Annotated in this window: 53 protein-coding genes and 2 tRNA genes (1 of these 55 only partly in view); 39 read left to right on the top strand and 16 right to left on the bottom strand. The window is 66.8% G+C overall.

Annotation, left to right across the window (positions count from 1 at the left end; translation table 11 throughout):
* A protein-coding gene (locus AB0H00_RS14660) for a benzoate/H(+) symporter BenE family transporter (protein WP_357265845.1) crosses the window boundary here: on the bottom strand, positions 1-935 show its 5' portion. 277 nt of this gene lie to the left of the window's left edge; 935 of the gene's 1,212 nt are visible here — the first part of the coding sequence; the start codon lies at positions 933-935; its stop codon lies off the left edge, out of view.
* 181 nt (positions 936-1,116) lie between these two features.
* Here AB0H00_RS14660 and AB0H00_RS14655 point away from each other — a divergent pair, with 181 nt between their 5' ends.
* Positions 1,117-1,935: a sulfurtransferase gene (locus AB0H00_RS14655; RefSeq protein ID WP_357265843.1), complete on the top strand. Its 819-nt coding sequence runs from the start codon at positions 1,117-1,119 to the stop codon at positions 1,933-1,935.
* 550 nt (positions 1,936-2,485) lie between these two features.
* Here AB0H00_RS14655 and AB0H00_RS14650 read toward each other — a convergent pair.
* Positions 2,486-2,848 carry a hypothetical protein gene (locus tag AB0H00_RS14650; RefSeq protein ID WP_357265841.1) on the bottom strand — a complete coding sequence of 121 codons (363 nt, stop codon included), beginning with the start codon at positions 2,846-2,848 and terminating at the stop codon, positions 2,486-2,488.
* 140 nt (positions 2,849-2,988) lie between these two features.
* Here AB0H00_RS14650 and AB0H00_RS14645 point away from each other — a divergent pair, with 140 nt between their 5' ends.
* The 3 genes from AB0H00_RS14645 to AB0H00_RS14635 all read left to right on the top strand — a co-directional run bounded on the left by AB0H00_RS14645 (position 2,989) and on the right by AB0H00_RS14635 (position 7,862).
* Positions 2,989-5,811, top strand: a complete 2,823-nt coding sequence (locus AB0H00_RS14645) for a DEAD/DEAH box helicase (RefSeq protein WP_357265839.1) — start codon at positions 2,989-2,991, stop codon at positions 5,809-5,811.
* Positions 5,808-6,575 carry an SWIM zinc finger family protein gene (locus tag AB0H00_RS14640; protein WP_357265837.1) on the top strand — a complete coding sequence of 256 codons (768 nt, stop codon included), beginning with the start codon at positions 5,808-5,810 and terminating at the stop codon, positions 6,573-6,575. The genes AB0H00_RS14645 and AB0H00_RS14640 overlap by 4 nt, the downstream gene beginning before the upstream one ends.
* 480 nt (positions 6,576-7,055) lie before the next feature.
* Positions 7,056-7,862, top strand: a complete 807-nt coding sequence (locus tag AB0H00_RS14635) for a helical backbone metal receptor (RefSeq protein WP_357265835.1) — start codon at positions 7,056-7,058, stop codon at positions 7,860-7,862.
* On the opposite strand, the gene AB0H00_RS14630 is transcribed toward AB0H00_RS14635, so the two are convergent.
* Together AB0H00_RS14630 and AB0H00_RS14625 are read right to left on the bottom strand one after the other, a co-directional pair.
* A complete protein-coding gene (locus AB0H00_RS14630; protein ID WP_357265833.1) occupies positions 7,847-8,254 on the bottom strand; it encodes a DUF3224 domain-containing protein in 408 nt (135 codons plus the stop codon). The two genes, AB0H00_RS14635 and AB0H00_RS14630, sit on opposite strands and share 16 nt — an antisense overlap.
* A gap of 194 nt (positions 8,255-8,448) precedes the next feature.
* Complete coding sequence (locus AB0H00_RS14625; protein WP_357265832.1) at positions 8,449-9,078, bottom strand: TetR/AcrR family transcriptional regulator; 630 nt, start codon at positions 9,076-9,078, stop codon at positions 8,449-8,451.
* 111 nt (positions 9,079-9,189) lie between these two features.
* Here AB0H00_RS14625 and AB0H00_RS14620 point away from each other — a divergent pair, with 111 nt between their 5' ends.
* Positions 9,190-9,591 carry a Dabb family protein gene (locus tag AB0H00_RS14620; protein WP_357265830.1) on the top strand — a complete coding sequence of 134 codons (402 nt, stop codon included), beginning with the start codon at positions 9,190-9,192 and terminating at the stop codon, positions 9,589-9,591.
* A gap of 21 nt (positions 9,592-9,612) precedes the next feature.
* Here AB0H00_RS14620 and icmF read toward each other — a convergent pair whose 3' ends face one another.
* On the bottom strand, positions 9,613-12,831 hold the full coding sequence (gene icmF / locus AB0H00_RS14615; protein ID WP_357266120.1) for a fused isobutyryl-CoA mutase/GTPase IcmF: 3,219 nt from the start codon (positions 12,829-12,831) through the stop codon (positions 9,613-9,615).
* Positions 12,832-13,043: 212 nt separating this feature from the next.
* Here icmF and AB0H00_RS14610 point away from each other — a divergent pair, with 212 nt between their 5' ends.
* The 6 genes from AB0H00_RS14610 to AB0H00_RS14585 all read left to right on the top strand — a co-directional run bounded on the left by AB0H00_RS14610 (position 13,044) and on the right by AB0H00_RS14585 (position 19,780).
* Positions 13,044-13,997, top strand: coding sequence for a DUF2157 domain-containing protein (locus AB0H00_RS14610; protein ID WP_357265828.1), 954 nt, complete (start codon positions 13,044-13,046; stop codon positions 13,995-13,997).
* A gap of 275 nt (positions 13,998-14,272) precedes the next feature.
* Complete coding sequence (locus AB0H00_RS14605; RefSeq protein WP_357265826.1) at positions 14,273-15,805, top strand: CoA-acylating methylmalonate-semialdehyde dehydrogenase; 1,533 nt, start codon at positions 14,273-14,275, stop codon at positions 15,803-15,805.
* Positions 15,806-15,808: 3 nt separating this feature from the next.
* A complete protein-coding gene (locus tag AB0H00_RS14600; RefSeq protein WP_357265824.1) occupies positions 15,809-16,948 on the top strand; it encodes an isobutyryl-CoA dehydrogenase in 1,140 nt (379 codons plus the stop codon).
* Between the two features lie 35 nt (positions 16,949-16,983).
* Positions 16,984-18,060 (top strand): enoyl-CoA hydratase/isomerase family protein, encoded by a 1,077-nt coding sequence (locus AB0H00_RS14595; RefSeq protein WP_357266118.1) that lies wholly within the window; start codon positions 16,984-16,986, stop codon positions 18,058-18,060.
* Complete coding sequence (gene mmsB, locus AB0H00_RS14590) at positions 18,057-18,950, top strand: 3-hydroxyisobutyrate dehydrogenase (RefSeq protein WP_357265822.1); 894 nt, start codon at positions 18,057-18,059, stop codon at positions 18,948-18,950. Before AB0H00_RS14595 ends, mmsB begins: the two co-directional genes overlap by 4 nt.
* A gap of 2 nt (positions 18,951-18,952) precedes the next feature.
* Complete coding sequence (locus AB0H00_RS14585; protein WP_357265821.1) at positions 18,953-19,780, top strand: enoyl-CoA hydratase; 828 nt, start codon at positions 18,953-18,955, stop codon at positions 19,778-19,780.
* Positions 19,781-19,811: 31 nt separating this feature from the next.
* Here AB0H00_RS14585 and AB0H00_RS14580 read toward each other — a convergent pair whose 3' ends face one another.
* Entirely contained in the window at positions 19,812-20,855 is a 1,044-nt protein-coding gene (locus AB0H00_RS14580; RefSeq protein WP_357265819.1) for an Hsp70 family protein, read from the bottom strand.
* Positions 20,856-21,029: 174 nt separating this feature from the next.
* Positions 21,030-21,581, bottom strand: coding sequence for a MarR family transcriptional regulator (locus AB0H00_RS14575; RefSeq protein ID WP_357265817.1), 552 nt, complete (start codon positions 21,579-21,581; stop codon positions 21,030-21,032).
* 115 nt (positions 21,582-21,696) lie between these two features.
* On the opposite strand from AB0H00_RS14575, the gene AB0H00_RS14570 reads away from it, so the two are divergent.
* A tRNA-Cys gene (locus AB0H00_RS14570) sits at positions 21,697-21,768 on the top strand.
* A gap of 94 nt (positions 21,769-21,862) precedes the next feature.
* Here AB0H00_RS14570 and AB0H00_RS14565 read toward each other — a convergent pair.
* From AB0H00_RS14565 to AB0H00_RS14555, 3 genes are read right to left on the bottom strand one after another with little or no spacing between them, the layout of a single operon-like run.
* Positions 21,863-22,915 (bottom strand): ABC transporter ATP-binding protein, encoded by a 1,053-nt coding sequence (locus AB0H00_RS14565; protein ID WP_357265815.1) that lies wholly within the window; start codon positions 22,913-22,915, stop codon positions 21,863-21,865.
* On the bottom strand, positions 22,912-24,465 hold the full coding sequence (locus AB0H00_RS14560) for an iron ABC transporter permease (RefSeq protein ID WP_357265813.1): 1,554 nt from the start codon (positions 24,463-24,465) through the stop codon (positions 22,912-22,914). The genes AB0H00_RS14565 and AB0H00_RS14560 overlap by 4 nt, the downstream gene beginning before the upstream one ends.
* 2 nt (positions 24,466-24,467) lie before the next feature.
* Positions 24,468-25,490, bottom strand: a complete 1,023-nt coding sequence (locus AB0H00_RS14555) for an iron ABC transporter substrate-binding protein (protein ID WP_357265811.1) — start codon at positions 25,488-25,490, stop codon at positions 24,468-24,470.
* A 156-nt stretch (positions 25,491-25,646) separates the two neighbouring features.
* Between AB0H00_RS14555 and AB0H00_RS14550 the strand changes: the two genes are divergently transcribed.
* Complete coding sequence (locus AB0H00_RS14550; protein WP_357265809.1) at positions 25,647-25,904, top strand: hypothetical protein; 258 nt, start codon at positions 25,647-25,649, stop codon at positions 25,902-25,904.
* 66 nt (positions 25,905-25,970) lie between these two features.
* Here the strand turns inward: AB0H00_RS14550 and AB0H00_RS14545 are convergent, their stop codons facing one another.
* Both AB0H00_RS14545 and AB0H00_RS14540 read right to left on the bottom strand, forming a co-directional pair.
* Positions 25,971-26,573 (bottom strand): hypothetical protein, encoded by a 603-nt coding sequence (locus AB0H00_RS14545; RefSeq protein ID WP_357265807.1) that lies wholly within the window; start codon positions 26,571-26,573, stop codon positions 25,971-25,973.
* 193 nt (positions 26,574-26,766) lie between these two features.
* Positions 26,767-27,165 carry a nuclear transport factor 2 family protein gene (locus AB0H00_RS14540; RefSeq protein WP_357265805.1) on the bottom strand — a complete coding sequence of 133 codons (399 nt, stop codon included), beginning with the start codon at positions 27,163-27,165 and terminating at the stop codon, positions 26,767-26,769.
* A 148-nt stretch (positions 27,166-27,313) separates the two neighbouring features.
* Here AB0H00_RS14540 and AB0H00_RS14535 point away from each other — a divergent pair, with 148 nt between their 5' ends.
* The gene (locus AB0H00_RS14535) at positions 27,314-27,688 is read left to right on the top strand and encodes a hypothetical protein (RefSeq protein ID WP_357265803.1); all 375 of its coding nucleotides are present in this window, start codon (positions 27,314-27,316) and stop codon (positions 27,686-27,688) included.
* Positions 27,689-27,883: 195 nt separating this feature from the next.
* Positions 27,884-28,570, top strand: a complete 687-nt coding sequence (locus AB0H00_RS14530) for a hypothetical protein (RefSeq protein WP_357265801.1) — start codon at positions 27,884-27,886, stop codon at positions 28,568-28,570.
* Between the two features lie 332 nt (positions 28,571-28,902).
* Here the strand turns inward: AB0H00_RS14530 and AB0H00_RS14525 are convergent, their stop codons facing one another.
* From AB0H00_RS14525 to AB0H00_RS14510, 4 genes are all read right to left on the bottom strand, one after another.
* Positions 28,903-29,235, bottom strand: a complete 333-nt coding sequence (locus AB0H00_RS14525; RefSeq protein WP_357265799.1) for a DUF6247 family protein — start codon at positions 29,233-29,235, stop codon at positions 28,903-28,905.
* Positions 29,236-29,371: 136 nt separating this feature from the next.
* A tRNA-Arg gene (locus AB0H00_RS14520) sits at positions 29,372-29,447 on the bottom strand.
* 109 nt (positions 29,448-29,556) lie between these two features.
* Complete coding sequence (locus AB0H00_RS14515; protein WP_357265797.1) at positions 29,557-30,276, bottom strand: DUF305 domain-containing protein; 720 nt, start codon at positions 30,274-30,276, stop codon at positions 29,557-29,559.
* Positions 30,276-31,169: a DUF3105 domain-containing protein gene (locus AB0H00_RS14510; RefSeq protein ID WP_357265795.1), complete on the bottom strand. Its 894-nt coding sequence runs from the start codon at positions 31,167-31,169 to the stop codon at positions 30,276-30,278. The genes AB0H00_RS14515 and AB0H00_RS14510 overlap by 1 nt, the downstream gene beginning before the upstream one ends.
* A 91-nt stretch (positions 31,170-31,260) precedes the next feature.
* Between AB0H00_RS14510 and argS the strand changes: the two genes are divergently transcribed.
* The 24 genes from argS to murA all read left to right on the top strand — a co-directional run bounded on the left by argS (position 31,261) and on the right by murA (position 56,420).
* On the top strand, positions 31,261-32,919 hold the full coding sequence (gene argS / locus AB0H00_RS14505) for an arginine--tRNA ligase (RefSeq protein WP_357265793.1): 1,659 nt from the start codon (positions 31,261-31,263) through the stop codon (positions 32,917-32,919).
* Between the two features lie 165 nt (positions 32,920-33,084).
* The gene (lysA, locus tag AB0H00_RS14500; RefSeq protein WP_357265791.1) at positions 33,085-34,506 is read left to right on the top strand and encodes a diaminopimelate decarboxylase; all 1,422 of its coding nucleotides are present in this window, start codon (positions 33,085-33,087) and stop codon (positions 34,504-34,506) included.
* Positions 34,503-35,858, top strand: coding sequence for a homoserine dehydrogenase (locus AB0H00_RS14495; protein WP_357265789.1), 1,356 nt, complete (start codon positions 34,503-34,505; stop codon positions 35,856-35,858). The genes lysA and AB0H00_RS14495 overlap by 4 nt, the downstream gene beginning before the upstream one ends.
* A gap of 23 nt (positions 35,859-35,881) precedes the next feature.
* On the top strand, positions 35,882-37,003 hold the full coding sequence (thrC, locus tag AB0H00_RS14490) for a threonine synthase (RefSeq protein WP_357266116.1): 1,122 nt from the start codon (positions 35,882-35,884) through the stop codon (positions 37,001-37,003).
* 25 nt (positions 37,004-37,028) lie between these two features.
* The gene (thrB, locus tag AB0H00_RS14485) at positions 37,029-37,994 is read left to right on the top strand and encodes a homoserine kinase (protein ID WP_357265787.1); all 966 of its coding nucleotides are present in this window, start codon (positions 37,029-37,031) and stop codon (positions 37,992-37,994) included.
* Positions 37,995-38,322: 328 nt separating this feature from the next.
* Entirely contained in the window at positions 38,323-40,389 is a 2,067-nt protein-coding gene (gene rho, locus AB0H00_RS14480; protein ID WP_357265785.1) for a transcription termination factor Rho, read from the top strand.
* Positions 40,390-40,423: 34 nt separating this feature from the next.
* The gene (locus AB0H00_RS14475) at positions 40,424-40,651 is read left to right on the top strand and encodes a hypothetical protein (protein ID WP_357265783.1); all 228 of its coding nucleotides are present in this window, start codon (positions 40,424-40,426) and stop codon (positions 40,649-40,651) included.
* Between the two features lie 367 nt (positions 40,652-41,018).
* Positions 41,019-41,249, top strand: a complete 231-nt coding sequence (gene rpmE, locus AB0H00_RS14470; RefSeq protein WP_062982643.1) for a 50S ribosomal protein L31 — start codon at positions 41,019-41,021, stop codon at positions 41,247-41,249.
* An 81-nt stretch (positions 41,250-41,330) separates the two neighbouring features.
* Positions 41,331-42,401, top strand: a complete 1,071-nt coding sequence (gene prfA, locus AB0H00_RS14465; protein WP_357265781.1) for a peptide chain release factor 1 — start codon at positions 41,331-41,333, stop codon at positions 42,399-42,401.
* A gap of 25 nt (positions 42,402-42,426) precedes the next feature.
* On the top strand, positions 42,427-43,350 hold the full coding sequence (gene prmC / locus AB0H00_RS14460) for a peptide chain release factor N(5)-glutamine methyltransferase (protein WP_357265779.1): 924 nt from the start codon (positions 42,427-42,429) through the stop codon (positions 43,348-43,350).
* Positions 43,351-43,540: 190 nt separating this feature from the next.
* On the top strand, positions 43,541-44,218 hold the full coding sequence (locus AB0H00_RS14455) for an L-threonylcarbamoyladenylate synthase (RefSeq protein WP_357265777.1): 678 nt from the start codon (positions 43,541-43,543) through the stop codon (positions 44,216-44,218).
* Between the two features lie 16 nt (positions 44,219-44,234).
* Positions 44,235-45,392, top strand: a complete 1,158-nt coding sequence (locus AB0H00_RS14450; protein WP_357265775.1) for an MraY family glycosyltransferase — start codon at positions 44,235-44,237, stop codon at positions 45,390-45,392.
* Positions 45,393-45,480: 88 nt separating this feature from the next.
* Positions 45,481-45,936, top strand: coding sequence for a hypothetical protein (locus AB0H00_RS14445; RefSeq protein ID WP_357265773.1), 456 nt, complete (start codon positions 45,481-45,483; stop codon positions 45,934-45,936).
* Positions 45,937-46,187: 251 nt separating this feature from the next.
* The gene (gene atpB / locus AB0H00_RS14440; RefSeq protein ID WP_357265771.1) at positions 46,188-47,036 is read left to right on the top strand and encodes a F0F1 ATP synthase subunit A; all 849 of its coding nucleotides are present in this window, start codon (positions 46,188-46,190) and stop codon (positions 47,034-47,036) included.
* Positions 47,037-47,115: 79 nt separating this feature from the next.
* Positions 47,116-47,364, top strand: coding sequence for an ATP synthase F0 subunit C (locus tag AB0H00_RS14435; RefSeq protein WP_327113151.1), 249 nt, complete (start codon positions 47,116-47,118; stop codon positions 47,362-47,364).
* Between the two features lie 5 nt (positions 47,365-47,369).
* Positions 47,370-47,930, top strand: coding sequence for a F0F1 ATP synthase subunit B (locus AB0H00_RS14430; protein ID WP_357265769.1), 561 nt, complete (start codon positions 47,370-47,372; stop codon positions 47,928-47,930).
* A gap of 19 nt (positions 47,931-47,949) precedes the next feature.
* Positions 47,950-48,759 (top strand): F0F1 ATP synthase subunit delta, encoded by an 810-nt coding sequence (locus AB0H00_RS14425; protein ID WP_357265767.1) that lies wholly within the window; start codon positions 47,950-47,952, stop codon positions 48,757-48,759.
* Between the two features lie 54 nt (positions 48,760-48,813).
* Entirely contained in the window at positions 48,814-50,448 is a 1,635-nt protein-coding gene (atpA, locus tag AB0H00_RS14420; RefSeq protein WP_357265765.1) for a F0F1 ATP synthase subunit alpha, read from the top strand.
* A 131-nt stretch (positions 50,449-50,579) separates the two neighbouring features.
* Positions 50,580-51,551 carry a F0F1 ATP synthase subunit gamma gene (locus AB0H00_RS14415; RefSeq protein WP_357265763.1) on the top strand — a complete coding sequence of 324 codons (972 nt, stop codon included), beginning with the start codon at positions 50,580-50,582 and terminating at the stop codon, positions 51,549-51,551.
* A 168-nt stretch (positions 51,552-51,719) separates the two neighbouring features.
* On the top strand, positions 51,720-53,168 hold the full coding sequence (gene atpD / locus AB0H00_RS14410) for a F0F1 ATP synthase subunit beta (RefSeq protein ID WP_357265761.1): 1,449 nt from the start codon (positions 51,720-51,722) through the stop codon (positions 53,166-53,168).
* Between the two features lie 6 nt (positions 53,169-53,174).
* Positions 53,175-53,552, top strand: coding sequence for a F0F1 ATP synthase subunit epsilon (locus AB0H00_RS14405; RefSeq protein ID WP_357265759.1), 378 nt, complete (start codon positions 53,175-53,177; stop codon positions 53,550-53,552).
* A 295-nt stretch (positions 53,553-53,847) separates the two neighbouring features.
* A complete protein-coding gene (locus AB0H00_RS14400) occupies positions 53,848-54,270 on the top strand; it encodes a DUF2550 domain-containing protein (protein ID WP_357265757.1) in 423 nt (140 codons plus the stop codon).
* 94 nt (positions 54,271-54,364) lie between these two features.
* The gene (locus AB0H00_RS14395) at positions 54,365-54,946 is read left to right on the top strand and encodes a cob(I)yrinic acid a,c-diamide adenosyltransferase (RefSeq protein ID WP_357265755.1); all 582 of its coding nucleotides are present in this window, start codon (positions 54,365-54,367) and stop codon (positions 54,944-54,946) included.
* 214 nt (positions 54,947-55,160) lie between these two features.
* Complete coding sequence (gene murA / locus AB0H00_RS14390; RefSeq protein ID WP_357265753.1) at positions 55,161-56,420, top strand: UDP-N-acetylglucosamine 1-carboxyvinyltransferase; 1,260 nt, start codon at positions 55,161-55,163, stop codon at positions 56,418-56,420.
* Positions 56,421-56,811: the final 391 nt, after the last annotated feature.

Raw genomic sequence — 56,811 nt, 5'->3', positions numbered from 1 at the left:
AACGCCGCGATCCAGCGCCGCTTCGGATCGGGATGAGCGGCGGGTGCCGCCGACAGGGCGGCGCTGATCGCGGCGAGATTGATCGTGTGCCCGCCCGCCGGTGCGCCGAGAATGGTGCCGAGGCCGGTGACGGTCATGGCGGCGCGCCAGGGCACCTGGTAGCCGAACGAGTTCATCACCGCTGTGCCAGGAATGTTCTGGGACGCCATGGTGACGATGTACAGCGGGATCGCGATACCCATCATCGCTAGCCAATTCCACTGCGGCACAGTGAGTTCCATCGACGGTGCCATGGCGCCGACGTCGAGATGCCTGTGCTGCACGACAATGCTGATGCCCGCACCGACCGCCGCGGTGCCGAAGGCCGCGATCACAGCCCAGCGTTGCGCATACCGTTGCAGGACGACCCAGATCAGGATCACCGGAACCACCACCGCGGGACTGGTCTGCACCGCCCGCACCGGCGCCAGGCACAGTGGCAGCAGCACACCGGCCATCATGGCCTGCGCGATCTCCACGGGAATCGCGGCGACCAGGTTGCCGAGTCGCTGCCACAGCCCGGTGATCACGATCAGCACACCGGCTAGCGCGAACGCGCCGATCGCCGCGGGCCACCCACCCACCACGGCGCCGGTGCCGGCGAGCATCGCCGCGCCGGGCGTGGACCAGGCCAGCGTGATCGGCATCCGATACCGGTAGCTGAGCAGCATCATGCCGATCGCCTGGGTGACGCACAGCGCGAGCAGGCCCGACGCGGCTTGCGCCGAGTCCGCCCCGACCGCGGTGAGCCCGCTCAGCACCACAGCGAACGAGCTGGTGAACCCCACCAGCGCCGTGACCGCACCGGCGCCGAGCGGCTGGGCGAGCCCGGTCTTCGGCGCGACAGGTTCGTGCGCTGCGGTGGCAGGGGTCGCTGCCGCGGAAACGTTCGCCATCTTCCGGATATTGCCCCTGGTCACGGCGTTGTGTCGCCAGCCAGTGCCCGGAAACTGGCCTGAATTGCGCTCCCGCGCGTCGTGCCGGTTCCGCGTCGCCACTGCGCGATACGACGACATCGCCGTGTCGGATGCGTAGGGTGGGGAGTCGGTGCGCGAGGATTCGGGACGAGGAGCTGAGTTGAGCGCGGTACTGATCTCACCAGGAGAGCTTCGGGAAGCCATGGCGGACAAGCGGCTTCGTCTGTTGGATGTCCGATGGGCGTTGGGCGACCCGGATGGGCCGCAGCACTATCTCGACGGCCACATTCCCGGCGCGGTGTTCGTCGATCTGGAAATCGAACTGGCCGCGCCGCCTTCACCCGCGCATGGCAGGCACCCGTTGCCCGACACCGCGCAATTGGAGAAGTGCGCGCGCAGCTGGGGAGTGTGCGACGGCGATCCGGTGGTCGTCTACGACGCAACCGGCGGCATGGCCGCTGCCCGCGCCTGGTGGCTGCTGCGCTGGGCGGGCATCGCGGACGTGCGCATCCTCGATGGCGGCCTGCCCGCCTGGGTCGGCGAGGTCGGCACCGTCGCGGCGGGCGCGGAACCGGATCCCGAGCCCGGCGATGTCGAGTTGAGCCCCGGCCACATGCCGGTGATCGGCGCGGACGGCGCGGCTCGCTGGGACGGCGTGCTGCTCGACGCCAGGGCGAGCGAGCGCTACCGCGGTGAGGTGGAGCCGGTCGATCCGCGTGCCGGACATATTCCCGGTGCGCTGAGCGCGCCGACCGCCGAGAACCTCGACGCCGAAGGGCGGTTCCGCCGCGCAGATGAACTGCGTGACCGGTTCGCCGGATTCGGGTCGGGGCCGGTCGCGGTGTATTGCGGGTCGGGCGTGACCGCCGCGCATCAGGTCGCTGCGCTCGCCGTGGCGGGAGTCGAGGCGGCGCTGTATCCCGGCTCGTGGTCACAGTGGTCGAACGACCCGAAGCGGCCGGTGGCGACGGGCAGCTGAGGCGCGCGCCTCACGGACAGCCGCGAGCGATGTCCTGCAGACCACATAATCGGCAGCGGTCAGCGGCAGGTCGTACCGCGCGGCCGCGGTGAGATACCGGCCCGTGTAGAAGCAGTGGCTCGCCCTGGACGGTGGTAACCCTTCCGGCGGTGTTTTGTCGCCTTCGGCCTGATTGGTCGGTCCGTCGGTGGCCAGCAGGGTGACGTCCAGGTCGTTGCGAAGCGGACCCGGCGCTCGATCGGCCAGAACGCGGCGCCCATGTCCCAGGCGGCGGCCGGCGGGTACACGTGGTAGCTCGCACCGCGTTCGCCGCCGGGGTGCGGCCGTTCCGGGACCACCCGGACGGCGGCGAGCAGGCGGTCGAGTTCGACGCGCGTGGGGCTGCCCGGCGCGGAGGCCACGGCACCGTGTCGAGTTCCGCGCACCCACAGAACGCGAGCGCCGCGACCAGAGCGCCCACGAGCCACCGACGAATGTCCGCCACCCATGAAGCCAGATGTACCGGCGGTGACCGACATTCGAGGGCCGGGATGTCAGGAGCGAAGCGCCCTCACAACCAGGCGCGGGCGAGCAGATCGTCGTCGGCGACCTGGCTCGCCCGGGGTGGGTACCGCGTGGCCGAGATCGATTCGATGTGCGCCCCATCGTGCCCGATCAGCCACGAGCCGCCGCGCTCCTCACACTCCGCGATCTTCGCGAAGGTGGTGAGCAGGAACGTAATCGCGTCGCGCGGATCGATGGTTCGAGCCAGACGCTGGGATTCACCTGGCCGCGACAGGTCCAGCCACACGCCGGACTGCCCGTCGAGCCGCATCCCGACGATCTTGTCGGCGTGCACAAAGGTGAATTTGCGCCGCTCCCATGGGGTTGTCGGGGTGAAGCTTTGCTCGAGAACCTGGAGCAGAATCGTCATGCTGCTTCCTCCGCTTCCGTTGACAGCAAGCTGCGATTCTTCTGCGATGACCAGCGGATATTCCAGTATGTTCCGCTCGCGCCCAGAAATCCAGCAGGCGCAGCAGCGGCGATGTCGAACCCATTTGATTGGATGGGCTGATGCTGCACGGTCTGTGGTCGCCGAGATCCGGGTTGCTGCTCTGGCACGACTCGCCGGTCACCGCGCTGCCCGACCCGCTCGGCGGCGTGCTGCGGGCCTCGAAGTTCCGGCATCGGGCCGAGGTTCTGGTCGCCGGGCCGGGTGGAGCCGTTACCGAGCAGGTCCGCGCGCATGCGATGGCGCCGTCCGCGGCCGCGGCGTGCTTGCGGCAGCGGCTCCCCGCCGACGTGGTATCGGGGGATCTCCGCTTCCTCGCCCATGTGGCGCACGGCGTCGAACGCTGGGTGCGCGCCGGACGGGTCGTGCCGGAACTGCGCAGGGAGGACGGCCAGTGGTGGGTGCGCTGGCGGCTGGTCGGCGGGGAGCGGCAACGCGCCTGGCTGGCCGAGCTGGCCGCCGCCATGCCCCAGGCCCTGCGGGTGGCCGGACGTCCGGGCGCGCTGTTGGACGATATGGTCACCGAGCTCACCGACCCGATCGCGCGGGCACTGGTAGGCCTGCCCGATTCGTCGCATCCCCTGCTTGCCGCCTTGGTCGGCGACGTTCCGTTGGAGGGCGGCAGCTACCAGCTGGCCGAGGTCCTGGAGCGCTGGCGGGCCAGCCTCACCGGTGACGAACCCGATTTGGTGCTGCGCTTGCTCGAGCCGGACGGCGAATTCGGCACCGTCGACGAGTCGGTGGCGTTGTGGCGGCTGGAGGTATGCCTGCGCATAACCGGCGAGGCACCGAAAACCGTTCCGCTGCATGGTGATCCGAACCTCGTCCGAATCGCGGTGGAGAAGCTCGGCGAGGCGCAGCGGGCCTATCCGAGGCTGCGTGATCTGCCGAGTGATCCGCACAGCATGGATCTGCTGCTGCCGACGGAGGTGGTCGTCGACCTGGTGGCGCACGGCGCGCACGCCCTGCAGACAGCGGGCGTCCGGCTGCTCCTTCCGCGCGCGTGGAGCATCGCGGAGCCGACCATGCGGTTACGGGTGGACAGCTCGGTGCCCGCCGCCGAGAGCACCGTCGGGATGCGCGGCCTCGTCTCCTACCGCTGGGAACTCGCGCTCGGCGACACCGTGCTGACCGCGGCGGAGATGGACCGACTCGTGCGCGGCAAATCCGATCTGGTCCAGTTGCGCGGCGAATGGGTGCAAGCGGACCACAAGGTGCTCGCCGCCGCCGCCCGCTACGTCGCCGCGCACACCGACGATTCCCCGATCACCTTCGCCGACATGCTCGGCGAGATCGCGAGCGGTCGAGTGGAACAGGTGCCGATCGCCGAGGTGACCGCCTCGGGCTGGGCTGCCGACCTGCTCGACCACACCCGCGAGCCGGAACCGGTCGCCCCGCCGATCGGATTGAAGACCCAGCTGCGGCCCTACCAGGAACGCGGCCTCGCCTGGCTGGCCACCATGAGCCGCATGGGTCTCGGCGGGATCCTCGCCGACGACATGGGACTCGGCAAGACCATCCAGGTGCTGGCCCTGCTGATGCACGAGCGGGAGGCGCGCTCGGTATCCGATGGCGTGCAGCAGGCAGGCGCGGAGGGGCCGACGCTGCTGGTGTGCCCCATGTCGGTGGTCGGCAACTGGCAACGGGAGGCGGAGCGGTTCGCGCCGGATCTGCGTGTGTGGGTGCATCATGGCGTGGGACGGCGGATGGGCGTCGAACTCGATGAGATGGTCGCCGCGGCCGACCTGGTGATCACGACCTACGCGCTGCTCGCCCGCGACGTCGAGGAACTCGGTAGACAGCAGTGGGATCGGGTCGTGCTGGACGAGGCGCAGCACATCAAGAACTCGGGGACCAGGCAGGCGCGGGCAGCGCGGACACTACCCGCGCGGCATCGGCTCGCGCTCACCGGTACTCCGGTGGAGAACCGGTTGGAAGAGCTGCGCTCGATCATGGATTTCGCGATGCCCAAGGTGCTCGGCAGCCCGCAGTCGTTCCGGGCCCGCTTCGCGGTGCCCATCGAACGCGAGCGCGACCCGAACGCGATCAGTCGCCTGCGCTGGCTCACCCAGCCGTTCGTGCTGCGCCGTGTGAAGACCGATCCCGCGGTGATCAGCGATCTGCCGGAGAAAATGGAGATGACGGTGCGGGCCAACCTCACCGTCGAGCAGGCCGCTCTCTACCAGGCCGTGGTCGAGGACATGCTCGCCAAGATCAGGGACGCGAAGGGCATGGCACGCAAGGGTGCCGTCCTCGGCGCACTCACCAGGCTCAAGCAGGTGTGCAATCATCCGGCGCACTTCCTCGGCGACGGGTCCGGCGTGCTGCATCGCGGCGCCCACCGGTCCGGCAAACTCGCCCTCGTCGAGGATGTTCTGGACGCGGTGCTCGCCGACGGTGAGAGGGCATTGCTGTTCACCCAGTTCCGCGAGTTCGGTGAGTTCGTCGCGCCCTATCTCGCCGAGCGGTTCGGCACCGATGTCCCTTTCCTGCACGGCGGCGTGCCGAAGAAGAGGCGCGACAGCATGGTCACCCGGTTCCAGCAGCAGGATGGTCCGCCGCTGATGCTGTTGTCGCTCAAGGCCGGTGGTACCGGGCTCAATCTCACCGCCGCCAACCACGTCGTCCACTTGGACCGCTGGTGGAATCCCGCAGTGGAGAACCAGGCCACCGACCGTGCTTTCCGGATCGGGCAGCAGCGCAACGTCCAGGTGCGCAAACTGGTCTGCGTCGACACCATCGAGGAGCGAATCGACGAAATGATCAACGGTAAGCGGCACCTCGCCGACTTGGCCGTCGGCGCGGGGGAGAACTGGATCACGGAGCTGAGCACCGACGAACTGCGCGACCTGTTCGCCCTAGGCGCCGCGGCGGTGGGCGAATGAGTCCTTTTACCGATTACAGCGAGTTCGGCAAGAAACTGCCGGTGCGCGGCGGGGTCGAGGCACGGAGCCGTCGTGGCGCGTTCGGGCGTACCTGGTGGGGCAGGGCCCTGATCGAATCGGTGGAGCGGATGGCGGAGCCGGGACGTTTGGCGCGCGGCCGCAATTACGCGCGGTCCGGTCAGGTGGTCAGCTACCGGATCGAGCCGGGCGCCGTCACCGCGGAAGTGCAAGGCAGCCAACCGCGTCCGTTCACCGCGGTGTTCACCGTCCGTCCGTTGCGCGAAGAGGAGCTGGAGCTGATCATCGAGACCATTCGGTCGGCGCCGGGCATGCTCGCCGACATCGCTTCGGGCGCATTGCCCACCGGTCTCGGGCCGCTGCTGTTGCCGACCACCGCGGCGGATCTGGACTTCACCTGCACCTGCCCGGACCCGGGCTGGCCGTGCAAGCATGTGGCCGCGGTCTGCTACCTGCTGGCCGAGCGGCTCGACGAACGCCCACGCGAGATCCTCACCCTGCGCGGCCTCGACTTGGACACGCTGATCAGCGGAATCGAACGCGAGGAGCCGTCCGCCGAATCCGATGACCCGTACGGGGACCATGCCGACTTGCCGGACCTGCCGAGAATCGAATTTTGCGCGGCCATCGACGATCTCGATCCGGTGCTGCTGCGCAAGGCGCTGCGGATGACCGCGGCCGAGGAGTCGATCGCCGCGACCGGCCTGCGTGAACTCACCGCGATCTACCGCCTGTTCGACTCGTGAACGAGCGCAGCCGAGCATTGCTCGGTCATGGTGGAGCTGAACACCAGCGAGGCGGAGTAGTGAGCAACTTGGATGGCACCCGGCATCGGGGCCGGCGGCTGCGTCCGGACTTTCGGGGCGGGATCGAGTCCGGCGAAGCAAAAAGGGGACCGGGACTTCCCGACGCCGAGTGCCTTTCTAAGTCTCCCGCCGCCGAGCCCGGTGCGGAACTGCCCCAAGAGCGCCCGCCCGCTGCCCTTACACCGAACTTCGGGCAGTGCTCAGGCGCGCGGAATTTCCGGCGATCGGCACCGCTGTGAAGCACACGGTGGCGATACCGGTTACCGCGATGGCGGGTTCTGGGACGTACAGGCAGGCAATCCAGAACATGCCACCCGCGGCAACATGCTGCCCCCCGGTGCCTCCAGACGAGTTGCGCCAGTCGACCAGGCGCGAACATCGCCCGGTCACGGCGGAGCCGAGCGTCGGTGCGGTGGGGGCATGAGCGATTCGACCGGGTCGGCGACCCCACCGCGCGACGACCTCGCAACCCCCGTCGCCATTCGCACACCCCCGCGCCGAGTGGTGTCCCTGGTTCCCTCGCTGACCGAGGCGGTGGCGCTCACCTGCCCGGAAGCCCTTGTCGCGGCGACGAAGTGGTGCACCCACCCCGTCGATCTGGATGTCGAACGAGTGCGCGGAACCAAGAATCCGAACGTGCCGCGCATCATCGAGTTGGCCCCCGATCTGGTGCTGTGCAACAAGGAGGAAAACCGCCGTGTCGACGTCGAATGCCTACGCGACGCGGGGATCCCGGTGTGGGTCACCAAGATCGAATCCCTCGATGAGGCCATGGTTTCACTCGCCAGGCTCTGTACGGTGGCGCTCGGAATCGGCATCCCCACCTGGCTCAGCGAGGCCGAATCCGCCTGGGCACCGCCGCCACCCGAGCCGTCCCGTGCGGCCGTCATCCCGATCTGGCGCAACCCGTGGATGGTGGTCGGCCGAAATACCTTTACCGGCGATCTCGCACACCGTCTCGGCCTGCGGCTGGTGCATGCCGACCTCCCGGACCGTTATCCCCACGTCACCGAGGCCGAACTGATCAAGGGTGTCGACATCGCCGTGCTCCCCGACGAGCCCTATGTCTTCACCGAATCCGATGGTCCTGAAGCTTTCCCGGACATCCCGGTCGCATTGGTCGAGGGTCGCGCCCTCACCTGGTACGGGCCGTCGCTGGCCACGGCCCGCGCCATCCTTGCCGCGCAGTTGGCCCGCGCTCGCCGACCGGATCACCCGAGTTCGTAGTCGAACCAGATGTGGTGGGTACCGTCGGTATCGGCCCGCAGCCCGCCGGTGCCGGTGATGCCCGTGAGGGCGCCGGTGCCGCTACTCGGGACGATGGTGAAGAATTCGTCCGTGCGGTCCGAGCCCGTGGTGGTCGCGAGGTGGGAGAAGTTGAAGGTGCCCTCCGCGCCGTTGAGCGTGCCCTCGAACGACTCCATCGCCACATAGGTACCCACACCGGTGTTCTGGTCGAATGCGGCGGTGAACAGCGTCGAGGAGCGTCCGGTGATCTCGCCGCCGAACTCCTTGGTGATAATCGCTACGCCGACCGGCAGCGCTGTGCTGATCGTCGGATCCGGCACCACCTCGGTCGGAACGAAGGATGTCACGGAAAAGGTGCCGGTTGCTTTCATGCGCCGGATCCTAACGACGGACACCGACGACTTCGACTGCAGCGGCGAGCTCCGACGAGTTCGCGGTAGTCGGCCAGGTCGAAGCGCACGCCGCGCCTGCCTCGGTCAGCCCGAGGTTTCCTTCGACCGTCCCACGCCGCGCCGACGGTCTGCCGGGCGATTGTCGCGCGCTCGGCGCGGGGCGGGTTCGAGAATCAGCGGCACCCATACGCGGACAGGAAGGTGCGGATCGCGGATCCGGCGATGTCACGGAGTTCCGCCTCCGGTACCGCGCGGGTGCCGAGGCGCGAGCGTGCCTCCAGCGGGGCGGTGAGCAGGGCGAGCAGTTGCTCGGCGGCCTCGGCCGGTTCGGTGACGCGCAGCTTGCCCGCGAGTGCGAGCCGGGCCAGCCGATCGGCCATCGCCTCGGCGATGTTCCGCGAGGTGCGGGTGAGAATGGTGTCGACGAGGTCGGGGAACGCCGCGAGCTGGGCATAGGTGAGGGCGCGCAGCGCGCGGGAGCGATCGCCTGCGCACACCTCGAGTAGCCGGTACGCCACGTCGGTCAGGATCGGCGCGAGATCCTCGCCTGGCTCGCGCAGTTCGTCCACGATCGCGAGGGTCTGCGCGGCCACCGCATCGGCCGCGGCCAGTACCGCGTGCTCGAACAGCGTCTGCTTGTCGGTGAGGTGGTTGTAGACCGTTGGCTTGGCGACACCGGCTTCGTCGGCGATCTCCTGCACGCAGGCCTTGTCGTAGCCGCGCCGGGCGAAGACGGTGAACGCGACATCCAGGATTGCCTGCCGCTTGTCGATGCGGCCCCGCGCCGCCGTTGTTCCCGTCACCCCTGCATGCTAGCGCCTTCGGAATCCAGAAATGAACTCGTTCGTTCACTCTTGTAAATCAACCAGGCAGTTCTCTAGATTGAACTCACCAGTTCATTCTAGGAGGAGTTCATGATCGTTCACCTGTTGCGCTTCGGCTTCCACGAGGAGACGACCGAGGAGCAGAAGGCCGAGGTACTCGCGACGATGCGGCGCACCGCGTCGGTCGAGTCGGTGTCGTTCTCGACGGTCGGCCAAAACCTGGGCGACGCGTCCGAGGGGCTGACCCACGCCTACTGCGTCGGCATCGAAGATCTGGCGGCACTGGAGCGTTACCTGCACGACCCGGTCCACCTGGATGGCGATCCACGGATCCTCCCGCACGTCGCGAAGATCGCGATCGGTCCCGACGTCGCCGACGAATCCGATCCCGACCTGCGCGACAAGATCATGGCGTTACACGAGGCAAAGCTCGCCGCGTACCCGGAGTGGGCTCAGCTGATGGACACCGTCCCCGAGGTACGGATCTTCTGACGACTCAGCCCCTTTCGGGCCTCACACGTTGCGGCGATACTGCCCGCCGACAGTGAAGAACGCGTCGGTGATCTGCTGCAGCGTGCACACACGGGCAGCGTCCATCAGCACCTCGAAGATGTTGTCGTCGGTACGGGCGACGGCATCGAGGCGGGCAAGGGCGGCATGGGCGGCATCGCGGTGCCGATGCTGGAACTCGCGGACCCGCGCAAGCTGGGACTGCCTCTCCGCCTCGGTGCCGCGCGCCAGCTCCATTTCCCGATGCGGCTCGCCGTGCGGGCTGCGGAAGGTGTTGACGCCGATGATCGGCAGCGAGCCGTCGTGCTTGCGCTGTTCATAGCGCATCGACTCGTCCTGGATCTTGCCGCGCTGGTAGCCGGTCTCCATGGCGCCGAGCACGCCACCACGTTCGCTGATCCGGTCGAACTCGGCCAGCACGGCCTCTTCGACCAGGTCGGTGAGCTCCTCGACGAGAAAGCTGCCCTGCAGCGGATTCTCGTTCATCGCGACGCCCCACTCGCGGTTGATGATGAGCTGGATGGCCAGCGCGCGGCGCACCGATTCCTCGGTCGGGGTGGTCACCGCCTCGTCGTAGGCGTTGGTGTGCAGGCTGTTGCAGTTGTCGTAGATCGCGATCAGCGCCTGCAAGGTGGTGCGGATGTCGTTGAAGCTCATCTCCTGCGCGTGCAGTGAGCGGCCGGAGGTCTGGATGTGGTATTTGAGCTTCTGCGACCGCTCGTCGGCGCCGTAGCGATCACGCATGGCGACGGACCAGATACGCCGGGCCACCCGGCCGATGACCGAGTACTCCGGGTCCATGCCGTTGGAGAAGAAGAACGACAGGTTCGGTGCGAATTCGTCGATCCGCATGCCGCGCGCGAGATACGCCTCCACATAGGTGAATCCGTTGGCCAAGGTGAAGGCCAGCTGACTGATCGGGTTCGCGCCGGCCTCGGCGATGTGGTAGCCGGAAATCGACACCGAGTAGAAGTTGCGAACCCCGTTGCGCACGAACCACTCCTGGATGTCGGCCATCATGCGCAAACTGAATTCCGTGGAGAAGATGCAGGTGTTCTGGCCCTGGTCCTCTTTCAGGATGTCGGCTTGCACCGTGCCGCGCACCGTGGCGAGCGCCTGCGCGCGGATGTCCGCGGCTTCCTCGTCGGTCGGCTGCCTTCGCTCCGCGACCGCGAAGCGGTCCAGCGCCTGGTCGATGGCTGTGTTGAGGAAGTACGCCAGGATGGTCGGCGCCGGTCCGTTGATGGTCATCGACACCGAAGTGGTCGGTGCGGTCAGATCGAAGCCATCGTAGAGGGCCTTCATGTCGTCGAGCGAGGCGATCGACACCCCGGACGTGCCGACCTTGCCGTAGATATCGGGGCGCTCGGCGGGATCGTGACCGTAGAGCGTCACCGAGTCGAACGCGGTGGACAGCCTTTTCGCCTCGGAATGCTCGCTGAGGACCTTGAAGCGGCGATTGGTGCGGAACGGATCGCCCTCGCCCGCGAACATCCGCGCCGGATCCTCGTTGTCCCGCTTGAACGGGAACACCCCCGCCGTGAACGGGAATCGTCCGGGCAGGTGCTCGGCGCGAAGGAATCGCAGCAGCTCACCGTGATCGGTGTATCGGGGCAGCGCGACTCGCGGAATCGAATTGCCGGATAGTGTTTCCCTGCGCAGAGGGGTGTGGATTTCGCGGAGGCGCACACGCACAACCTGTTCGTCTCCGCGGTAGGACTCGGCCAGCGCGGGCCACTCGCCCAGCAGCGCGGCATTCGCCGGGGTGAGATCGGCGCGGGCGCGTTCGGCCAATTCGGCAACGGCGGTGTCGTCCGGCAATTCCGCCGCCACCTGTTCGAATCGTTGCAGGCGTTGCGCGGCGAGGATCTGGGTAGCCGTCTCGGCGTGGTAGGCGCGGACGGTCTCGGCGACCTCGGCCAGGTAGCGTGCGCGCGCGGGCGGGATGATCTGGGCGAAGCGGGTGGAGGTGCGGGTATTCACCCTGGGCAGCACACCAGGCTCCAGTCGCAGGCCGCGGCCCACGAGCAAGCCGGTCAGGTGCTGGTAGAGGGCCGTCACTCCGTCGTCGTTGAACGTCGCCGCGCTGGTGCCGAAGACGGGCATGTCCTCCGGGGCCGCGCCGAACTCTTCTCGATTGCGGATCAACTGCCGGGCGACGTCACGCAGCGCGTCCGCGGCCCCGCGGCGCTCGAATTTGTTGATCACCACCACGTCCGCGTAATCGAGCATGTCGATCTTCTCGAGCTGGGAGGCGGCGCCGAACTCAGGTGTCATGACGTACATCGACACGTCGACGTGGTCGGTCACGGCGGCGTCGCCCTGGCCGATGCCAGGTGTCTCCAGGATGACGAGGTCATATCCCGCTGCCTTGCAGGCGGTCACGATCAGATCGATGTTGTCCGGCAATTCCCGTCCACCGCGGGTGGCCAGTGAGCGGAAGAAGATGTGTTCGCCGTCGAGTGCGTTCATCCGGATGCGGTCGCCGAGCAGCGCACCACCGCCGCGCCGCCGGGTCGGATCCACCGCGAGGATCGCGACCCGCAGTTTGTCCTGTTGATCCGAGCGCAGCCTGCGCACCAATTCGTCGGTGAGCGAGGACTTTCCGGATCCGCCGGTACCGGTGATGCCGAGCACCGGTACGGTCCGCGCCGCCGCGGCCGAGGTCAGTGTCTGCCGGTCGGCTTCCGGCAGCGTGTCCTGTTGTAGGTAGGTGATGGCACGGGCCAAGGCGGCGCGCTCACCGGCGAGCACCGCGTCCAGCACCGGTGGGTCGGCGGCAGGATCGACGTCGCAGGCGCGGATCAGCCGATTGATCATGCCGGGTAGGCCGAGGCGCTGTCCGTCCTCGGGGGAGAAGATGGTCACGCCGGATTCGGCCAGACGTGCGATCTCCTCGGCGACAATCACGCCACCGCCGCCGCCGAATATCCGGACATGTTCCGCTCCGGCCTTTTTCAGTGCGTCGGCCAGATATTCGAAGTACTCGACGTGCCCACCCTGGTAGGAGCTGACCGCGACACCCTGTACGTCTTCGGTGAGTACCGCATCGACCACTTCGCTGACCGCGCGATTGTGGCCGAGGTGAATCACCTCCGCGCCTTGGTTCTGCAGGATGCGGCGCATGATGTTGATCGCCGCGTCGTGCCCGTCGAACAGGGCGGCGGAGGTGACGAAGCGAACGGGGTGGGTCGGCGTGTGGAGCGCGATGCGGTCGGCCACGGGATCCTCCGGCGAGTTGAATGCCGCCCGATAATAGGACGTCAAACTAATCCTACGGTGATGACAATCACATCGCCAGACGCTGCGGACAATACCGGCTGACCTCGCATCGCGAATACGCCGCGGCGCACCACGCAGCCGCGAACACGCAGCGCCGCAGGCGCTGCAAATCAAACACAGCGCTGCAAAACCAAACACCGCATACTGGGCGAGTGGTGAGCGACGACAGGGCGGCGGCCGCGGTAGGGCGGCTGGTCGTGGACGGTGTGCTGTCTCGAGAACAGGCTGATGCAGTGCTCGCGGCGCTTACTGTCGAACGCGCGTCGGTGTTGACGCGCGGGAAGGTGATCGCCGAGATCGCGGCTTATCTCGGGGCCGGTCTGCTATTCGGCGGGATCTTTCTGGTGCTGGCCTCGTCCTGGCAGGACCTCGGCCGGCCGGTGCGGGTGGGTGTACTCGCCGTCGTCACGGCCGGTCTCCTGTTCGGCGGAATCCTGCTCGCCGGTGCGCTGTTCACCCGTCCGAGCGCGCGCAGCCCGCGCGCCAGGCTTGCGACGGTGCTGTTCGCCCTTGCGTCCGTCGCGCTCGCCGCGTCCGTCGGCACCGCACTCGAGGGCGGAACTGCCGACGCTGCTTGGGTTTTCGCGTGCACGGCGGGGGCGGTGGTGGCGGTGCTCGGCTACCTCGCGCTGCCTTCGGTGCTCGGCATGCTCGTCTGCGCCTGCTTTGTGCCTGCGGCCGTCGCGGGGATGCTCACCGATGTGTTCCACCGCGACGACGCGTGGGGCAGCGTAGCCGTGCTGCTGCTCGGTGGCGCGTGGTTCGGTCTGACCAGAATCGGCGCTTTGCTCGAAAACCGGGCCGGATACCTGATTGCGATCGTCACCTCTGTGGCGGCCGCGCAAAGCATCGACGTCGGGGGTCGGACCTGGGCCTATGGGCTCACGGCGCTGATCGCGCTCGTCTGCTTCGCGCTATATGCGAGCGATCGATCGGTGGTGCTCGTCATCGGTGGTGGGGTATCGATCGCCTTGGCCGCGGGTGAGGCGGTCTCCGAATGGACCGACGATGCGCTCGGCGCGGCCGCCGTGGTCGTGGCGATCGGCGCGATCATGCTCGCCATCGGCGCCTTCCAGCTCACTCGATCGCACAAAAAGCCCAGCTAGGCGGCTCCCTCGCCTTCGCTCAGTCCGGTCATGAGCGGTCGCCTCGGAGCCTTCGCTCGACCCGGCGCAGGCTGCGTGGTCACTTGGTCCGGCTGCGTCGATCAAGCGCCTGCCGCATGGCAGGCGGCGGAGGTCTCCTGTTGTGCCCTCGGAGACGGTCCGAGGCATGGGATGAATCACATCGCAATGAACGGCTGTTAATACTTGGACATCCAACTATAGGATGACCGCATACCGCATGGCGGTGCCCCGATCCGCTACAGAACAGGACTGGCATGGTTCGCGAGCTCACTCATTTCATCGGCGGACAGCATGTGCCTGGCACATCCGGAAACTTCGGTGACGTCTTCGACCCCAACCTCGGTCAGGTGCAGGCGCGGGTGCCGCTGGCAAGCAAGTCCGAGGTATCGGCGGTCATCGCCAATGCCGAGGCGGCGCAGCCGGAGTGGGCCGCGTTCAACCCGCAGAAGCGGGCGCGCGTGCTGATGAAGTTCCTCACCCTGGTGCAGGAGGAAATGGATTCGCTCGCCGCCCTGCTGTCGTCCGAGCACGGCAAGACCATCGCCGACGCCAAGGGCGACATCCAACGCGGTCTCGAGGTCGTCGAATTCGCTACCGGTATCCCGCACCTGCTCAAGGGCGAGTACACCGAGGGGGCGGGCACCGGCATCGACGTCTACTCGATGCGTCAGCCGCTCGGCGTCGTCGCGGGCATCACACCGTTCAATTTTCCGGCCATGATCCCGTTGTGGAAGGCCGGTCCCGCGCTGGCCACCGGCAACGCATTCGTGCTCAAGCCGTCCGAGCGAGACCCCTCCGTGCCGCTGCGGCTGGCCGAGCTGTTCCTCGAGGCCGGTCTGCCCGCCGGTGTGTTCAACGTGGTCAACGGAGACAAGGAAGCCGTCGACACACTGCTGCACGATCCGCGGATCAAGGCCGTCGGTTTCGTCGGCTCCACCCCGATCGCGCAGTACATCTACGAGACCGCGAGCGCGAACGGCAAGCGCGCCCAGTGCTTCGGTGGCGCGAAGAACCACGCGATCGTGATGCCGGACGCCGACCTCGATGACGTCGCCGATCAGCTGATCGGCGCCGGTTACGGTTCCGCGGGCGAGCGCTGCATGGCCATTTCGGTGGCCGTCCCGGTCGGCGAGGAGACCGCGGACCGCCTCGTCGCCAAGCTGACCGAACGGGTGCGCAAGCTGAACGTCGGTCGTTCCGACGACCCCGGCGCCGACTATGGCCCGCTGGTCGGCCAGGACGGCGTGAACCGGGTGAACAACTACGTCCAGGTCGGCATCGATGAGGGCGCGGAGCTGGTGGTAGACGGACGCGGACTGGTGGTGCAGGGCGCCGAGGATGGCTACTTCGTCGGCGCGACGCTGTTCGACAAGGTGACCCCGGCGATGCGGATCTACCGCGAGGAGATCTTCGGTCCGGTGCTCACCGTGGTCCGCGCCGAAGACTACGAGGAGGGGCTGCGACTGGCCAACGAGCACGAGTACGGCAACGGTGTCGCGATCTTCACCAGGGATGGCGACACCGCCCGTGACTTCGCCGCGCGCGTGCAGGTCGGCATGGTCGGCATCAACGTCCCGATCCCGGTTCCGATCGCTTACTACACCTTCGGCGGCTGGAAGCGTTCCGGCTTCGGTGATCTGAACCAGCACGGTCCGGACTCCATCCGTTTCTACACCAAGACCAAGACGGTGACCCAGCGTTGGCCTTCGAGCATGCGGAGAGCCGTGCCGGTAGAGCGCGTCGCAGGCTCCGCGCCCAACGCCTTTGTCATACCGACGATGGACTGACGAATGTTCCTTCTAGACGACGACGAGAAGGCGATCCGCGACACCGCACGCGGTTTCGCCGACGAATTCCTCGCCCCGAACGCGCTGGAATGGGACGAGCAGAAGTACTTCCCGGTCGACGTGCTGCGCAAGGCGGGACCGCTCGGTCTCGGCGGCATCTACGTGCGTGAGGACATGGGCGGCTCGGGTCTGCGCAGGCTCGACGCCGTGCGGATCTTCGAGCAGCTGGCTACCGGTTGCCCGGCCATCGCCGCCTACATCTCCATTCACAACATGGCGGCGTGGATGATCGACAGCTACGGCAACGACGAACAGCGCAGCCGCTGGCTACCGCGGCTGACCACGATGGAACTGCTGGCCAGCTACGCGCTGACCGAGCCGGGAGTCGGCTCGGACGCGGCGGCCTTGAGCACCAGAGCCGTTCGCGACGGCGACGACTACATCTTCAACGGCACAAAACAATTCATCTCCGGCGCGGGCGCCACCGACGTCTACGTCGTAATGACACGTACCGGGATTGCGGGGGCGCGGGGGATCTCGGCGTTCATCGTGCCCGCCGACACTCCGGGCGTCTCCTTCGGAGCCAACGAGAAGAAGATGGGGTGGAACGCCCAGCCGACCCGCCAGGTGATCTTCACCGACGCCAGGATTCCGGCGGCGAACCTGCTCGGCGCGGAGGGCGACGGCTTCCGCATCGCGATGAACGGGCTCAACGGCGGTCGGCTCAACATCGCCGCCTGTTCGGTCGGCGGCGCCCAGGCGGCGCTGGATAAAACGGTGCCGTATCTGGCGGAGCGGCACGCGTTCGGGGTGCCGCTGCTGAAGAATCAGGCGCTGCAATTCGAACTCGCCGACATGCGTACCGAGTTGGAGGCCGCTCGAACGCTGTTGTGGCGGGCCGCGTCGGCGCTGGACGCCGACGCGCCGGACAAGGTCGAGCTGTGCGCAATGGCGAAGCGATTCGCCACCGACGCCGGTTTCGAGGTGGCCAACAAGGCACTTCAGCTGCACGGCGGCTACGGCTATCTGGCCGAGTACGGTCTGGAGAAGATCGTCCGGGATTTGCGGGTGCACCAGATCCTCGAGGGCACCAACGAAATCATGCGGGTGGTTGTCGCCCGCTCGGTGGTAGGAGCGGCATGAGCGAGCGAACAATGAACACAGCCGAGTCCTCGGTCATGGTGGAGCCGAGCGAGCCGGAAGTTCTGATCGAGCGGCGCGACGGGCTCGGCCTCATCACGCTGAACCGGCCGAAGGCTATCAACGCGCTGAATCATTCTATGGCTCTTGCTATTACGGAAGCGCTGCGGGCTTGGGTGGACGACCACGCGGTACGCACCGTAGTCGTCACCGGTGCGGGCGAACGCGGTCTGTGTGCGGGCGGCGACATCGTCGCCATTCACGGCGACGCGAAAAGCGGTGCCACCACCGCTGATTCGGCGACCGGTCGGTTCTGGCGCGACGAGTATGTACTCAACGCGCTGATCGGCCGCTACCCGAAGCCCTACGTGGTGGTGATGGACGGCATCGTGATGGGCGGCGGGGTCGGCCTCTCCGGACACGGCAGTCACCGCATCGTCACCGAACGATCCAAGATCGGTATGCCGGAGGTGGGCATCGGCTTCGTCCCGGACGTCGGCGGCACCTATCTGCTCGCTCGCACCCCAGGCGAGATCGGCACGCATGTCGCGCTGACGACCGCGCGGATGAACGCGGGCGATGCCATCGCGGCGGGCTTCGCCGATTATTTCGTCGCCTCCGAACATCTCCCAGCCCTGCTGGAGACCCTGCGCACTGAGAGCGCCGATATCGCGATCGCCAAATTCGCCACCGACGCACCGGGATCACCGCTGGCAGCAAGGTCGGATTGGATCGACGCTTGCTACCGCACCGACACGGTCGAGGAAATCGTCGCGCGCCTGCAAGCTCATGAAGCTCCCGAGGCGCAGGCGGCCGCTGCCGAGATCCTGTCGAAATCGCCGGTCGCACTGAAGGTCGCGCTGCGGTCGTTACGGGCGGCGCGGACCGCGTCGAGCCTCGAGGCGGTCCTGAACGAGGAGTACCGCGTGTCCATCGCGTCGCTGTCGTCGCATGATCTGGTCGAGGGCATCCGCGCCCAGGTGATCGACAAGGACCGTAACCCACGCTGGTCGCCTCCGACCGTCGCCGAGGTAACAGACGCGCAGGTAGACGCATATTTCGCCGAACTGGGCGAGCTGGAACTGGGTTTGGTGGCCCCGGAGGTGGCGCAATGAGCGAAAAGATCGGTTTTCTAGGCCTCGGCCACATGGGCGCTCCGATGGCGGCCAACCTGGTGCGGGCAGGCTACGAGGTGCTCGCCTTCGATCCGGTGCCCGCAGCGCGGGACCAGGCCGAGCGGGACGGAGCCACCGTGGTCGGCGCGGCGTCGGAGGCGGCCGCCGCCGACATCGTGATCACCATGCTGCCCAACGGCAAACTCGTCCTCGAGGTGTACGCCGAGCTGCTCCCGGCCGCGAAGCCGGGCACCCTGTTCATCGATTGCTCCACCATCGATGTGGCCGACGCCAAGTCCGCGGCCGAACTCACTATCAGCGCCGGCCATCGCGCGCTGGACGCACCGGTATCCGGCGGTGTCGCCGGCGCCGCGGCGGGCACGCTGACGTTCATGGTCGGCGGCGGCGCCGAGGACTTCGCCGCCGCGCTGCCGGTGCTCGAGGTGATGGGCGGCAAGGTGGTGCACTGCGGCGGCTCCGGTGTCGGCCAGGCAGCGAAGATCTGCAACAACATGCTGCTCGGCATCTCGATGATCGCATTGTCGGAGTCGCTGGTGCTCGGCGAGAAGCTGGGTCTTGGTCATCAGTCCTTCTTCGACGTGGTCTCCACCGCCTCCGGTCAGAGCTGGGCGCTGACCAGCTACTGTCCGGTTCCCGGCCCGGTGCCGACCAGCCCGGCCAACAACGACTACCAGCCCGGTTTCGCCACCGCACTGATGACCAAGGACCTCGGTCTGGCGGCGAATGCGCTGCGGGAGAACAACATCGACGGTCAGCTCGGATTGCTCGCCGCCGAGATCTACACCCGTTTCAACCAGACGGACGCCGGGCGCGACTTCTCGGCTATCGTCACCGATATCCGTAACCGTTCCGACGAAGAGGATGCCTGAAGATGGACGCATCGCGAAGCGATTCCGTGGGTGGTGGCGGCCGGGTGGCGGGAGGGCCCGACTTCGAGACGATACTGCTGGAGCGTAAGGGCCGGGTCGGCTGGATCACGCTGAACCGCCCCAAGGCGCTGAACGCACTGAACGCGCAGGTCCTCGACGACGTCATCGCCGCGCTCGACGAGCTGGAGCACGACGACGAGGTCGGCGCCATCGTGATCACCGGGTCGGAGCGGGCCTTCGCGGCGGGCGCCGACATCAAGGAGATGCAGCCCAAGTCGTACATGGACATGTTCCTGAACGACTACTTCGCCCGCTGGGACCGGCTGGCGCAGTTCCGTAAGCCCACCATCGCCGCGGTCGCGGGTTACGCGCTCGGCGGCGGCTGTGAGCTGGCCATGATCTGCGACATCCTGCTCGCGGCGGACAACGCGAAGTTCGGGCAGCCGGAGATCAAGCTCGGCGTCATTCCTGGCATCGGCGGCTCGCAGCGCTTGACCCGCGCGATCGGCAAGGCCAAGGCGATGGATCTGGTGCTCACCGGGCGCAATATGGACGCCGAGGAGGCGGAGCGCGCTGGGCTGGTCTCGCGCGTCGTGCCCGCAGCCGAGTTGCTCGACACCGCGCTCGAGGTCGCCGAGACGATCTCGTCGATGTCGCTGCCGGTCACGATGATCGCGAAGGAGGCGGTGAACCGCTCCTTCGAGACCACGCTGGCCGAGGGGCTGCGCTTCGAACGCCGAGTCTTCCACTCGCTCTTCGCGATCGAGGACCAGAAGGAAGGCATGAGCGCCTTCGTGGAGAAGCGTCCCGCGACGTTCGCCAACCGCTGAGGCGCGTGTACTGAGTCGCGTCGGCTCGTAGTTATCCGAAGGGCCCGGGGGAGGGCGCGATGATTTCGACCGGCGTCGGCGCGCCTTCGTCCGGCCTGTTTGAGCCCTTGTTCGTGGCGAGTAGCCCGGCGATGATGGCGCACAGGCCGACGGTGACCGCTACCGCCGCGATGAGTTTGCGGCGATCGACCGTGGTCGCAACCAGTGTGGCGCCGCACCGGGCCCTGGCCATTCGGACATCAGCGCCGGGTCGTTCGGCGGCCAACAGGACGGCGCCACGCGCCGAGACGTAGTCCGGCTCCGGGTCGTAGATGATCGGGAGATCGACCAGCTCGGCCAGCTCCTCGCGGATGCTGGGGTTTCGGGTGCAGCCGCCGAGCAACACCATGGCCTCGGGCCGGGCCCCGGCCTCCTCGATGATCTGGCGCACGAACGACGCCGAGTGATGGATGCCGGCCGCGCATAGTTCGGCGAGGTCGCTGCGGGTCACCACAACCCGGCCGCCGGTGCTGGTGTCGATGGCCGTGACCACCCTGGCGCTACTCAACTCCTCACGGTGGTGTCGACTGGTCGGCTTGTCGGTGAGTACGCCACCGCGGGCGAGCCGCCAGCGCAGCAGCGCGTCATAGCCGTCGCCACCGAGCACCGTGCTTCGCTTGCTGGACAGGATGGTGTCGGTGCGGCAGTGGGCGTGGGTGATGGTCAGGCCGGAGCTGCCCAGGTCGTAGAGGATCACCGAACCGCTGTCGGGAAGTTGCCCGGTGAAGCGCAGATAGCGCAGCTGGGCGAGCGGTTCGTCGACGATGGTGACCTGCCGGCCGCCCGCGCCCGTCCGGATCGTGTCGGCATGTAGCGGACAACGGCAGGTCACGGCCATTACGGAGATCAACTCGTCGCGTCGGTCGGCGGCTCCGTGCATCTGGCGGATCGCCTCGAAGACCGGTTCCTCGATGCCGCCACCGGCGCGTCGAGGCACCTGACACTGATCGATGGGGGGTAGATGCGGCTGATCGGAATGCGTCAGCACCGCGCGAGCGCCACCAGCGCCCGCCGATACCCCCAAGACCAGCACCATGAATTACATGGTGGACCCTTTCGCTCCCGCTGCCAAGACGGCGTGCCCGACAATTGCCAGTTGGATGCTCGGCCGGCACGCCTCGGTCGTGTCATCGCAGGATGCGGCTGCCTGGGACCCTGCGGACGGGCGTCATCCGGCTACACCCACTACGCAACCGACCGGTATGGCATCTCATTCTGCGCCAGTCGCCGACCAGTGCGCCGTTCCCTCGCCGGTGTCGAAATCGCCAGCGGCGTGGCGAAATTCCGCTAGCAACTGCAGTAGGGTCTGCAGCCGATTCGGGGGGAGCCCTGGCATCGCGAAGACCTTTGCGTTGAGATCTTCGGTCGCCTTCGCCACCAATTCCCTCCCCGCATCGGTGATCTCGATCAAGGTCGCGCGCCGGTCGCTGGGGTGTGGCACCCGCTCGACGAGCTTCGCGCCCTCCAAGCGGTCGACGGTGTTGGTCACGCTGGTGGGGTGCACCTGCAATCGCGCGCTGGCCTTTGCCATCGGCAGCGCGCCGGCCTTGCTGAAGGCGAGCAGCATGAGCAGTTCGTAGCGGGAGAATGTCAGACCCGTCGGTTTCAGTACCTCGTCGACCCGCGCCATCACGATTTGCTGGGCCCGCACGAGCGACGTCACCGCGGCCATGCCGTCGGCGACGTTACCCCAACCGTGGCCGACCCACTGGCGATGGGCCTCCTCGATCGGGTCTAGCGGAAGCGGGCGTGGCCGAGACATGTTTCGATCATTCCATGCGCGGCGCGCACCGGTCGGCGACATCCGGCTCGGCTTCGGATCACCGTGAGCGCAACGCTATGCGGCTCCGGTCGCCGCGGGCACTATCTATGACGAGGCGGGCGTGGCTGAGTGGTTGAGGCAACGGTCTGCAAAGCCGTTTACGCGGGTTCGATTCCCGCCGCTCGCTCAAATGTGTGTCGGGGAAGGCCAGGCTAGGAGTCTGCCTCGACTTCGCTCGGCGCTGCCCGGGGCTGCGGACGGACTCCGGCCGCCTGCGGCCCCTATGCGGCTGCGCTCGGCTCGGTGTACGCCACCGCCGAACCGAGCACCTCGAGACGCACCCGCTGCCCCGCGGTGGGCGCGGCGACGCTGGCCCGGCGCACCCGCACTGGGTCCACATGGCCGTCCAGATCGATCGTCAGCATCACGTCGGCGCCGCGGAACTCGACGTCGCGAACCATGCCGCTGTCCGGCTCGCCCTCCGAGAGCGCATGGGCGACAAGCTGCTCCGGACGCATCATGATGGTCGCCGGCCCGGAGGGGGCGGACTCCTGCACCGGGATCCGTCCGAGCGCGCACTTGGCCACGTCGGCCTCGACCACTGCGTCGAGCAGCACGCATTCGCCGAGGAAGCGGGCGGTGAACAGGTCTTTCGGCGCGGCATAGACCTCCTCCGGCGCGCCGACCTGGGTGAATCGTCCCTCGCGCATCACGGCGACTTGCTGGGCGAAACTCAGCGCCTCCTCCTGGTCGTGGGTCACCAGGATGCTGGTCATCCCCGCTGCGCGCAGAGTCTCGGCCACGGTCTGCCGGGTCGCCGCGCGCAGGCCCGCGTCGAGCGCGCTGAACGGCTCGTCCAGCAGCATCACGTCCGGCTTGCGGGCCAGCGCGCGGGCCAGGGCGACGCGCTGCTGCTGGCCGCCGGAGAGCTGGTGTGGTCGCCGGTCGGCGTAGGACGGGTCGAGCGACACCATCTCCAGCAGTTCGTGCACCCGATGGTGGCCGCGGCGACGTAGGCCACGCAGACCATAGGCAATATTCTGACCGACGGTCAGATGCGGGAACAGCGCACCGTCCTGTGCGACGTAGCCGATGTTGCGCCGCTGCGGCGGCACCGAGACACGTTCGCCGACAACGGTTTCCGATCCAATAGTGACCGAACCCGCATCTGGGGTCTCGAATCCCGCGATGACCCGCAGCAGCGTGGTCTTGCCGCAACCGGATGAGCCGACCACGGCGGTGGCGCTGCGGTCGGGCACATCGAGGGTGATCCCACCGAGTACCCGGGTGTGGCCGAAGGTCTTCGACACATCGGCGACGACAAGCCGACTCATACCCCAGCCGCCTTCCGAGAGTGGGTGAACAGCAGGTACGTCACCGGCACCGCGGCGACGATCATGATCAGGGCGTACGGCGCGGCGGCCGCGTAGTCCAATTCGCCCGACAGCGCCCAGAACCGCATCGCCAGCGTGCGAGTTCCGCTGGGCGCGAGCAGCAGTGTCGCGGTCAATTCGGTCGCCACGGCCACGAACACCAACGCGGCCGCGGCGGCCGCGGCGGGCGCGGTGAGTCGCAGGGTGACCAGAAAGAAGGTAGCGGGCCCCGATTTACCCAGCGCGCGGGATGCCTCCTCCAGGCCCACCGGCACCTGGGCGAGCCCGGCGCGCACGCTGACCAGTGCCCGGGGCAGGAATAGCAGTACGTACGCCGCGACCACCATGCTCGCTGTCTGGTAGAGCGGCGGCGCCCAGTGGATGGTCACCGTCACCATGGCCAGCGCGATGACGATGCCGGGCAGCGAACTGCTGATGTAGTTGGCGCCCTCGATGATCCGCGCGAACGCCGAGGTGGAGCGAACCGCGATCCAGGCGACCGGGAACGCGCACAGCGTGGTGAGCAGAGCGGCGATCAGCGCGAGCCCGACCGTCTGCGCCAGCGACGTGCCGATCTCGGTGAAATCCCAGACCGTCGCGCCTCCGATGCGCAACCAGCGTCCGATGGTCCACAGTGGGACGCCGAGCGCGGCAGCGGTCACCGCGACGAGCCCGGCGAGGACCGGTATCGCGCCGATTCCCAATCGGATCCGGGTTGCGGTGCGTGGTGCTCCGCCGCCGATGCGCGCATAGCGGGCCCGGCCGCGGAGCGCGGCCTCGGCCGCTAGGAGCGCCAGGCAGCACAGCACGAGAACTCCGGCGAGCATGCTGCCCGCCGCACCGGCGAAGCTGGACTGATACTGCTCGAAGATGGCCGTGGTGAAGGTGTCGAACCGGACCATCACGAAAGCGCCGTACTCGGCGAGCAGATGCAGGGCGATCAGCAGGCCGCCGCCGAGAATGGCCAATCGCAACTGCGGCAGCACGATTCGCGTGAATACCGCCACCGGGCCTGAGCCCAGCGCCCGTGCCGACTCCTCCACGGCGGGATCCAGGCGGCGCAGCGTGGCCGCCGCGGGCAGGTACACCAGCGGGAAATAGGACATCGTGGCGATCACCACGCCGGCCCAGAGGCCGTGCATGGTGGGGAAGGCGCTGACCCAGGCGTAGCTGTTGACGAATGCGGGCACCGCGAGCGGCGCCGCGAAAACCGGCCCCCACCAGGTTTTCCCGGGAACGTCGGTGCGTTCGACAACCCACGCCAGCCCGACACCGAGCGCCACGCAGATCGGCACGGTGCACACCACGAGGCCGACCGTATTGCGCAGCAGCTCACCAACTCTCGGGCGGAAGACCAGCTCGGCAGTTTGATGGAGGCCGGTCGAGAAGAATGTCGACACGATATAGCCCAGCGGCACGAACGTCGCCGCGACCAGCAGCAGGGCGACGATCGTGACACAGGGTCCCGGTCTGCCGATCCGGGGCGCAGCGACAACGGTCCCGAGTGTCACGATTACAGCAGACCAGCCTCGGTCATCAGCGCCGTGACCTTCTTGGCGTCGAGCTGGGACGGGTCGATCGTCGGCGCTTTCAGGTCGGCCAGCGGTGGAAGCGCCGGGTTGGCGGCGACATCGCTCGCGACCGGGTATTCCATCGAGGTGCCGTCGCGCAGCACCTCTTGCCCGGCCTTGCCCGTGATGAACGCCAGGAACTTCTGCGCCGCCTCCTGCTTCTTGCTGGACTTCAGCACGCCGCCGCCGGAGATGCTGACGAACGCGCCGGGGTCTTGGTTCTTGAAGTAGTGCAGCGCGGTGTCTGCGCTGCTCTCCTTGGTGTTGGCCTGGTCGCGGTACCAGTAGTAGTGGTAGATGACGCCGCCGTCTGGGCTGCCGGAGTTGACCGCCTTCATAGTGGCAACGTTGTTCGGGAAAGCCGTCGCGTTCTCCTTCATGCCCTTCAGCCACGCACGGGTGACGTCCTCGCCCTTCAGCGCGAGCATTCCCGCCACGATGGCCTGGAAGTCGGCGCCGGACACGCCCGCACCCCAACGGCCCTTCCACTGCGGCTGGGCCAGGTCGAGCAGCGAGGCGGGCAGCTGATCGGCCGGAACCTTGTTCTTGTTGAAGACGAAGACCGTCGAGCGTGCCGCGATGCCGGTCCACCTGCCGGTGGAGGGGCGGAACTGCGCGGGTACCTGATCCAAGGTCTGTTTGTCCAGGTCGGCGAACAGTCCCGCGTTTTCCACCAGGGCCATGGCGGGGGAGTTCTCGGTGAGGAAGACGTCGGCCGGCGACGCCGCACCCTCGGCGACGAGCTGGTTGCCCAATGCGGTGTCACCGCCTTGACGCAACGTCACCTTGATACCGGTCTGCTTGGTGAACGCGTCCGCCCACTCCTTGGTGAGCGATTCGTGCTGCGCGTTGTAAACCGTGATCTCGTTCGCGTCGTCCGAGGAATTCGAGCAGGCCGTCAAGCCGAGCGCCGCCACCGTGACCGCCAGTCCCGCGGCGAGCGATTTCCATCTGACCGGCCTCATCCTGATCCTTCCGACGCGCCGACATCCCTGTGCATATGTTGAGCCTTACCTAAGGAACATACCGCGTCCGACGTGCCCGGATGGTCTCGGTCCCGCCGCGATGCTCGGGAAATCGCGGGGTTGTCAGGTGAGATCCGAAAAGTGGCATAGCACAACATGATTGCCGCACACCGCGAGGTAATCCGGCCGCCGGAGCTGCGATGCGTCGATCGCGGGCATCGTGCGGGTGTAGCGCTCGGACGCTTCCGCGGTGAGGTCGACCGCGAGGAGCAGGCGCTCGGCACCGCGGTCGGGGCGGCGCGGATCGTCCAGCGCCGCGGCAGGCATCACCTCGGTACCGGGCGGAAGCCTGAGCTCCTGCCGGAAGCCGAGCACAGCTCGCCGACGACCAGGCCGCTGATCTCTCCGCTGTAGTGCACACGTCGTTGGCGAGGGCTCCGAGCACCGTCCGGCGACCAACTCATGTGTGGGCGTATTCGGTCAGGTCGGCGCGGAACAGACCTTCCACTTGCCGTCTTCCTTTCTCAGGTGCTCGGTAGTGCTGGTATCGGAATCGGGCGTCTCACCGGGAATCGCCACCGTGAGCTTGCCGGTGATCTTCGCGGTCGCGCTGCGGCCGGTGACCACGATGCCCTCGATCCTCTCGATGGTGACCGAGACCGTCGCCGAATCGAACTCTTTCTTCTGCTCCTCGGTCATCGCGTCGAACTCGGCGCGATCGGCCGCGCATGCCTTCTCGGCCGCCGCGCGGAAGCCCTGCGAGCCGAGCACCTCGTAGAAGTCGTGGATGGCGAACTGGATCTTCTTCTCGTCCGAGCTGAGCGGGCCTTTGCCCTGCGAGGTCAGGAAAATGCCCGCGATCACCGCGCCCGCGACGGCAAGCGCCACGATCGCCACCGAACCGGCGATCAGACCGGTCCAGCTCTTCTTCGGCGGCCGCGGCGGATATCCGCCGGGTAAGCCCCCGGGCTGCGGATAGCTCGGCGGCGGGTTGCCGTAACCCATCGGCGGCGGCTGGCCGGTGGGCTGTTGTGGGTAGTGCGGTCGATCCTGCGGCGGCTGTGCGCCCGGCGGATAAGTCATCGTCTCGCCTCCGGTCTACCCCCGGTACTGGCACGTTACGGCAACGGCGCGCCCGGGCGACGACAAACGAAACACCGGCTGCCGGCGTGTCGTCCCAGGTCGGGGAACAATCCACCGCTGACGCGGGCGCGCAGCGATATCGCCACCTCGACGTGGTGCCAGAGCGGCGGTCCGAGTTCTGCCGCGCCAGGGCTCACGCCTCGAGCGCGGCGTGCCACCGGGCGGTATCGGTGTATTGGTGCAGTCGCGTGATGCGACCGTCGACGACCCGCCACAGGTGGACGAACTCGGCGTCGTATGCGCGTTTGGTGGCGCGTGCCGATCCGCGATAGTGGCCGGTCACTACTATCGTGCCGTCGCTGGTCTCCTGCCAACTCTCGTCATACGGCGCGGTGTTGAATTCCTGGGCGACCGCGCCCCAGATCCGGGTCATCGCCTCATGCGGGCCGTGGAAGGTGCCGCCCGCCCCGCACGGCATGCCCGGTGCGGTCCGTGCCTCGAACTCCGGATGCAGCAGCGACAGTATCGCCGGACCGTCTCCTGCCCGCGTGGCCTCGTAGAAACCTTTGACGACCGCGAACTTCGCCGACATATCGCACTCCTTCTAATGTGATCATTCTAGAACAACTATATTAGATGGTGGCCGGCGCCCGTGGTCGCCATCTCGAAGAAGTTCTGTGTCCAGTGGTCGCGGATCCAGCTGTCTGTTGCCTGCCGTGGATGCGAGCTAATATTCGAACATGGGTTCGACAAGCGAGGGGCCGCCGCGAACCGACGGCACGCAACCGGAGCTGGTCTACCCGAACAAGACCGGCCACTACTACCGGACGCTGACCTACCCGCCGCGGCCGGTATGGGTCCGGCTGGACGCGATCCTGATCCGTGATCCGGGAACCCCGCGGCATGTGAACGGCGCGGGCGTCATCATGCATGGCGAGCGCCCCGGCACGCTGACGCACTGGCTGCCCACCGTTGACGGCGACTGGATGGGTCGGGTGACCTACAGCGTCCAGTTCGCCGATGGTCGCCCGGATTTCCACCTGCGGGACCAACTCGTCCCTGCCTATGCCCTGCGTCCGCGACGCGCCCGGGAATCCGAGTGTCGATCGACGTGACTCGCGGAAGTCGGTGCGCGTGAACGTCGCCGTGTACTGAAGCTGCAAATTTGCCTGCTCTGCCGCCTTTGCGGAAGCACGTGAGTGTGGCCTGTCAATTCGGTTTGCCCGGGCGTGTGTCCGCTATCGGGAGTGTTGTCCCGCTTCTTGTCGGTCCGGTTGTCGCGATGGGGGGCCGGTGATACGTTGCCGGGCATGGGATTTCAGTTGCCGCATCCCGAGGTGCTGTGGGCGCGTGTGACCGTCTTCGACGTGATCACTTCCGCGACCCATGCCGACAACGACTATCGGGTCGCGAGCGGAGAGGAAATCGGGCAGTCGGCCAGAGTGGAGGGTGCTCGGCTGATCAACGACGACGGCGCGGGCAATTGGTACACGCTGATCAGATGCTCCGGTGACCGCGCGTTGTTGTTCGGTACGGACGAGGACAACGAGGTCGCGGGTACGGCCTATGATCCGCTGGCCGCGGCGCCCGCCTGGGTGCACTCGGTGGACTCGAAGGCGAACCGTCCCAGCGACCGTCCGATCACCTTCGTGCGGTGGTGGGAAGACGGTCGCTGGCAGCGCACTTCAACGGATCTCGACGACGGCCTCGAGATGAGTCTGAGCGCCGCGGCCGACCGCGAAGGCTTCGCCGGGGGCATCATGAGCGCGGCGATTTACGCTAAGTGGGTCGAGATGGACTACGAGGCAGGCAAGCTGACCGCTCTCACCGTCGACCCCACCGCCCTCAACGCCCTGTGTGACGCCACCGAAACCGGATCCGTCACCAACGCCCATCTCTACTTCCTCCACCCGGACCTGACCGCCTCCGCCTTCGCCTACCTTTCGCGCGCCGGGGTCCTCGCCGGCAGCCCCAAGTCCACCGAACCCCTGCCGTAACCGGCAACCGCCTGACGAGGGGTGGGCTGCGCATACTGGGGCTGGTTCGCTACCTCTCATCAGGGGGTCGAAGGACCCCGATCGCTAGTCGATCCGGTCGTGCTACCTCCAGGCCACGGAGAAGTAGGTCGCGAGGCAGTCCGCGCGCACGGGCTCGAAGGTCTCGGGCATCACATCGGTGGCGGGGCTCGTTCAGGTGGAGACGGGCAGGTGGAGACGGGCAGGTCAGCTCAGCGAAATGTGTCGATGCCGGTCAGTCCCAGCCATTGCACCAGCAGCAAATGAACCTCGCGTTGCTGCTCGAGCACAATCTGGGATGATTCGGTACAACCTCAGCTGGCCTGCCGCCGCGCGATCAATGCCCGCATGTCCTCGATAGAGCCCGCGCCCAGATTCGCGCCGGCACGCTGGATCTGCTCGGCTTTGGCCTGCAACCGAAAGTAGGCTCCCGGCTCTCGCGCCTCGGTGGCGGCGATGTGCCGCCATTTGGTGAGCAGTTCGAGGACGCCGGAAAGTTCTTTGCTGTTCTTGGCTTGATCCAGCACGATCTCCCACTCGCGGTCGAACTCGGCGAGCATTGTGCGGGTCAGTGCCGCGCGGATCGCTGCCGGTTCAGCCGCGGGGACACCCATCACTGGTTCGGGCAGTGGTGAGGGAGTGGCCATATCTCACCCTAACGCCCCGTGTGTCCGACGTGCGACACACACAGGATGAAGACGGCAAATCACGGGTACTCACGGTAACTGCACAGCACCCGGACACGAAAAAGGCCACCTACCCGTGATTTTGGTAGGTGGCCTTTGGTGCCCTCGGCAGGATTCGAACCTGCGGCCTTCTGCTCCGGAGGCAGACGCTCTATCCCCTGAGCTACGAGGGCGGGATAGGACTCGGTCGGGGCCAGTGATGGCGGGTTCCGATCGGGCTGGGTCAGCCTATCGTATCGGTCGCCGTCCACCAAAAAGTGCGCCGGGCCGGGGACTTCGGGCTCAGCCCGCCGGGAGGGGAGCGGCGCCGCGGGCGCTGAGCATCGTTGTCAGCAGATCGGATTCGCCGCGCTGAGTCTTCGACATGGTCTCGGCGAGCGTGCTTACCGCGGTTGTCTCGGCGTGCTGGGCGGCATAGTCGATCATCGGGAGCCCGCCCTGGTGGTGGCGCAGCATCAGCTGCAGGAACATGGTGTCGAGTTCGGGTCCCGTGGCTTGGCGCAGCGCGGCGAGTTCGGCGGGGGTCGCCATGCCGGGCATGGTGGCCATCGGGCCGGACATGCTGTGGCCAGGTGAGTTCGTACCGGAATGGTCGTGACCGCTCGACGGTTCGGTCATCCAGCCCATGTATCCGTCCACGCTCTGCGCCGGCTTGCCCCACAGCTGCAGCCAGCCTTGCATGCGGCCGATCTGGCTCTGCTGGGTGGTGAGGATGTCGTAGGCAAGGCGGCGGACGTCGGTGCCGGTGGAACGCACCAGCACCACGCCCGCCATTTCCACGGCCTGGGCGTGATGCGCCGACATGTCCTGGCTGAAACCGATGTCTACGATGCCGGGGTCCGGCTCGGACGAGGTATCCAGTGGAATCCGTGCCAACACACCGACCGCGAAGCCGATCAGGATGGCACCGATCGCGCCGAGGATCACCAGCGCTGTGCGCTGGTGGCGGACCTGTCCGCCGAGGCCGGATGCGGCCACCGGGATATCGGGGTCGGAGGCCACTAGCGTCCCGCGCCCGGTGCGGACTGCGTCGGCGCTGGAGCACCGGGCAGCCCGGGGAGACCGGGGACGCCGGGCGGCAGGCCACCGGGCATGCCGCCGCCGAGTTCGGACGGGTCGGGCTGCAGGCCCTTGCCGTCCATCGGCACCGCATCAGGGCCGGGCGGCGTCGGGTCGAAGGGCGGCGGGTTGTCGGTATCGAAGGCGATCGTCGAGCAGTCCGCCCCGACCTCGGGGTAGGTGTAGGAGTTCAGCCGCAGCGCGGTGATGAACTGGCCGACGCGCTTGTCGTCGGGGCTGTCCAGCTTCAGCTGGTGACCCCAGGCTTGCAGCGACACCGGGGGTTCCTGCCCGGGGTAGGGCGACATCAATGTGTACGGCTTGCCCTCTACCTTCGCCTTCAGCGTTTCGATCCCCTCGGCATTCACCTTGTCCGGGTTGTAAGTGATCCAGATGGCGCCGTGCTCGAGTGAGTGCACCGCGTTCTCCACCCGGATCGGCTTGCCGTAGACCACGCCGGTGCAGGTTGCCCAGGACTGGTCGTGCGGACCGCCGAACGGCGGCGACTGGTCGTAGGCCACGCGCTGGGTCGGGCCGATATGCAGACCGGCTTGGTATTCCCTCTTCACCACGCCCGCGATGTCGTCGGAGGGGTCTTTCTTCTGCGCGCTCGGCGTGTACTTGTCCAGGTCGGCCTTCTCCTGGTATTTGGGGACCAAGTTGTAAGCCAGCACACCGATCAATGCGATGATGACTACGGCCGCACCGATGGCCAGCCAGGGGATCTGGCGATTCTTCTTCGGAAGTTGCCCACGTCCGCCGCCTTTGCGGGAGGCCGACAACTTCGCCGCGGCCTTGGCGGCCTTGGCCGATTTGGCGCTGGGACTGCTCGGCATGGTTCGTTGTGCTCTCTCGACGTGACGGATTCGCTGGCTGTGCGGTGCCCACCCGAGGTGTACACCCGCTCAGACCATAGGATAGAGACTCGTGACTCCAGCTGACCTTGCAGATCTCCTTCGCGCGACTGCGGCAAAGGTGCTTGTCGAACGTGGACTGGACCCTGCGGTCCTTCCCGACGAGGTCAAGGTGGAGCGCCCCCGTAACCCGGAACACGGTGACTATGCCACCAATGTGGCGCTGCAGGTGGCCAAGCGGGCCGGAACGAACTCGCGTGAGCTGGCGACCTGGCTGGCCGACGCGCTGGCCGACGCGGACGGTGTTGCGATCGCCGAGGTCGCCGGGCCGGGCTTCCTGAACATTCGCCTCGCCGCGTCCGCACAGGGCGCGATCCTCGAGCAGGTGCTTGCCGCGGGCGCCGCGTACGGCACCGGGGAGACGATGAAGGGCACCCGAATAAATCTCGAGTTCGTGTCGGCCAACCCGACCGGCCCGGTGCATCTCGGTGGCACTCGCTGGGCCTCGGTGGGCGACGCGCTGGGACGAATCTTGGCCGCGCAGGGCGCCGACGTGGTCCGCGAGTACTACTTCAACGACCACGGCGCGCAGATCGATCGGTTCGCGGCCTCGCTGGTCGCCGCGGCGACCGGAGCGCCGACCCCGGACAACGGTTACGCGGGCGCCTACATCGGAGAGATCGCCGAGAAGGTTGTGGCCATGCACCCTGATGTGCTGAACAAGCCGGAGCCCGAGCGACTCGAACTGTTCCGCGCCGAGGGTGTCGAGCTGATGTTCGCCCACATCAAGGAGTCGTTGCACGAGTTCGGTACCGATTTCGACGTCTACTTCAACGAGAGCTCGCTGTTCGCGTCCGGCGCGGTCGAGCAGGCAGTGGAGAAGCTGAAGAACTCCGGCGACCTCTACGAGAAGGATGGAGCCTGGTGGATCGCCAGCTCCGAATACGGTGACGACCAGGACCGGGTGGTCATCAAGAGCGACGGCAAGGCCGCCTACATCGCAGGTGACATCGCCTACTTCCAGAACAAGCGCACACGCGGCTTCGACCTGTGCATCTACATGCTCGGCGCCGATCACCACGGCTACATCGGCAGGCTGAAGGCCGCCGCCGCCGCGTTCGGCGACGATCCGGACACTGTCGAGGTGCTCATCGGGCAGATGGTGAATCTGCTCAAAGACGGCGTCGCGGTGAAGATGAGCAAACGCGCGGGCACCGTGGTGACGCTCGACGACTTGGTCGAGGCGATCGGCGTGGACGCGGCGCGGTACTCGCTGGTGCGTTCATCGGTGAACTCGAGCATCGACATCGACCTCGATCTGTGGACCAGCCAGAGCAACGAGAACCCGGTCTACTACGTGCAGTACGCGCACGCGCGGACCGCGTCCATCGCACGCAACGCCGCAGAATTCGAATATCACTCGGTCACACCGGATCTCGCGCTGTTGACCGCCGAGGAGGAGGGCGAGCTGATCCGCACCCTCGGTGAGTATCCGCGGGTCGTGGTCAGTGCGGCGAGCCTGCGCGAGCCGCACCGGGTGTCCCGCTACCTGGAGGAGTTGGCCGGCGCCTACCACCGGTTCCAGACCAACAAGAACCTGCGTGTCCTTCCGTTGGGCGACGAGCCCGTCTCGACGACGAACGCCGCCCGGCTGGTCCTGGTCAACGCCACGCGTCAGGTCCTGGCCAACGGCCTCGGGCTGCTCGGCGTCGGCGCGCCGGAGCGCATGTGAACCGGGGCCGAAGGTTTCCCAGCCGAGCAGCGTGCGGAAGGAAGCACTGGTGAGCGAGCGAACCATTCCAAGTGTCAGCGAGGTGGATGCGGTGAGGGAGCGGAGCGAGCGAATCGCGTCCGCATTCGGGGTCGTGCCGGCGCCGAGCGTCAGCGAGGTGCGGGCATGACCGCGCATCCCGCCGGTCCCCGGCACGCCGAGATTCCGCATGCCCCGAATCTGCCGGAGCGCCCGAGCGATTCGAAGCAGATGATCGACCTGCCCGCGAACGTGTGGCCGCGTAACGCCGCACGCGACGACGATGGTGTGGTCCGGCTGGCGGGTGTGCCGGTGCACGACCTGGCGGCCCGGTTCGGCACACCGCTGTTCGTGGTCGACGAGGACGACTTCCGTTCCCGCTGCCGCGACATGGTCCGCGCCTTCGGTCCGAACGCGCGAGTCCACTACGCGTCCAAGGCGTTCCTGTGCGGTGAGATCGCCCGCTGGATCCGCGACGAGGGTTTGTCGCTGGACGTGTGCTCCGGCGGCGAACTCGCCGTGGCGCTGCATGCGGGATTTCCAGCCGAGCGAATCGCGTTGCATGGCAACAACAAATCCGTGGCTGAGCTGGAGGCCGCGGTATCCGCCGGTGTCGGCCATGTCGTGGTCGACTCGCTGATCGAGATCGAGCGCATGGAAGCTATCGCTGCTCGCGCCGGCGTCGTGCAGGATGTGCTGGTCCGGGTCACCGTCGGTGTGGAAGCCCATACCCACGAATACATTTCGACCGCGCACGAGGACCAGAAGTTCGGTTTCTCGATCGCGGGCGGCGACGCGATGGAAGCGCTCGCGCGTGTCTTCGATGCCGACAACCTGCGTCTGGTCGGCCTGCACAGCCACATCGGCTCACAGATCTTCGAGATCGACGGCTTCGAGATTGCCGCGCGTCGCATGCTCGGCCTGCTGCGTGAGGCCATCGACAAGTTCGGCGTCGATCGCACCGCACAGATCGCCACGCTGGATCTCGGTGGTGGACTCGGCATTTCGTATTTGCCGTCGGACGATCCTCCGCCGTTGGACGAGTTCGCCGCGAAACTGCGCAAACTGGTCGCGGCGGAGGCGGCCCGCGCGGGTCTGCCCGAGCCGACCATCGCCGTGGAGCCCGGCCGTGCCATAGCGGGCCCAGGAACGGTGACGCTGTACGAGGTGGGCACCACCAAGGACGTCTCGCTGGACGGAGGTCTGCGCAGGCGTTACGTGAGTGTCGACGGCGGCATGAGCGACAACATCCGCCCCGCGCTGTACCAGGCCGACTACGACTGCCGTCTGGTCTCGCGGTCCTCGGAGGCAGGGCCGGTGGTCGCGCGTGTCGTCGGAAAGCACTGCGAGAGCGGGGATATTGTCATCCGCGACACCTGGTTGCCCGCCGACGTCGGCCCTGGGGACCTGGTGGCCGTTGCCGCGACCGGCGCCTACTGCTATTCGATGTCCAGCCGGTACAACCAGCTGACCCGCCCTGCGGTGGTCGCGGTGCGTGACGGACAACCACGACTCATTCTGCGCCGGGAGACGGTGGCGGACCTGCTGAGCTTGGAGGTGGAATCGTGACGGAGAACGCGAAGAACGGTATCTGGGGGATCGATCGTCCGATCGGTGTCGCGGTGCTCGGCATGGGCAACGTCGGGACCGAGGTCGTGCGCATCCTGCGCGACCACGCCGAGGACCTGCGTTCCCGGGTCGGAGTCCCGGTGGTGCTGCGCGGCATCGCCGTGCGCAACCTCGATACCGACCGCGGCGTCCCCGCGGAACTGCTGACCACCGACGCCGACGCTCTCGTCGCCCGCGACGACATCGACCTGGTCATCGAGGTAATCGGCGGCATCGATCCGCCGCGCAGGCTGATCCTGGCCGCGCTGAACGCGGGCAAATCCGTGGTGACTGCCAATAAGGCGTTGCTGGCCGACTACACCGGCGAACTCGCAGCGGCCGCCGAGCGCAGCCGAGCCGACCTGTACTTCGAGGCCGCCGTCGCCGGTGCCATCCCGGTGGTGCGCCCGCTGATCCAGTCCTTGGCCGGTGACCGGGTGAACCGGGTAGTCGGCATAGTGAACGGCACCACCAACTTCATCCTCTCCGCGATGGACGAGACCGGCGCCGACTACACGGCCACGCTGGCCGAGGCCACCCGGCTCGGTTACGCGGAGGCCGACCCGACCGCCGACGTGGAGGGCTACGACGCCGCGGCCAAGGCCGCGATCCTCGCCTCGCTGGCCTTCCACACCAGGGTCACTGCCGCAGACGTCTACCGCGAAGGCATCTCCCGGATCTCCGCGGAAGATTTGGAGACCGCGTCCGCGCTGGACTGCACCGTGAAGCTGCTGGCTATCTGCGAACGCGTGGACGCGGGCCCTGGCGAGCCGAGTCCCGAGGAGGGTGGCAAGGAGCGTGTCTCCGTGCGGGTCTACCCGGCCCTCATCCCGCGCAAGCATCCGCTCGCCGCGGTGACCGGCGCCTTCAACGCGGTCGTCGTCGAGGCGGAGAACGCCGGGCGGCTGATGTTCTACGGACAGGGAGCAGGAGGCGCGCCGACCGCTTCCGCGGTGCTCGGCGATCTGGTCATGGCGGCGCGCAACAAGTTCTACGGCGGTCGCGCACCGGGCGAATCGGTTTATGCTGAGCTACCGATCGCGCCGATCGGTGATACGCCCACCCGCTACCACGTGAACCTGCAGGTCGAGGACCGTCCTGGGGTCCTGGCCAAGGTGGCAGGCGAATTCGCCAACCACGGGGTGAGCATCTCGACCGTCCGTCAACAAGGGCACGGTTCGGGAGCACGCCTGGTCGTGGTAACCCACCACGCGGTGGAATCGGCGCTCGCGGACACCGTGGCCGCCCTGGCGGAAATGGCATCCGTCACATCCGTGACCAGCGTTCTGAGATTGGAAGGCACCGAAGAATGAGTACAGTGTCGCGCAGCGACGCCATGAGGGGCGGTGGCCGGGAGACGGGCGGACGTACGACTGGCGTCGAGCCGCAGGCCGGGGTGCACTCCCGCTGGCCGGGGCTGATCGCGGCCTACCGCGACCGGCTCGCGGGCGCAGCCGACTGGGAGCCGGTCACCCTGTACGAGGGTGGTACGCCGTTGGTGCCCGCGCCACACCTGTCCGAGCTGACCGGGTGCGAGGTCTACTTGAAGGTCGAGGGCCTGAACCCGACCGGTTCGTTCAAGGACCGCGGCATGACCATGGCGATGACCGACGCCAAGTACCGCGGCCAGCAGGCGGTGCTGTGCGCGTCCACCGGCAACACCTCGGCATCCGCGGCGGCGTACGCCACGCGCGCGGGCATGAGCTGTGCCGTGTTGATCCCGCAGGGAAAGATCGCGATGGGCAAGCTTGCCCAGGCCGTCATGCTCGGCGCGAAGATCATCCAGGTGCAGGGCAACTTCGACGATTGCCTCGAGCTCGCCCGCAAGGTCACCGCGGAATTCCCCAGCATCGGCTTGGTGAACTCGGTGAACCCGGCACGCATCGAGGGCCAGAAGACCGCGTCCTTCGAGATCTGCGACGTGCTCGGCAAGGCGCCCGACGTGCACGCGCTCCCGGTCGGGAACGCGGGCAACATCACCGCGTACTGGCGCGGCTACCGCGAGTACTACACCGACGGTGTCACCACCCAGCTGCCTCGCATGCTCGGCGTGCAGGCCGCCGGCGCCGCGCCGCTGGTCAACGGTGCCCCGGTGAAGGACCCGGAGACCATCGCGACCGCCATCCGGATCGGCGCGCCCGCTTCCTGGAACGGCGCGGTGGCGGCCAAGGAGCAGTCCGGCGGTGCCTTCCGTGCCGCCACCGACGAGGCGATCCTGGAGGCGTACCGCCTGGTCGCGGCCACTGAGGGCGTGTTCGTCGAGCCCGCGTCGGCGGCCGGCGTGGCGGGCGTGCTCGCGGCGCGCAAAGAGGGCTGGCTGGATTCCGGTCTCACTGTGGTGTGTACCGTGACCGGCAACGGTCTCAAGGATCCGGACACCGCGCTGTCGGGAATGCCGCAGGTGCAGGCGATTCCGGTCGACCCGGTCGCAGTCGCCGCCGAGCTCGAGTTGGCCTGAGTTGACTTCGCGCGACAGTCAGCTGATGAGCGCTACGCTGCCCGTCGGTCTCACCGTGACCGCACGGGTGCCCGCGTCCACTGCGAACCTCGGTCCCGGGTTCGATTCGCTAGGTATGGCATTGGGGATCTACGACGAGATCGAGGTGCGCACCACCGATTCGGGGCTCACCATCCGGGTCGAAGGTGAAGGCGCCGACGATGTGCCATGGGGCCCTTCGCATCTCGTGGTCCGCGCGGTCGAGCGCGGACTGGAAGCGGCGGGCGTATGGGCCGATGGCCTCGATGTAGTGTGCCGCAACGTGATTCCGCATTCGCGCGGTCTCGGTTCGTCGGCGTCCGCCGTGGTCGGCGGCTTGGCCGCCGGGTGCGCCCTCGCGGCGAAACTCGACCCGGAGTTGGCCACCTCGGCGGATCAATTGGTGCAGCTCGCCTCGGAATTCGAGGGCCACCCGGACAACGCGGCGGCCAGCGTGCTCGGTGGGATCGTCGTGTCGTGGACCGAGACAGATCGCGTCGCAGACCTGGGACGCGACGGCGCCGCGGTGGCGGAGTACCACGGCCGGGTCTACCGCGCCGTGCGTCTCGAGCCGCATCCCACGCTGCATCCGGTCGTGCTGATCCCCGAGGAGCGCTCGTCCACCGCACACACCCGCGGTCTGCTGCCCGAGGTCGTGCCGCATGGGGACGCCGCGTTCAACGTCAGCCGGGCCGCGCTCGCCGTTGTGGCGCTGACCCAGCGTCCTGATCTGCTGATGCCAGCTACCGCGGACCGCCTGCACCAGACCCAGCGTGCCCCCGCGCTACCGCTGACCACCACCTGGATCGCCCGCCTGCGCGCTGCGGGGATCGCAGCCACCGTTTCCGGCGCGGGACCGACTATCCTGGCCCTGGGGACCAGCGAATTCCCGGCGGAGCTCCGTGAACTCGCGGCCACGGACGGCCTGCGCGTGGTGGAGCCGGGACTCGCCGAGGGCGTCCTGGTCGACTGATGGCGCGTCCGCCTTGCCGAGATTCACAATAGGCAGCTATCCTGAGCGAGTCCGTACATCGTGCGCATCAGACGCCGGTGCTTCATCAGGGCAATCGCTCCAGCAGGCTCCAGGCTCGAGCCTCCAGGCCATGGGGGTGCTGCGTAGCTGCGCAACTGGAATGATCTCTCCCCACCTTTCACCATCGGTGGAGAAGCCGCCGGTCCGGCGGGGCAGGTGATACGGCACATAGCGCCCGGACGGACGCATCCGAGTCCGGCAGAATGCCCGGGCTGCGGGACGAACCCTCGACACAGCACACGGCAATCGAGGGAAGGAAAGGATTTCCGTGACAGATACGGACCTGCTCGCGACACCCGGGGTGGAATCCAACCCGATGGGCGACCGCGAAAGTGAATCCGGACAGATTTCGAAGATGAGCGAAAAAACCGACGTCGCACGATCGGGGCTGACTGGAATGTTGTTGCCGCAGTTGCGCGCGCTCGCGGGGGAGCTCGGTATCCGAGGCACCTCCGGAATGCGCAAGGGCGATTTGATCGCCGCCATCAAGGAAAATCAGGCCGGAAAGCCGGCGAAGGTGGAAAAGCCCGCCAAGGGCGATGCCAAATCCGCGGTTGCCACCGAGGCCGATGTCCCCGCCGAGCCGGCGGCTACCCGGTCGGCGTCGGTCAAGGCCGTGCAGGCGACCCTCGACGTGACGCCGGCGGCTTCGGCCACGGATACCGAAGCTCCCGCCCCGACGAAGGCGGCCCCCGCCGAGTCCGCGCCCGCTTCCACGAATGCGAACGCGGCTGAGCAGGCATCGTCGACCGCCGAGACCACCGAGGATTCCGGTCGCGAAGGCGGCCAGCGTGGTCGCGGCCGGCAGCGGCGCGGCCGTGACCAGGCGCGATCCGGCGGCGAGACCACGAACGCCGAGGCGCGTGGTGACGAGCCGAAACAGGAGGCCGAACAGAGCGGCGAGCGTCGTCGGGAACGCGGCCAGGGTGAACGCGGCCAGGGTGAACGCGGCCAGGGTGAACGCGGCCAGAGTGAACGCGGCCAGAGTCAGAACGGTAGCCGCGGCGATGGCAGCCGTGGCGGGGACAACCGTGGCGGGGACAACCGTGGCGGGGACAACCGTGGCGGCGACGAGGAGGAGGGCGGCCGTGGTCGGCGCGGACGCCGTTTCCGTGAGCGTCGTCGTGGACGTGATCGCGAGGGCGGTGGCGGTGGCGGCGAGGCCCGTGAGCTGGAGATCCGCGAAGACGACGTGCTGCAGCCGGTCGCGGGCATCCTCGATGTGCTGGACAATTACGCCTTTGTCCGCACCTCGGGTTACCTGGCCGGGCCGAATGACGTCTACGTGTCGATGAATCTTGTCCGCAAGAACGGCCTGCGCCGTGGTGACGCGATCACCGGCGCGGTGCGGGCTCCGCGCGACGGCGAGCAGAGCAATCAGCGGCAGAAGTTCGATCCGCTGGTGCGGCTCGACACGGTCAATGGCGGCGACGTCGAGGCGGCCAGGCGTCGTCCCGACTTCAGCAAGCTGACCCCGCTGTACCCCAACGAGCGGCTGCGCTTGGAGACCCAGCAGAACAAGCTGACCACCCGGGTGATCGACCTGATCATGCCGATCGGCAAGGGCCAGCGCGCGCTGATCGTCTCGCCGCCGAAGGCGGGTAAGACGACGATCATGCAGGACATCGCGAACGCGATCGCGACGAACAATCCCGAGTGCTACCTGATGGTCGTGCTGGTCGACGAGCGTCCCGAAGAAGTCACCGACATGCAGCGCTCGGTGAAGGGCGAGGTCATCGCCTCGACTTTCGACCGCCCGCCGTCGGACCACACCTCGGTTGCCGAGCTCGCCATCGAGCGCGCCAAGCGCTTGGTCGAGATGGGCAGGGATGTCGTGGTGCTGCTCGACTCGATCACCCGACTGGGTCGCGCGTACAACAACTCCTCGCCCGCCTCGGGGCGAATCCTGTCCGGTGGTGTCGATTCCACCGCGCTGTACCCGCCCAAGCGGTTCCTCGGCGCGGCGCGCAACATCGAGAACGGCGGCTCGCTGACGATCATGGCCACCGCCATGGTGGAGACCGGTTCGACCGGTGACACAGTGATCTTCGAGGAGTTCAAGGGCACCGGCAACGCCGAGCTCAAGCTGGACCGCAAGATCGCGGAGCGAAGGGTGTTCCCCGCGGTGGACGTCAACCCGTCCGGTACCCGCAAGGACGAGCTACTGCTCAGCCCCGACGAGGCGGCGGTGCTGCACAAGCTGCGCCGTGTACTGTCCGGCCTGGATTCGCACCAAGCGATCGATCTGCTGATCGATCGCCTGAAGAAATCGAAGAACAACCTCGAGTTCCTGATGTCGGTCAGCAAGACCGCGCCGGGCGCGCTCGACGAATAGGTTCACGAGTTGTTGCGCCGAAAGGGCCCCGCGTATGCGGGGCCCTTTCGGCGTCCGCGGGCCGAAGAACATGCCGCCGATCATGGCCGCACCGCTGATCAAGAAACCGAAGACCATCGCGCTGATCGTCACCGCGGAGCCTGCCACGTCGGTGTCCGATGCTTCCACTTCCACGTACGCCGTGTGCGCAGGCGTCGCGGAGTGCGTGCTTTCCGGGTGTGCACACCACCCCACCGCGACAGCGAGAATCAGTAGAACGTAAATCGCGGCAGCGACTCGGAGGTTCACGGTTTCTCCTTTCTGTCCACACGCGTCGGTGTGCATCACCACGCAGCCAACTCGATGAATCCAACTGTTGGCGTTCCTGAGTAGCGCACTACCCGACTTCGGGCTTCTGACACGCCGCCAATTCGTGTGCCCGAGCCGCCAGAGGCGACGAGGACGGGTGATCACCGGGGCGGGAACAAACCACATGCCCGAGGCGTTTTGGGAGCGTAACGGCATTTCTGGCATACTGAACGGTCGTTGCGTCTGCTCAGGCGAGCAGACCTCCCGCCTAGTCGGTTCCGGTTCACGTTCTGGCGAATCCGCGCTCGAGCGACCCGGCGGCCAAACCCGAGAGGACATCCATGAAGGCAGGAATTCACCCGGCGTATGTCGAGACCACGGTCGTCTGTGGTTGCGGCAACACCTTCCAGACTCGCAGCACCAAGGAGTCGGGACACATCACCGTCGAGGTCTGCTCGCAGTGCCACCCGTTCTACACCGGCAAGCAGAAGATCCTCGACACCGGTGGGCGCGTGGCCCGCTTCGAAGCGCGCTACGGCAAGCGTGCCGGCAAGAAAGCCGACGCCAAGTAGCTTCCTCGCCGACGCCCGGTCCTGCTGTGCAGGCCGGGCGTCGGTGTTTTGTATGGACAGGTCTCAGGAGAAGGAAGCACCGTGACGCAACCGTCCGCCATCGACGACATTCTGGCCGAGTACGCGGGCTTGGAGACGCAGCTGGCCGATCCGTCGCTGCACAACGATGCGGGCGCCGCGCGTCGGGTCGGCAAGCGGTTCGCCGAGTTGGCTCCGATCATGGCCACCTACAACAAGCTGGAGGCGGCACGTGGCGATCTGTCCGCCGCGCAGGAGCTCGCCGCAGACGATGCGGCCTTCGCCGCCGAGGTTCCCGATTTGGCGAAAGAGGTCGAGGAGTTGGAGCTGACGCTCGCCGACCTGCTCGCCCCGCGCGACCCGCACGACGGTGACGATGTCGTACTGGAGGTGAAGTCCGGTGAGGGCGGCGAGGAGTCCGCGCTGTTCGCCTCCGATCTGGCCCGCATGTACGTGCGCTATGCCGAACGACACGGCTGGAAGGTCGAGATTCTGGACGTCACCCTGTCCGATCTGGGTGGGTACAAAGAGGCGACGCTGTCGATCAAGAGTCGCGATGCCGCGCGCGACGGCGTGTGGTCGCGATTCAAGTTCGAGGGCGGCGTGCACCGCGTGCAGCGCGTCCCGGTGACCGAGTCGCAGGGGCGCATCCACACGTCGGCGGCGGGTGTGCTGATCTACCCGGAGCCCGACGAGGTCGAGGCGGTACAGATCGACGAGTCCGATCTGCGCATCGATGTCTACCGCTCCTCCGGCAAGGGCGGGCAAGGCGTCAACACCACCGACTCCGCGGTGCGTATCACCCATCTGCCGTCCGGCATCGTGGTGACTTGCCAGAACGAGCGTTCACAGCTGCAGAACAAGGCCCGCGCTATGCAGGTGCTCGCGGCCAGACTGCAAGCGCTGGCCGAAGAACAGGCCGATCAGGAGGCGGCCGCGGGCCGGGCCAGCCAAATTCGCACCGTGGACCGCTCCGAGCGGATTCGCACCTACAACTTCCCGGAGAACCGGATCACCGATCATCGGATCGGTTTCAAGGCGCATAACCTGGACTCCGTGCTCGATGGCGATATGGACGCGCTGCTGGATGCTTTGGGCAAAGCGGATCGCGAAGCGCGTATGGCCGCGGAATAAACCCGCTTCGGGCAGAGTCGTTGTCATGTCTACGACTCGAGTCGCGCTGCGACCCGCCATCAACGACGCCATCGAGACCTTGCGGACGGCGGGTGTGCACAGCCCGCAGGCCGACGCCGAGCAGCTGGCGGCGCACGTTCTCGGCGTCGCGCGCACCAGGCTGGCGCTGACACCGCTCGTGTCGCCGGAGAAGCTGGCCGAGTACGGCGAGCTGGTCGCCCGCCGCGCGCAGCGTATTCCGTTGCAGCACTTGACCGGGACGGCCGCGATGGGCGCGATCGATCTCGCGGTCGGGCCCGGCGTCTTCGTGCCCCGCCCGGAGACCGAACTGCTGTTCGCCTGGGCGCTGGCCCAGCTGGAGGCGCTGCCGCACGACCACACCCCGATCGTGGTCGACCTGTGCACCGGGTCCGGAGCGCTCGCGCTGGCCATCGCGCACGCGCGCCCTGACGCCGACGTGCATGCGATCGAGCTCGATCCCGCCGCGCTGCCGTGGGCGCGGCGCAACGCCGACGACCGCATCGCGGCCGGCGACACCCCGATCACCCTCTACGCCGACGATGTCACCGATCCCGCGCTGCTCGCCGATTTCGACGGCAGAGTGGACGTCGTGGTATCCAATCCGCCCTACATACCGGAGGGCGCCCGCCTCGATCCCGAGGTGGCCGAGCACGACCCGCATATCGCCCTGTTCGGCGGTCCGGACGGGCTGGACGTCATCCGCGCGATGCTCCCGAACATCACCCGGATCCTTCGCCCGGGCGGCGCCACCGCCATCGAACACGATGACACCAACGGCTCCGGGGTAGCCGCCCTCCTCACCGCCACCGGCGCATTCGCCGATGTCATCGAACACCTCGACCTAGCAGGCAAACCCCGCTTCGTAGCCGCCACTCGCACTGCTCCGCCTCTCCGAGAATCCAGGCTCCCCCGCCTCTCCGGGCTTTAGGCCGTACCAGTCGGGTGACGCATGATTTGCGTTCAGGTCCTGCGTTTGGTGCCGTCTCCCTTCTGGGCGTGCCCGGCACGCCCAAAACCTTGCTCGGCACCCGACGCAGGACCTGAACGCAAATCATGCGCTACCCGACTAGTACGGCCTGAATTCTCGGAGAGGCGGGATAGATGCCAGGATGGGTGCTGTGAGTACCGTCTACGACTGCGCGGATCCCGACTCGCGTGCCGCCGGACTATCCGCAGCCACCAGCGCCCTGAAGTCCGGGCGTTTGGTCGTGCTGCCCACCGACACCCTGTATGGCGTGGCCGCCGACGCGTTCGATTCCAGCGCGGTGAGCTCGCTGTTGGCGGCCAAGCGCCGCGGCAGGGACATGCCGGTACCCGTTCTGGTCGGTTCCTGGCACACCATCGACGGCCTGGTGTTCTCGGTGCGCCCGCAGGCCCGTGAGTTGATCCGGGCGTTCTGGCCCGGCGGTCTGAGTCTCGTTGTGCAGCAAGCTCCTTCGCTAGCCTGGGATCTCGGCGACACACGGGGGACAGTGATGCTGCGGATGCCACTGCACTCGGTCGCGCTGGAGCTGCTGCGCGAGGTCGGGCCGCTCGCGGTGTCCAGCGCCAACGTGTCCGGACAGGCACCGGCGCACACCGCGGCGGGGGCCCGTGACCAGCTCGGCGAGCTGGTCGGCGTCTACCTCGATGGAGGTCCCGCCGAGCACGCCGTCGCATCCACCATCGTGGATCTGACCGCCGACCAGCCACGGATTCTGCGCGAGGGCGCGATCCCCATCGCCGACATCGCCGAGGTGCTCGGGATGCCGCCGGAGGCACTGACCGCCGCCGCGGCCCAGCAGCGGCTCGGATGATCGGGCCGAACCTCGGATGATCGGTTCGAGCGCTGTCGTTCCGCTTCGTGAGCTGCTGGTCGTGCTCCTCATCTCCTCGGTCGTGACCTTCCTGGCCACCGGCGGAGTCCGGGTACTGGCGATCGGCTTCGGCGCGGTCGCCGTGCCGCGCGATCGGGATGTGCATGTCAAGCCGATCCCTCGCATGGGCGGCGTCGGGATGTACATCGGGGTCGTGGCAGCCGTGCTGTTCGCACACCAGCTACCTGCGCTGCGGAGCGGTTTCGAATACAAGCCGAACATCCCGATCGCGGTGCTCGTGGCGAGCACGCTGATCGTTCTCGTCGGGATCGTCGATGATCGCTGGGGACTGGATGCGCTCACCAAGTTCGCCGGGCAGGTGACGGCGGCAGGCGTGATGGCCGTGATGGGATTGGGCTGGTACGTCATCTACAACCCGTTCAGCAACACCACGGTGGTCTTGGATGGGTTGCAAGGTGGTCTGGTCACGGTCGCGGTGACCGTCACTCTGATCAATGCCATGAACTTCGTCGACGGCCTCGACGGTCTCGCGGCGGGCCTGGGCTTGATCGCGGCGCTCGCGGTCTTCGTGTTCTGCCTCGGATTGATGAACGAACAGGGCGGATCGGTCGACACCTATCCGCCCTCGCTGCTCGCCGCCGCCCTGGCGGGCGCGTGCCTCGGATTTCTGCCGCATAATTTTCAGCCCGCGCGAATTTTCATGGGCGATTCCGGCTCGATGTTGATCGGTCTGATGCTGGCCGCGGTATCGACCGGGGCATCCGGTCGAATTCCCTTGCAGGGATACGGGCCGCGCGACATCGTCGGTCTGCTGTCGCCGCTGTTGCTGGTGGGTGCGGTGATGTTCATTCCGGTGCTCGACATGCTGCTGGCCATCGTGCGTCGGGTGCGCGCGGGCGTGAGTTTCTCGACTCCGGACAAAATGCACTTGCATCATCGTTTGCTGCAGATCGGACACTCGCACCGTCGCGTCGTGCTGCTGATCTATTTGTGGGTCGGGGTGCTCGCGTTCGGCGCCGTCGGTACCTCGCTGATGGACCGCAGGCTGGTCGTTCTGCTGATGGCGGGCGGGTTGGTTTTCGCCCTCGTCATCACCGCGATTCCGGGGCTGCGGCGCGGGGAGCCCGCGGGCGACCGGACGCCGTCCGGGTAAAGTCGACGGCTGTGAGCGAGCTTGCGAGCGAACCATCAACACAGAGTGCCAAGCGCACGGCGGCGCCGAGCGCCAGCGAGGTGAGGTCGTGAGCTTCACTCCCACCCCCATCCCCGCACCTGATGCGCCGCTGCGGGCGGCGCTGCGCTACGGCCTGATCGGGCTCGGCATCCTGGTGGTCTCGGCCGTCGCGCTCGGCTTTGCGGTCGCGGGGATGTCCGGAGTGTGGGGTGCTCTGCTCGGCGCCGCGATCGGCGGCGGCTTCATCCTGACCACCGCGGCCGTCGTATTGTTCGGCGCGAAGCTGCCACCGAGTACCGCGGGGCTGGTCATGCTGGCCAGCTGGGTCGGCAAGGTGTTGGTGGCCTTGGTGGTCATCGCGATCCTGAATCGGTTCGAGTTCTACGACCGGGTCGCCCTGTTCCTCACGGTGGTCGGAGCCCTGGTCATCGTGCTGGGAGCAGAGACGTATGGCGTTCTGCGCCAGAAGGTTCCATACGTGACGACCACCGAAACGGAGGGTGCGCCGGGTACCGGCGAGTAACTAACTCCACCCACCTACACGCTGTCGTAGATAGCTTGGTAAAGTCTTGGTAAGCAAGCAATCAAGCGAGGGGGGATCGCCCAGATCCCTTCGAGTGTCGCTATGCTTACTGCCGTGCCGGGCCCCGAGGGTTCCGGTTCTGCATGTCGACGATGTCGCCGACACACGTACAGACGCCGGGTGGAGTCAAAACCGCCGCACAGCTGCTGACGAACTTCGAGCCGACCTGAGTCGACCCAATTTGATCGTCAATGTCCGATCGAACCGCGGGAATGACCGTACCCGCGGCCCGAACACGGGAGAGAACGCTGAGCGTCACCACTCTGGCGGCCGAGTTCCACGCGCCGTCGCTTACCGACTTCTTCCCTCCAGCTGTGCTGTTCGAGGGTACGCCGTTCGAACTCGATCGATTGATGCTGATTCGCATCCTGATGACCGCCGTCCTTGTCCTGGTCATGACGCTGGCATTCCGCTCGCCCAGGATCGTTCCGCGCGGTCTGCAGAATGTCGCGGAAATCGGCCTGGTCTTCGTCAAGGAGCAGATCTGTGACGAGGTATTGGGTAAGGAATCGGGCCGCAAATTCTTCCCGCTGATCGCGACGATCTTCTTCACGGTTCTCTTTCTGAACTTCTCCGGCGTCATTCCTGGATTGAACATCTCGTCGAACGCCCGAATCGGCATGCCTCTGGTGCTGGCCGTCATCGCATACTTGGCGTTCAACTACGTCGGTATCCGGAAGTACGGATTCCTTACCTACATGCGCAGCAGCATCGTCGTTCCGAATGTTCCCCCTGCGTTGCACGTGTTGCTGATTCCGATCGAGTTCGTATCGACCTTCATCCTGCGCCCGTTCACGCTGACCGTCCGACTCATGGCGAACATGCTGGCCGGTCACATCATGCTGGTGCTGTTCTTCAGCGCGACCTGGTTCTTCCTGTTCGACGCCGCAGCGTGGATGAAGGTGTTCTCGCCGTTCTCACTGCTCGCCGGGCTCGGGTTCACGCTGTTCGAGCTGTTGGTCATCTTCCTGCAGGCTTACGTGTTTGCGTTGCTGACCGCCGTCTACATCGGGCTCGCGCAGCACGCCGACGCTCACTGACCTGACCGACCACAACTACCGGAAACCTGCTACACCACGCCGACCGGCGGGTGAGCAACAGAAAGGGAATGGAAGACTCATGAGCCTCGCTTACCTGGCCCAGGAAGCCGCGACGACCCCCGACAAGTTCAAGGGTTTCGGTGCCATCGGCTACGGTCTCGCCGCGATCGGCCCCGGCATCGGCGTCGGCATCGTCGTCGGCAAGGCGATCGAGGGTATTGCTCGCCAGCCTGAGCTGCAGGGCACCATCCGGACCAATATGTTCCTCGGTATCGCGTTCACCGAGGCGCTGGCCCTGATCGGCCTCGTCGCCGGCTTCATTTTCTGATTCCGATGTACGAGTCAGCTTTGCTCGCGGCGGCGGAGGGAGAGGAAGTGAATCCTCTCATCCCCGAAACGTATGACATCGTCTGGTCGATCGTCTGCGTCATCATCATCGGGATCCTGTTCTACAAGTACGTGGTCCCGCGTCTGATGAAGACGCTCGATGAGCGCTCCGACAAGATCGAGGGCGGCATCGCTCGTGCCGAGGCCGCGCAGGAAGAAGCTCAGCTCACCCTGCAGCAGTACCAGCAGCAGCTGGCCGAAGCACGGCTCGAAGCCGCGCGCATCCGTGAGGACGCGCGCACCCAGGGCCAGCAGATCCTCGCGCAGATGCGCGCCGAGGCCCAAGCCGAAAGCGACCGCATCGTCGCCGCGGGCCACACCCAGCTGGAAGCCCAGCGCCAGCAGATCCTGACCGAGCTGCGCTCCGAGGTCGGCCGCACGGCCGTCGATCTGGCCGAAAAGATTATCGGGCAGTCGGTTTCGGACGAAGCCAAGCAGGCGGCATCGATCGAGCGGTTCCTCGACGAACTCGACGAGTCGGATGCAGGCATCGGGGTCGGAAGGTAACGACGCGAAAGTGAGAAGCATGTACGCAGCGAGCCGCGAGGCCAGCTCCCGGTCCCGGGAGGCGCTTCGGGCCGCTCTGACCGGAAGCGACAGTGTTGCGGCCACGACGGGGTCGGAACTGTTCGCCGTTGTCGCCGTGCTGGACGACCAGCGTTCGCTGCGTGTCGCGCTCGCGGACGTGTCGGTGGCGGGATCCGTGCGCGCGGAGCTGTGCGAGCGGGTCTTCGGCGGCAAGGTCAGCGCTGCCACGCTGGCGGTGCTGACCACTGCGGTGGCCCAGAACTGGTCGCGCACCTCGAACCTGGTCGACACCTTGGTACTGCTCGGTCAGGAGGCGTTGCTGGAGTCGGCGGCCGACAGCGGCCGGCTCGACGCGGTCGAGGACGAGCTGTTCCGGCTCGGCCGGATCATCAGCGACAACCCGGAGTTGGAGCAGGCACTGTCGGATCGGGCGAAGTCGGCCTCGGCCAAGCGCGATCTGGTCGCGCGTTTGCTGACGGGCAAGACGGAGCCCATCACCCTGACCCTGGCGGAGCAGGTGGTGACCAGGCAGCGGTCGAGCATCGGCGCCGCCTTCGACGAACTGTCCGACCTGGCAGCGGGTCGTCGTGATCAGATCGTCGCGCATGTGCGCGCCGCGATCGCGCTCACCCAGCGGCAGCGCGAGCGGTTGGCCACGTCGCTGCGGCGCATCTACGACAGGGCGATCACGGTGCACGTCCAGGTCGACCCGAGTTTGCTGAGCGGACTCGTCGTGCACATCGGTGACGATGTGATCGACGGCAGCGCCCTCGGCCGACTGGAAAAGCTGCGCCGGGCCCTGACCTAGCGCGCGCTCACCACCCCCGACATTCCAGACCCAGACAGCGAGAGCAGGAAGAACATGGCGGAGCTGACGATCTCCTCCGACGAGATCCGTAGCGCGATCGAGAGCTACACCCAGAGCTACACCCCCGAGACCTCCATCGAAGAAGTCGGTGTGGTCACCGATACCAGCGACGGCATCGCGCATGTCAGCGGCCTGCCCTCGGCGATGGCCAACGAGCTGCTCGAGTTCCCTGGCGGCGTGCTCGGCGTCGCGCTGAACCTCGAGGACCGTGCGATCGGTGCGGTCATCCTCGGCGAGTTCGCCGAGATCGAGGAGGGCCAGGAGGTTCGCCGGACCGGTGACGTGCTCTCGGTACCGGTCGGCGACAAGTTCCTCGGCCGCGTCGTGAACCCGCTCGGCCAGCCGATCGACGGTCTCGGCGAGATCGAGGCCGAAGAGCAGCGCGTGCTCGAGCTGCAGGCCGCGACTGTGCTGGAACGCCAGCCGGTCGAGGAGCCGCTGGCCACCGGCATTACCGCCATCGACGCCCTGACCGCGATCGGTCGTGGCCAGCGCCAGCTGATCATCGGCGACCGCAAGACCGGCAAGACCGCGGTCTGCATCGACGCCATCCTGGCGCAGAAGGCGAACTGGGAGACGGGCGACTCGAATAAGCAGGTGCGCTGCATCTACGTCGCGATCGGTCAGAAGGGTTCCACCATCGCGGGCGTCAAGACCGCGCTGGAGCAGCACGGCGCGATGGAGTACACCACCATCGTCGCGGCCCCCGCGTCGGACTCCGCCGGCTTCAAGTGGCTGGCTCCGTACACCGGTTCGGCTATCGGCCAGCACTGGATGTACCAGGGCAAACACGTCCTGATCGTGTTCGACGACCTGACCAAGCAGGCCGAGGCGTACCGCGCCATCTCGCTGCTGCTGCGTCGCCCGCCGGGCCGCGAGGCGTACCCGGGTGACGTCTTCTACCTCCACTCCCGCCTTCTGGAGCGTTGCGCGAAGCTGTCCGACGAGATGGGTGCGGGCTCGATGACCGGTCTGCCGATCATCGAGACCAAGGCCAACGACATCTCGGCGTTCATTCCGACCAACGTCATCTCCATCACCGACGGCCAGGTCTTCCTCGAGTCCGACCTGTTCAACAAGGGTGTTCGTCCGGCGATCAACGTCGGTACCTCGGTCTCCCGCGTCGGTGGTGCCGCTCAGACCAAGGGCATGAGGAAGGTCGCCGGATCACTGCGTCTGGAAATGGCCCAGTACCGCGAGCTGGAGGCGTTCTCCGCGTTCGCCTCCGACCTCGACGCCGCATCGCTGGCGCAGCTCGAGCGCGGCGCCCGCTGGGTGGAGCTGCTCAAGCAGGATCAGTACTCGCCGGTCCCGGTCGAGGACCAGATCGTGTCGATCTACCTGGTCGACGGCGGCTACTACGACTCGGTTCCGGTCGCCGACATCCGCCGGTTCAGCACCGAGCTGCTGGAAGACCTGCACCGCACCGCGGCCGACGCGTTCAAGTCCATCGCGGGCGGCAAGGTGCTCGACGGTGAAGCGGCCGACGCGATCAAGGCGGCGACCGACAAGTTCAAACAGGGCTTCCTCGCCTCCGACGGCAGTCGCGTGGTCGATGAGGACGCCGGTGAGCTCGACCACGAAGAGGTCGAGTCGCTGTCGGTGACCCGCAAACACGTCGAGAAGTAACGCGGGCCTGCAATGCGCTATTCGATCCGCGGCATGAGCGCCGGGCACGGAGGCGGAAGCATCCGTAGCCACGAAGTGCCCCGCGAATGCTGCCAATCTACGGCCGCGAAGGAAGGGAGTGTGAACCGCTGATGGCGAGCTTGCGTGAATTGCGTTCCCGCATTCGTGGTGTCAATTCGATCAAGAAGATCACCAAGGCCCAAGAGCTGATCGCGACCTCGCGAATCTCCAAGGCTCAGGCGAGGGTCGCGGCTGCGAAGCCGTACGCGGAGGAGATCACGAAGGTTCTCAGCGAGCTGGCGAGTGCGTCGAAGAACCTCTCGCACCCGCTGCTGACCGAGCGCCCCAACGCCCGTCGTGCCGCGGTGCTGGTGATCACCAGCGACAGCGGCATGTGCGGTGGCTACAACTCGAACGTGCTCAAACGCGCCGAAGAATTGATGACCACCTTGCGGGATGAGGGCAAGGAGCCGGTGCTCTACGTCATGGGCAACAAAGGCCTGACCTACTACACCTTCCGCAATCGCCCGTTCGTGTCGGCTTGGACCGGGTTCTCGCAGCAGCCGAAGTACACCGACGCTTCGGCCGCCTGCCACCACATGGTGGAAGCCTTCATGGCCGGTGCGGACGGCGAGGTCCCCGCACCGAACGGGACGGGCACCATCGCAGGTGTCGACGAACTGCACATCGTGTACACCCGCTTCGTGTCGATGCTGACCCAGAACCCGGAGGTGCGCCGTCTTGCGCCGATCCAGGTGAGCTTCGTCGACGAGAACTTCGACTTGGGCGAGGACAGCCTCTCGGATTCCGCGACCGCGGACGTCCACGCGCAGTACGAATTCGAGCCCGACGCCGATGTACTGCTGGCGGCGCTGCTGCCGAAGTACGTCAATACGCGTATCTACGCGTCGTTGCTCGAGGCAGCGGCATCCGAGTCCGCGGCTCGGCGCACCGCAATGAAGGCCGCCACCGACAACGCCAACGATCTGGCCAGTGTGCTCACACGCCAGGCCAACTCGGTGCGTCAGGCCCAGATCACGCAGGAAATCAGCGAAATCGTCGGCGGCGTGAACGCGCTGGCGTCGAGCTCGGACCGCGACTAAGCGCCGCGGCATGAGACGGGTACGGAGGCAGGAAGCGTGCGTAACCACGAAGTGCCCCGCGAATGCCGCCAATCGACACGGCATGAGCGTTGGGCACGGAGGCGGAAGCGTGCGTAACCACGAAGTGCCCCGCCAATGCCGCCAATCGACACGGAAGAGAACCAACCAATGACCGCAGCTGTTACTCGAGACAACACGAGCCGGACGGGCGCCGCCGCAGGCCGCGTCGTCCGGGTCATCGGCCCCGTCGTGGACGTCGAGTTCCCGCGGGGAGCCATCCCCGAGCTGTTCAACGCTCTGCACGCCGAGATCACGTTGACCTCGGTGGCCAAGACCCTGACCCTCGAGGTCGCCCAGCACCTCGGCGACAACATCGTGCGCACCATCTCGATGCAGCCGACCGACGGCCTGGTCCGTGGCGCCACGGTCACCGACACCGGCAAGCCGATCTCGGTGCCGGTCGGTGACGTCGTCAAGGGCCACGTCTTCAACGCCCTCGGCGACTGTCTGGACACTCCTGGCCTCGGCCGTGACGGCGAGCAGTGGGGCATCCACCGCAAGCCGCCGTCGTTCGACCAGCTCGAGGGCAAGACCGAGATCCTGGAGACGGGAATCAAGGTCATCGACCTGCTCACCCCCTATGTGAAGGGTGGCAAGATCGGTCTGTTCGGTGGCGCCGGTGTCGGTAAGACCGTTCTGATCCAGGAGATGATCACCCGTATCGCGCGGGAGTTCTCCGGCACCTCCGTGTTCGCCGGCGTCGGCGAGCGCACCCGTGAGGGCACCGACCTCCGGCTGGAGATGGAAGAGATGGGCGTCCTCCCGGACACCGCCCTCGTCTTCGGCCAGATGGACGAGCCGCCGGGCACCCGTATGCGCGTCGCCCTCTCGGCCCTGACCATGGCCGAGTACTTCCGCGACGTGCAGCACCAGGACGTGCTGCTGTTCATCGACAACATCTTCCGGTTCACACAGGCCGGTTCCGAGGTGTCGACCCTGCTCGGCCGCATGCCCTCGGCCGTCGGTTACCAGCCGACGCTGGCCGACGAGATGGGTGAGCTGCAGGAGCGCATCACCTCGACCCGTGGTCGGTCCATCACCTCGCTGCAGGCTATCTACGTGCCCGCCGACGACTACACCGACCCGGCGCCGGCGACCACCTTCGCCCACTTGGACGCGACGACCGAGCTCTCCCGCCCGATCTCGCAGAAGGGCATCTACCCGGCCGTCGACCCGCTGACCTCGACCTCCCGCATCCTGGAGGCTTCGATCGTCGGCGATCGGCACTTCGCGGTCGCCAACGAGGTGAAGCGGATCCTGCAGAAGTACAAGGAGCTGCAGGACATCATCGCCATCCTCGGTATGGACGAGCTCTCCGAGGAGGACAAGGTCCTCGTGGGCCGCGCCCGTCGTCTGGAGAAGTTCCTCGGCCAGAACTTCATCGTGGCCGAAAAGTTCACCGGGCAGGTGGGCTCGGTCGTGCCGCTGGAGCAGACCATCGACGACTTCGACCGTGTCTGCAAGGGCGAGTTCGACCACTTCCCGGAGCAGGCGTTCAACAGCTGCGGTGGTCTCGACGACGTCGAGGCGGCCGCGAAGAAGATCGCCGGAAAGTAGTCATCGATGGCGGAAATGTCAGTTGATCTCGTCGCCGTCGAGCGACTGCTCTGGTCGGGCCAGGCGTCCTTCGTCAGCGCGCAGACCACCGAGGGCCAGATCGGCATCATGCCGGGGCACGAGCCGCTGCTCGGCCAGTTGGTCGAGGGCGGCACCGTCGCCATCGTGGACACCGACGGTGAGCGGATCGTCGCCGCGGTGCACGGTGGCTTCTTCTCGGTGACCGCGAACTCGGTCCGGGTTCTGGCCGAGTCCGCGGAGTTCGCCGACGAGGTAGATGTCGAGGCGGCCCGCCGGGTGCTGGCCGACTCGGAGGCCAGCCAAGAGCAGCAGAGGGCCGCTCAGGCCCGGGTGCGCGCGGTCGAGCAGAACGCGAACGCGTAAGCAACAACCTGTCAATGAGTACGACGGCTGTCGGCGGTGAAGATTTCTTCACCGCCGACAGCGTCTTTGTAGACGCACGGAGAGCGCGCTCACCGAGGCATTGTCGGATCGCCCGCAACGCTCGGACACGGCCGGGCCATTTGTAAACTCGGGGCCGTGGTTGAATGACCGCACGCGGTGTGAGCATCAGGCTCGGAGGCGGCAGGCTGCGTAACCACGAAGGGCCTGCGAACATCGAATACCGTGTCGACGACACAGCGGCGGAGCGAAGGGACGAACTGCATTGCAGACCGGGATGGTTCTCCTGATCATTCTGGTGCTGACGCTCGTTTTCCTCGCACTTGCCTCGAGCTATCGCCTGATCATGCTGCGCCGCGGCGGAACTGCCGCGATTCTGCGGGTGCTGCCTGCTAGCGGTGGTCAAGGTTGGCGGCATGGGTTGATCCGTTACGACGAGGACCGGCTCGTCTTCTTCAAGCTCACCAGCCTCAGACTCGGTCCGGATTCCACGATTCGGCGCCAGGGCGTCGAAATCGGTGACCGCCGCGGTCCACGCGGCGACGAATACGACATCATGACCGACGACATCGCGGTGATCACGGTGTCGGATCCGGCTGGCGGCTTCGAGTTGGCCCTCGACCGGGACTCCTTGACCGCTTTTCTTTCCTGGGTGGAATCCCGCCCCTCCGACCGCACCCGCCGGATGCCTGGTCTCTGAGCGCATAAGGTTGTCTTATGAGCGAGCGAACAACAGGCACAGCTGAGCGTCGTCGCTCGGTCATGACTGAGCCGATCGCCGGCGAGGTGCAGTCGTGAGTGTGCATTTGACGCGGATCTATACGCGGACCGGCGATGACGGGACCACGGGTTTGAGCGACTTCTCCAGGGTCGCCAAGACCGAAACGCGCTTGATCGCCTACGCGGACTGCGACGAGACGAACGCCGCCATCGGTGTGGCGATCGCACTCGGGCAGCCGGAGGAGGCGATGCTCGCGGTGCTGCGGCAGATACAGAATGATCTGTTCGACGCGGGGGCGGACCTCTCCACACCGATGGTGACGGAGCCGAAATACCCGCCACTGCGCGTCACCCAGTCGTACGTCGATCGTCTCGAAGCTTGGTGTGACGAGTTCAATGCTGGACTGCCCGCGCTGAATTCGTTCATTCTGCCCGGCGGGACGCCGCTTGCGGCACTGCTGCACACGGCGCGCACCGTTGCCCGCCGCGCGGAACGTTCCGCATGGGCCGCGATCGAAGCGCACCAGGAGGACACCAGCGTTCTGCCGGCCAAGTACCTCAATCGCCTGTCCGACCTGCTGTTCATCCTGAGCCGAGTGGCGAATCCCGGCGGCGATATCCTGTGGAAGCCTGGCGGGGACCGGACGAGCACCTGATCGTGTGGTGAGGACACGCGAGTACACGAACAACTCACCGGGCATGCCGGAAATGTGACGGGATCGAACCGTCGCCCGCAAAATGCCCACCTCGCGGCACCTGCCGCTCGGCAAAAAATGCGGAGAGGCGAGGTAGTCGCGAAGAGGTGGCGCCATAGCGGGCCGCCGCAACTATCCTTGCACCAACAGTGCGCCGAATACGCGGAGAGGCGGCATGGAACGGTTTTTGGTTACTGGCGGGAATCGACTCGTCGGTGAGGTCACAGTGGGGGGCGCCAAGAACAGCGTCCTCAAGCTGATGGCCGCTGCGTTGCTGGCCGAGGGCACCACCACGATCACGAACTGCCCGGACATCCTCGACGTGCCGCTGATGGGCGACGTGTTGCGCGGTCTCGGCTGTGACGTCGGGATCGACGGCGGGGTGGTCACCATCACCACTCCCGCCGAGCCGAAGTACCACGCGGATTTCCCTGCGGTCACCCAGTTCCGGGCGTCGGTGTGTGTGCTCGGTCCGCTGATGGCACGATGCAAGCGCGCCGTCGTCGCACTTCCCGGCGGTGACGCGATCGGTTCGCGTCCGCTCGACATGCATCAGGCGGGACTGCGGTTGCTCGGCGCGACCAGCGAGATCGAGCACGGCTGCGTGGTCGCGCGCGCCGATGAACTGCAGGGTGCCAAAATTCGGCTCGATTTCCCCTCCGTCGGCGCGACCGAGAACATCCTCATGGCGGCGGTGCTCGCCGAGGGGGAAACGGTGATCGACAATGCCGCGCGCGAACCCGACATCGTTGATCTGTGCCACATGCTCGTCCAGATGGGCGCGCGGATCAGTGGCGCGGGCACCTCGGTGCTCACCATCCAGGGTGTCGAGCGGCTCGCGCCGACGACCCACCGCGTAATCGGCGACCGCATCGTAGCCGCGACCTGGGGGATCGCCGCCGCGATGACGATGGGTGACGTACGCGTGACTGGGGTGAACCCCAAGCATCTTTCGCTGGTGCTGGACAAGTTGCGTTCCGCGGGTGCGCGGATCTCGTTCGAGCAGGACGGGTTCCGTGTGATCCAGGCTGAGCGCCCGCGCGCGGTGAACTTCTCGACGCTGCCGTTTCCCGGTTTCCCGACCGACCTCCAGCCGATGGCAATCGGATTGGCGGCCATCGCCGACGGCACCTCGATGATCACCGAGAACATCTTCGAGGCGCGTTTCCGGTTCGTAGAGGAGATGATCCGGCTCGGCGCCGACGCTCGGACCGATGGGCACCACGCGGTGGTGCGCGGTATTCCTCGGTTGTCGAGCGCGCCGGTGTGGTCGTCCGATATCCGGGCCGGCGCCGGTCTGGTCCTCGCCGGTCTGGTCGCCGACGGAACCACGGAAGTGCACGATGTCTTCCATATCGACCGCGGCTACCCGAATTTCGTCGAGCAGTTGCAGTCATTGGGCGGGCAGGTGGAGCGTGTCGGAGCGGCGGGTTGATCTCGAGTGCGCGGCGCTTTCCGAAAGCGTTTCCGAAAATGCTTCCTGACCAGGCGATTTGACATCGTTCACACAGACACGTAACTTTATCCAAGTCAGAGCGACACGGACACCGACCCGGGGCCGAGGAGCTGAGCGGAGACGCTGAGCGAGAGGCTAGGGAAACGAGGTAGGACGAGGAGCGCCTGGCGTTCGCACTGGTTCGAGCGGGATCCTGATTTTGTTCGGGTGACCGGGTTGAGCTAAGCTTGATGGGTTGCCTCATCTGATCAATCGGGTTTGAAATCCGATTGGTGGTGTGTGCGTGTGTTCTTTGAGAACTCAATAGTGTGTCGATGAATGTCAGTGCCAATTTTTATATTGGTTCCGGCCTTTCTTTCCCCCCGGTTGG

This window comes from Nocardia sp. NPDC023852, assembly GCF_040639505.1.
In the GTDB taxonomy this organism is placed as follows: Bacteria; Actinomycetota; Actinomycetes; order Mycobacteriales; family Mycobacteriaceae; genus Nocardia.
Note: the sequence above shows the minus strand (reverse complement) of the source record. Positions and strands in the feature narration are given on the sequence as shown.

Excerpts from the sequence above, each read along its gene's own strand:
- atpD (WP_357265761.1), top strand. The coding sequence starts at position 51,720 with ATGACCGCAGCTGTTACTCGAGACAACACGAGCCGGACGGGCGCCGCC.
- AB0H00_RS14640 (WP_357265837.1), top strand. The coding sequence starts at position 5,808 with ATGAGTCCTTTTACCGATTACAGCGAGTTCGGCAAGAAACTGCCGGTG.
- AB0H00_RS14585 (WP_357265821.1), top strand. The coding sequence starts at position 18,953 with ATGGACGCATCGCGAAGCGATTCCGTGGGTGGTGGCGGCCGGGTGGCG.
- AB0H00_RS14565 (WP_357265815.1), bottom strand. The coding sequence starts at position 22,915 with ATGAGTCGGCTTGTCGTCGCCGATGTGTCGAAGACCTTCGGCCACACC.
- AB0H00_RS14415 (WP_357265763.1), top strand. The coding sequence starts at position 50,580 with ATGGCGAGCTTGCGTGAATTGCGTTCCCGCATTCGTGGTGTCAATTCG.
- thrC (WP_357266116.1), top strand. The coding sequence starts at position 35,882 with ATGAGGGGCGGTGGCCGGGAGACGGGCGGACGTACGACTGGCGTCGAG.
- AB0H00_RS14535 (WP_357265803.1), top strand. The coding sequence starts at position 27,314 with ATGGGTTCGACAAGCGAGGGGCCGCCGCGAACCGACGGCACGCAACCG.
- AB0H00_RS14595 (WP_357266118.1), top strand. The coding sequence starts at position 16,984 with ATGGTGGAGCCGAGCGAGCCGGAAGTTCTGATCGAGCGGCGCGACGGG.
- AB0H00_RS14405 (WP_357265759.1), top strand. The coding sequence starts at position 53,175 with ATGGCGGAAATGTCAGTTGATCTCGTCGCCGTCGAGCGACTGCTCTGG.
- AB0H00_RS14475 (WP_357265783.1), top strand. The coding sequence starts at position 40,424 with ATGCGGGGCCCTTTCGGCGTCCGCGGGCCGAAGAACATGCCGCCGATC.
- AB0H00_RS14600 (WP_357265824.1), top strand. The coding sequence starts at position 15,809 with ATGTTCCTTCTAGACGACGACGAGAAGGCGATCCGCGACACCGCACGC.
- AB0H00_RS14555 (WP_357265811.1), bottom strand. The coding sequence starts at position 25,490 with ATGAGGCCGGTCAGATGGAAATCGCTCGCCGCGGGACTGGCGGTCACG.
- AB0H00_RS14545 (WP_357265807.1), bottom strand. The coding sequence starts at position 26,573 with ATGACTTATCCGCCGGGCGCACAGCCGCCGCAGGATCGACCGCACTAC.
- AB0H00_RS14450 (WP_357265775.1), top strand. The coding sequence starts at position 44,235 with ATGATCGGTTCGAGCGCTGTCGTTCCGCTTCGTGAGCTGCTGGTCGTG.
- AB0H00_RS14605 (WP_357265826.1), top strand. The coding sequence starts at position 14,273 with ATGGTTCGCGAGCTCACTCATTTCATCGGCGGACAGCATGTGCCTGGC.
- AB0H00_RS14435 (WP_327113151.1), top strand. The coding sequence starts at position 47,116 with ATGAGCCTCGCTTACCTGGCCCAGGAAGCCGCGACGACCCCCGACAAG.
- murA (WP_357265753.1), top strand. The coding sequence starts at position 55,161 with ATGGAACGGTTTTTGGTTACTGGCGGGAATCGACTCGTCGGTGAGGTC.
- lysA (WP_357265791.1), top strand. The coding sequence starts at position 33,085 with ATGACCGCGCATCCCGCCGGTCCCCGGCACGCCGAGATTCCGCATGCC.
- AB0H00_RS14645 (WP_357265839.1), top strand. The coding sequence starts at position 2,989 with ATGCTGCACGGTCTGTGGTCGCCGAGATCCGGGTTGCTGCTCTGGCAC.
- AB0H00_RS14580 (WP_357265819.1), bottom strand. The coding sequence starts at position 20,855 with ATGGTGCTGGTCTTGGGGGTATCGGCGGGCGCTGGTGGCGCTCGCGCG.
- AB0H00_RS14530 (WP_357265801.1), top strand. The coding sequence starts at position 27,884 with ATGGGATTTCAGTTGCCGCATCCCGAGGTGCTGTGGGCGCGTGTGACC.
- AB0H00_RS14635 (WP_357265835.1), top strand. The coding sequence starts at position 7,056 with ATGAGCGATTCGACCGGGTCGGCGACCCCACCGCGCGACGACCTCGCA.
- AB0H00_RS14630 (WP_357265833.1), bottom strand. The coding sequence starts at position 8,254 with ATGAAAGCAACCGGCACCTTTTCCGTGACATCCTTCGTTCCGACCGAG.
- thrB (WP_357265787.1), top strand. The coding sequence starts at position 37,029 with ATGAGCGCTACGCTGCCCGTCGGTCTCACCGTGACCGCACGGGTGCCC.
- AB0H00_RS14400 (WP_357265757.1), top strand. The coding sequence starts at position 53,848 with ATGGTTCTCCTGATCATTCTGGTGCTGACGCTCGTTTTCCTCGCACTT.
- AB0H00_RS14525 (WP_357265799.1), bottom strand. The coding sequence starts at position 29,235 with ATGGCCACTCCCTCACCACTGCCCGAACCAGTGATGGGTGTCCCCGCG.
- prmC (WP_357265779.1), top strand. The coding sequence starts at position 42,427 with ATGTCTACGACTCGAGTCGCGCTGCGACCCGCCATCAACGACGCCATC.
- AB0H00_RS14510 (WP_357265795.1), bottom strand. The coding sequence starts at position 31,169 with ATGCCGAGCAGTCCCAGCGCCAAATCGGCCAAGGCCGCCAAGGCCGCG.
- AB0H00_RS14550 (WP_357265809.1), top strand. The coding sequence starts at position 25,647 with ATGATTGCCGCACACCGCGAGGTAATCCGGCCGCCGGAGCTGCGATGC.
- AB0H00_RS14650 (WP_357265841.1), bottom strand. The coding sequence starts at position 2,848 with ATGACGATTCTGCTCCAGGTTCTCGAGCAAAGCTTCACCCCGACAACC.
- AB0H00_RS14425 (WP_357265767.1), top strand. The coding sequence starts at position 47,950 with ATGTACGCAGCGAGCCGCGAGGCCAGCTCCCGGTCCCGGGAGGCGCTT.
- atpB (WP_357265771.1), top strand. The coding sequence starts at position 46,188 with ATGTCCGATCGAACCGCGGGAATGACCGTACCCGCGGCCCGAACACGG.
- AB0H00_RS14575 (WP_357265817.1), bottom strand. The coding sequence starts at position 21,581 with ATGTCTCGGCCACGCCCGCTTCCGCTAGACCCGATCGAGGAGGCCCAT.
- AB0H00_RS14430 (WP_357265769.1), top strand. The coding sequence starts at position 47,370 with ATGTACGAGTCAGCTTTGCTCGCGGCGGCGGAGGGAGAGGAAGTGAAT.
- mmsB (WP_357265822.1), top strand. The coding sequence starts at position 18,057 with ATGAGCGAAAAGATCGGTTTTCTAGGCCTCGGCCACATGGGCGCTCCG.
- AB0H00_RS14620 (WP_357265830.1), top strand. The coding sequence starts at position 9,190 with ATGATCGTTCACCTGTTGCGCTTCGGCTTCCACGAGGAGACGACCGAG.
- atpA (WP_357265765.1), top strand. The coding sequence starts at position 48,814 with ATGGCGGAGCTGACGATCTCCTCCGACGAGATCCGTAGCGCGATCGAG.
- AB0H00_RS14540 (WP_357265805.1), bottom strand. The coding sequence starts at position 27,165 with ATGTCGGCGAAGTTCGCGGTCGTCAAAGGTTTCTACGAGGCCACGCGG.
- rpmE (WP_062982643.1), top strand. The coding sequence starts at position 41,019 with ATGAAGGCAGGAATTCACCCGGCGTATGTCGAGACCACGGTCGTCTGT.